55 protein-coding genes and 1 pseudogene (2 of these 56 cut by a window edge) are annotated in these 56,386 nt (G+C 69.8%); 24 read left to right on the forward strand and 32 right to left on the reverse strand.

The window, feature by feature from the left end; all coding sequences use genetic code 11:
* The 6 genes from OG306_RS24525 to OG306_RS24550 all read left to right on the forward strand — a co-directional run.
* A protein-coding gene (locus tag OG306_RS24525; protein ID WP_266748224.1) for an ATP-binding protein crosses the window boundary here: on the forward strand, positions 1-220 show its 3' end. The gene continues 356 nt to the left of window position 1, outside the view; 220 of the gene's 576 nt are visible here — the last part of the coding sequence; the start codon falls outside the window, past its left edge; it ends in the stop codon at positions 218-220.
* Between the two features lie 281 nt (positions 221-501).
* Positions 502-897: a hypothetical protein gene (locus tag OG306_RS24530; protein WP_266748225.1), complete on the forward strand. Its 396-nt coding sequence runs from the start codon at positions 502-504 to the stop codon at positions 895-897.
* Positions 898-929: 32 nt separating this feature from the next.
* Positions 930-1,151 carry a recombinase gene (locus tag OG306_RS24535; protein ID WP_266748226.1) on the forward strand — a complete coding sequence of 74 codons (222 nt, stop codon included), beginning with the start codon at positions 930-932 and terminating at the stop codon, positions 1,149-1,151.
* Between the two features lie 110 nt (positions 1,152-1,261).
* Positions 1,262-1,615 carry a hypothetical protein gene (locus tag OG306_RS24540; RefSeq protein ID WP_266748227.1) on the forward strand — a complete coding sequence of 118 codons (354 nt, stop codon included), beginning with the start codon at positions 1,262-1,264 and terminating at the stop codon, positions 1,613-1,615.
* A gap of 143 nt (positions 1,616-1,758) precedes the next feature.
* Entirely contained in the window at positions 1,759-2,223 is a 465-nt protein-coding gene (locus OG306_RS24545; RefSeq protein ID WP_371665614.1) for a hypothetical protein, read from the forward strand.
* A gap of 56 nt (positions 2,224-2,279) precedes the next feature.
* A complete protein-coding gene (locus OG306_RS24550; RefSeq protein WP_266748229.1) occupies positions 2,280-2,960 on the forward strand; it encodes an HAD family hydrolase in 681 nt (226 codons plus the stop codon).
* Between the two features lie 426 nt (positions 2,961-3,386).
* Here OG306_RS24550 and OG306_RS24555 read toward each other — a convergent pair whose 3' ends face one another.
* The 3 genes from OG306_RS24555 to OG306_RS24570 form a co-directional block, all read right to left on the reverse strand.
* Complete coding sequence (locus tag OG306_RS24555) at positions 3,387-3,776, reverse strand: hypothetical protein (RefSeq protein ID WP_266748230.1); 390 nt, start codon at positions 3,774-3,776, stop codon at positions 3,387-3,389.
* A 746-nt stretch (positions 3,777-4,522) separates the two neighbouring features.
* The gene (locus OG306_RS24565) at positions 4,523-5,095 is read right to left on the reverse strand and encodes a dihydrofolate reductase family protein (RefSeq protein ID WP_266748231.1); all 573 of its coding nucleotides are present in this window, start codon (positions 5,093-5,095) and stop codon (positions 4,523-4,525) included.
* 191 nt (positions 5,096-5,286) lie between these two features.
* Positions 5,287-7,887 carry an MDR family MFS transporter gene (locus tag OG306_RS24570; RefSeq protein WP_323183925.1) on the reverse strand — a complete coding sequence of 867 codons (2,601 nt, stop codon included), beginning with the start codon at positions 7,885-7,887 and terminating at the stop codon, positions 5,287-5,289.
* Positions 7,888-8,248: 361 nt separating this feature from the next.
* Between OG306_RS24570 and OG306_RS24575 the strand changes: the two genes are divergently transcribed.
* Together OG306_RS24575 and OG306_RS24580 are read left to right on the forward strand one after the other, a co-directional pair.
* Positions 8,249-8,794: a hypothetical protein gene (locus OG306_RS24575; RefSeq protein ID WP_266748232.1), complete on the forward strand. Its 546-nt coding sequence runs from the start codon at positions 8,249-8,251 to the stop codon at positions 8,792-8,794.
* Complete coding sequence (locus OG306_RS24580) at positions 8,791-9,399, forward strand: hypothetical protein (RefSeq protein ID WP_266748233.1); 609 nt, start codon at positions 8,791-8,793, stop codon at positions 9,397-9,399. The genes OG306_RS24575 and OG306_RS24580 overlap by 4 nt, the downstream gene beginning before the upstream one ends.
* Before the next feature lie 38 nt (positions 9,400-9,437).
* Here the strand turns inward: OG306_RS24580 and OG306_RS24585 are convergent, their stop codons facing one another.
* Genes OG306_RS24585 through OG306_RS24605 form a run of 5 tightly spaced genes read right to left on the reverse strand, consistent with a single transcriptional unit; the run spans position 9,438 to position 14,186 of the window.
* Positions 9,438-10,145 (reverse strand): HAD family hydrolase, encoded by a 708-nt coding sequence (locus OG306_RS24585; protein ID WP_266748234.1) that lies wholly within the window; start codon positions 10,143-10,145, stop codon positions 9,438-9,440.
* Positions 10,142-11,230, reverse strand: coding sequence for an ABC transporter ATP-binding protein (locus OG306_RS24590; protein ID WP_371665615.1), 1,089 nt, complete (start codon positions 11,228-11,230; stop codon positions 10,142-10,144). The genes OG306_RS24585 and OG306_RS24590 overlap by 4 nt, the downstream gene beginning before the upstream one ends.
* A 3-nt stretch (positions 11,231-11,233) precedes the next feature.
* Positions 11,234-12,142: an ABC transporter permease gene (locus OG306_RS24595; protein WP_266748236.1), complete on the reverse strand. Its 909-nt coding sequence runs from the start codon at positions 12,140-12,142 to the stop codon at positions 11,234-11,236.
* Positions 12,130-13,032 carry an ABC transporter permease gene (locus tag OG306_RS24600; RefSeq protein WP_266748237.1) on the reverse strand — a complete coding sequence of 301 codons (903 nt, stop codon included), beginning with the start codon at positions 13,030-13,032 and terminating at the stop codon, positions 12,130-12,132. Before OG306_RS24600 ends, OG306_RS24595 begins: the two co-directional genes overlap by 13 nt.
* A complete protein-coding gene (locus OG306_RS24605; RefSeq protein ID WP_266748238.1) occupies positions 13,032-14,186 on the reverse strand; it encodes an ABC transporter substrate-binding protein in 1,155 nt (384 codons plus the stop codon). Before OG306_RS24605 ends, OG306_RS24600 begins: the two co-directional genes overlap by 1 nt.
* A gap of 265 nt (positions 14,187-14,451) precedes the next feature.
* Here OG306_RS24605 and OG306_RS24610 point away from each other — a divergent pair.
* Positions 14,452-15,204: pseudogene (locus OG306_RS24610) on the forward strand (GntR family transcriptional regulator).
* A gap of 178 nt (positions 15,205-15,382) precedes the next feature.
* Here OG306_RS24610 and OG306_RS24615 read toward each other — a convergent pair.
* The gene (locus OG306_RS24615) at positions 15,383-15,967 is read right to left on the reverse strand and encodes a helix-turn-helix domain-containing protein (RefSeq protein ID WP_266748239.1); all 585 of its coding nucleotides are present in this window, start codon (positions 15,965-15,967) and stop codon (positions 15,383-15,385) included.
* Between the two features lie 208 nt (positions 15,968-16,175).
* Between OG306_RS24615 and OG306_RS24620 the strand changes: the two genes are divergently transcribed.
* The 4 genes from OG306_RS24620 (at position 16,176) to OG306_RS24635 (ending at position 20,697) form a co-directional block, all read left to right on the forward strand.
* Entirely contained in the window at positions 16,176-17,624 is a 1,449-nt protein-coding gene (locus tag OG306_RS24620) for a purine-cytosine permease family protein (protein WP_266748240.1), read from the forward strand.
* Positions 17,621-18,487 (forward strand): nitrilase family protein, encoded by an 867-nt coding sequence (locus OG306_RS24625; RefSeq protein WP_266748241.1) that lies wholly within the window; start codon positions 17,621-17,623, stop codon positions 18,485-18,487. Before OG306_RS24620 ends, OG306_RS24625 begins: the two co-directional genes overlap by 4 nt.
* Positions 18,484-19,449 carry a carbon-nitrogen hydrolase family protein gene (locus OG306_RS24630; RefSeq protein ID WP_266748242.1) on the forward strand — a complete coding sequence of 322 codons (966 nt, stop codon included), beginning with the start codon at positions 18,484-18,486 and terminating at the stop codon, positions 19,447-19,449. Before OG306_RS24625 ends, OG306_RS24630 begins: the two co-directional genes overlap by 4 nt.
* A gap of 378 nt (positions 19,450-19,827) precedes the next feature.
* Positions 19,828-20,697, forward strand: a complete 870-nt coding sequence (locus tag OG306_RS24635) for an LLM class F420-dependent oxidoreductase (RefSeq protein WP_266748243.1) — start codon at positions 19,828-19,830, stop codon at positions 20,695-20,697.
* 97 nt (positions 20,698-20,794) lie between these two features.
* On the opposite strand, the gene OG306_RS24640 is transcribed toward OG306_RS24635, so the two are convergent.
* The 13 genes from OG306_RS24640 to aepX all read right to left on the reverse strand — a co-directional run bounded on the left by OG306_RS24640 (position 20,795) and on the right by aepX (position 33,784).
* Positions 20,795-21,298, reverse strand: a complete 504-nt coding sequence (locus OG306_RS24640) for a DinB family protein (protein WP_266748244.1) — start codon at positions 21,296-21,298, stop codon at positions 20,795-20,797.
* A 160-nt stretch (positions 21,299-21,458) separates the two neighbouring features.
* Positions 21,459-22,679 carry an ATP-grasp domain-containing protein gene (locus tag OG306_RS24645; RefSeq protein ID WP_266748245.1) on the reverse strand — a complete coding sequence of 407 codons (1,221 nt, stop codon included), beginning with the start codon at positions 22,677-22,679 and terminating at the stop codon, positions 21,459-21,461.
* Positions 22,676-23,740 carry a hypothetical protein gene (locus tag OG306_RS24650; protein ID WP_371665616.1) on the reverse strand — a complete coding sequence of 355 codons (1,065 nt, stop codon included), beginning with the start codon at positions 23,738-23,740 and terminating at the stop codon, positions 22,676-22,678. The genes OG306_RS24645 and OG306_RS24650 overlap by 4 nt, the downstream gene beginning before the upstream one ends.
* Positions 23,730-24,989 carry an MFS transporter gene (locus OG306_RS24655; RefSeq protein ID WP_266748247.1) on the reverse strand — a complete coding sequence of 420 codons (1,260 nt, stop codon included), beginning with the start codon at positions 24,987-24,989 and terminating at the stop codon, positions 23,730-23,732. Before OG306_RS24655 ends, OG306_RS24650 begins: the two co-directional genes overlap by 11 nt.
* Positions 24,986-26,104: an ATP-grasp domain-containing protein gene (locus OG306_RS24660; protein ID WP_266748248.1), complete on the reverse strand. Its 1,119-nt coding sequence runs from the start codon at positions 26,102-26,104 to the stop codon at positions 24,986-24,988. Before OG306_RS24660 ends, OG306_RS24655 begins: the two co-directional genes overlap by 4 nt.
* Positions 26,101-27,288, reverse strand: a complete 1,188-nt coding sequence (locus OG306_RS24665; protein WP_371665617.1) for an ATP-grasp domain-containing protein — start codon at positions 27,286-27,288, stop codon at positions 26,101-26,103. Before OG306_RS24665 ends, OG306_RS24660 begins: the two co-directional genes overlap by 4 nt.
* Positions 27,285-27,749 carry a GNAT family N-acetyltransferase gene (locus tag OG306_RS24670; protein ID WP_266748250.1) on the reverse strand — a complete coding sequence of 155 codons (465 nt, stop codon included), beginning with the start codon at positions 27,747-27,749 and terminating at the stop codon, positions 27,285-27,287. Before OG306_RS24670 ends, OG306_RS24665 begins: the two co-directional genes overlap by 4 nt.
* On the reverse strand, positions 27,746-28,504 hold the full coding sequence (locus OG306_RS24675; protein WP_266748251.1) for a class I SAM-dependent methyltransferase: 759 nt from the start codon (positions 28,502-28,504) through the stop codon (positions 27,746-27,748). Before OG306_RS24675 ends, OG306_RS24670 begins: the two co-directional genes overlap by 4 nt.
* A 5-nt stretch (positions 28,505-28,509) precedes the next feature.
* The gene (locus OG306_RS24680; protein WP_266748252.1) at positions 28,510-29,010 is read right to left on the reverse strand and encodes a hypothetical protein; all 501 of its coding nucleotides are present in this window, start codon (positions 29,008-29,010) and stop codon (positions 28,510-28,512) included.
* A complete protein-coding gene (locus tag OG306_RS24685; RefSeq protein WP_266748253.1) occupies positions 29,007-30,266 on the reverse strand; it encodes a 3-isopropylmalate dehydratase large subunit in 1,260 nt (419 codons plus the stop codon). The genes OG306_RS24680 and OG306_RS24685 overlap by 4 nt, the downstream gene beginning before the upstream one ends.
* A gap of 30 nt (positions 30,267-30,296) precedes the next feature.
* The gene (locus tag OG306_RS24690) at positions 30,297-31,427 is read right to left on the reverse strand and encodes a homocitrate synthase/isopropylmalate synthase family protein (RefSeq protein ID WP_266748254.1); all 1,131 of its coding nucleotides are present in this window, start codon (positions 31,425-31,427) and stop codon (positions 30,297-30,299) included.
* Positions 31,428-31,469: 42 nt separating this feature from the next.
* Positions 31,470-32,816 carry an LLM class flavin-dependent oxidoreductase gene (locus tag OG306_RS24695; RefSeq protein WP_266748255.1) on the reverse strand — a complete coding sequence of 449 codons (1,347 nt, stop codon included), beginning with the start codon at positions 32,814-32,816 and terminating at the stop codon, positions 31,470-31,472.
* A gap of 47 nt (positions 32,817-32,863) precedes the next feature.
* Complete coding sequence (aepX, locus tag OG306_RS24700) at positions 32,864-33,784, reverse strand: phosphoenolpyruvate mutase (RefSeq protein WP_266748256.1); 921 nt, start codon at positions 33,782-33,784, stop codon at positions 32,864-32,866.
* A gap of 487 nt (positions 33,785-34,271) precedes the next feature.
* Between aepX and OG306_RS24705 the strand changes: the two genes are divergently transcribed.
* Positions 34,272-34,865: a hypothetical protein gene (locus OG306_RS24705; protein ID WP_266748257.1), complete on the forward strand. Its 594-nt coding sequence runs from the start codon at positions 34,272-34,274 to the stop codon at positions 34,863-34,865.
* A gap of 35 nt (positions 34,866-34,900) precedes the next feature.
* On the opposite strand, the gene OG306_RS24710 is transcribed toward OG306_RS24705, so the two are convergent.
* The 5 genes from OG306_RS24710 to OG306_RS24730 all read right to left on the reverse strand — a co-directional run bounded on the left by OG306_RS24710 (position 34,901) and on the right by OG306_RS24730 (position 40,836).
* The gene (locus OG306_RS24710) at positions 34,901-35,350 is read right to left on the reverse strand and encodes a DUF3592 domain-containing protein (protein WP_266748258.1); all 450 of its coding nucleotides are present in this window, start codon (positions 35,348-35,350) and stop codon (positions 34,901-34,903) included.
* Between the two features lie 20 nt (positions 35,351-35,370).
* Positions 35,371-35,946, reverse strand: coding sequence for a hypothetical protein (locus OG306_RS24715; RefSeq protein ID WP_266752399.1), 576 nt, complete (start codon positions 35,944-35,946; stop codon positions 35,371-35,373).
* Positions 35,947-36,058: 112 nt separating this feature from the next.
* Positions 36,059-38,056: a hypothetical protein gene (locus OG306_RS24720; RefSeq protein WP_327258823.1), complete on the reverse strand. Its 1,998-nt coding sequence runs from the start codon at positions 38,054-38,056 to the stop codon at positions 36,059-36,061.
* Positions 38,057-38,260: 204 nt separating this feature from the next.
* Positions 38,261-39,691 carry an APC family permease gene (locus tag OG306_RS24725; RefSeq protein WP_266748260.1) on the reverse strand — a complete coding sequence of 477 codons (1,431 nt, stop codon included), beginning with the start codon at positions 39,689-39,691 and terminating at the stop codon, positions 38,261-38,263.
* The gene (locus tag OG306_RS24730) at positions 39,688-40,836 is read right to left on the reverse strand and encodes a Zn-dependent alcohol dehydrogenase (RefSeq protein WP_266748261.1); all 1,149 of its coding nucleotides are present in this window, start codon (positions 40,834-40,836) and stop codon (positions 39,688-39,690) included. Before OG306_RS24730 ends, OG306_RS24725 begins: the two co-directional genes overlap by 4 nt.
* A 194-nt stretch (positions 40,837-41,030) precedes the next feature.
* On the opposite strand from OG306_RS24730, the gene OG306_RS24735 reads away from it, so the two are divergent.
* Together OG306_RS24735 and OG306_RS24740 are read left to right on the forward strand one after the other, a co-directional pair.
* Positions 41,031-41,615, forward strand: a complete 585-nt coding sequence (locus OG306_RS24735) for a helix-turn-helix domain-containing protein (RefSeq protein ID WP_266748262.1) — start codon at positions 41,031-41,033, stop codon at positions 41,613-41,615.
* Between the two features lie 83 nt (positions 41,616-41,698).
* Positions 41,699-42,925, forward strand: a complete 1,227-nt coding sequence (locus tag OG306_RS24740) for a hypothetical protein (RefSeq protein WP_266905563.1) — start codon at positions 41,699-41,701, stop codon at positions 42,923-42,925.
* Between the two features lie 26 nt (positions 42,926-42,951).
* On the opposite strand, the gene OG306_RS24745 is transcribed toward OG306_RS24740, so the two are convergent.
* On the reverse strand, positions 42,952-43,335 hold the full coding sequence (locus OG306_RS24745; protein WP_266748264.1) for a DUF192 domain-containing protein: 384 nt from the start codon (positions 43,333-43,335) through the stop codon (positions 42,952-42,954).
* A gap of 113 nt (positions 43,336-43,448) precedes the next feature.
* On the opposite strand from OG306_RS24745, the gene OG306_RS24750 reads away from it, so the two are divergent.
* The 3 genes from OG306_RS24750 to OG306_RS24760 all read left to right on the forward strand — a co-directional run bounded on the left by OG306_RS24750 (position 43,449) and on the right by OG306_RS24760 (position 45,682).
* Positions 43,449-44,252 (forward strand): prepilin peptidase, encoded by an 804-nt coding sequence (locus tag OG306_RS24750; RefSeq protein ID WP_266752400.1) that lies wholly within the window; start codon positions 43,449-43,451, stop codon positions 44,250-44,252.
* 115 nt (positions 44,253-44,367) lie between these two features.
* Complete coding sequence (locus OG306_RS24755; protein WP_371665618.1) at positions 44,368-45,156, forward strand: class I SAM-dependent methyltransferase; 789 nt, start codon at positions 44,368-44,370, stop codon at positions 45,154-45,156.
* 73 nt (positions 45,157-45,229) lie between these two features.
* Entirely contained in the window at positions 45,230-45,682 is a 453-nt protein-coding gene (locus tag OG306_RS24760) for a hypothetical protein (RefSeq protein WP_371665619.1), read from the forward strand.
* A 522-nt stretch (positions 45,683-46,204) separates the two neighbouring features.
* Here OG306_RS24760 and mgrA read toward each other — a convergent pair.
* On the reverse strand, positions 46,205-47,245 hold the full coding sequence (gene mgrA, locus OG306_RS24765; RefSeq protein ID WP_371665620.1) for an L-glyceraldehyde 3-phosphate reductase: 1,041 nt from the start codon (positions 47,243-47,245) through the stop codon (positions 46,205-46,207).
* A gap of 201 nt (positions 47,246-47,446) precedes the next feature.
* On the opposite strand from mgrA, the gene OG306_RS24770 reads away from it, so the two are divergent.
* The 4 genes from OG306_RS24770 (at position 47,447) to OG306_RS24785 (ending at position 52,685) form a co-directional block, all read left to right on the forward strand.
* On the forward strand, positions 47,447-48,208 hold the full coding sequence (locus tag OG306_RS24770) for an isoprenyl transferase (RefSeq protein WP_266748268.1): 762 nt from the start codon (positions 47,447-47,449) through the stop codon (positions 48,206-48,208).
* Positions 48,209-48,685: 477 nt separating this feature from the next.
* On the forward strand, positions 48,686-50,008 hold the full coding sequence (locus tag OG306_RS24775; RefSeq protein ID WP_266748269.1) for a PhoH family protein: 1,323 nt from the start codon (positions 48,686-48,688) through the stop codon (positions 50,006-50,008).
* Positions 50,009-50,398: 390 nt separating this feature from the next.
* Positions 50,399-51,106, forward strand: coding sequence for a lytic transglycosylase domain-containing protein (locus tag OG306_RS24780; RefSeq protein WP_266748270.1), 708 nt, complete (start codon positions 50,399-50,401; stop codon positions 51,104-51,106).
* A gap of 154 nt (positions 51,107-51,260) precedes the next feature.
* On the forward strand, positions 51,261-52,685 hold the full coding sequence (locus tag OG306_RS24785) for an AI-2E family transporter (protein WP_266748271.1): 1,425 nt from the start codon (positions 51,261-51,263) through the stop codon (positions 52,683-52,685).
* A gap of 69 nt (positions 52,686-52,754) precedes the next feature.
* Here the strand turns inward: OG306_RS24785 and OG306_RS24790 are convergent, their stop codons facing one another.
* Together OG306_RS24790 and OG306_RS24795 are read right to left on the reverse strand one after the other, a co-directional pair.
* Positions 52,755-53,288 (reverse strand): alkyl hydroperoxide reductase, encoded by a 534-nt coding sequence (locus OG306_RS24790; RefSeq protein ID WP_371665621.1) that lies wholly within the window; start codon positions 53,286-53,288, stop codon positions 52,755-52,757.
* A gap of 12 nt (positions 53,289-53,300) precedes the next feature.
* On the reverse strand, positions 53,301-53,855 hold the full coding sequence (locus OG306_RS24795; RefSeq protein ID WP_031083404.1) for a peroxiredoxin: 555 nt from the start codon (positions 53,853-53,855) through the stop codon (positions 53,301-53,303).
* Positions 53,856-53,986: 131 nt separating this feature from the next.
* Here OG306_RS24795 and OG306_RS24800 point away from each other — a divergent pair, with 131 nt between their 5' ends.
* Complete coding sequence (locus OG306_RS24800; protein WP_266748273.1) at positions 53,987-54,946, forward strand: hydrogen peroxide-inducible genes activator; 960 nt, start codon at positions 53,987-53,989, stop codon at positions 54,944-54,946.
* Positions 54,947-54,994: 48 nt separating this feature from the next.
* Here OG306_RS24800 and OG306_RS24805 read toward each other — a convergent pair whose 3' ends face one another.
* Positions 54,995-56,386 carry the 3' portion of an ABC transporter permease gene (locus tag OG306_RS24805; RefSeq protein ID WP_371665622.1) on the reverse strand. 1,020 nt of this gene lie beyond the right edge of the window, so only the last 1,392 of its 2,412 coding nucleotides appear in the window; the start codon falls outside the window, past its right edge; the stop codon is at positions 54,995-54,997.

A 56,386-nucleotide genomic window follows, 5' to 3' on the forward strand; every position in this document is an offset into this window, starting at 1 on the left:
CGTATCCCTACGCCACCGGGACGACGCGCTCCGCCTCCTCGTCTGGGACCAGCATCCCCAGCACCCCGAATCGGACATGGTCACACTCTGCGAGACGAGGCGGCGGCGCGCGCTCTGGCTGTTGGCGGCTGTCGTGGACGACTGGGGCGGGGAGTGGGGCGCCTGTGAGGCTTCTCCGCCGCAGCGTGGCACCAAGTCCTGGGTCGTGCTGCCCCGTTGACGTTCGCGATCACGCTGAACTCCCGGCTCACACGGCAGTGTTCCGTGTGAGCCGGGAAAGTAATTGCTCCGAAGGGGCCACGGAGCGGCTGGCCCATGGCCCCTTCGCGGCGGTCGACCTCGGCATACGCGGCATCGCGCTGCGATCAGCGGCCAGGGAAGAATGAGGGGATGTATTGCCTGCAGGCGGTCATCGCCACCGAATCCGTGCTCCGCGAGTTGGCTGGCTCCACCACGGAGGCATGCCTCGCTCCTCTCGGCCAACACCTCTGGCTCCTGCCGATGACCGACGCGCTGTTCGATGCTGTCACGGCCGCCGGAGCCTCCGAACTCAACGGACTCTGGAAGGCACCAGTCGGCTTTGATCGCCTGCTGACCGCATGCTCGGAGACAGGACCGGTGGCCTACATCGAGGCCGACTACTTCGGCGGGGCAGGGACCCAGACCGCACAGGTCTGGGATGCAGGGAAGACAGTCCTTGGCCCATTGCGCCTGGCCGAAGGGGAGCCGTCGCCGACGACCGGCACTCCGATCTCTCAGGCGCTGAGGCGACTCGGCGCCGCCAAGGGCAATCACGTCGACGAGTTCGCTGCAGTCGGACTCGGCCGCCACCGCGACACAGACGACTGGCTCTCACTGCCCACGAACCGGTCAGGACCCGACGAGCGAACCACTTGACTTGGTCCAGAGAAGGCTGCATCCGATGCCCCATGCTGCGGGTCAACCCGAAGATTCTGCCCAGGCTCGCGGAGATCGAAAGGTACCTGGTTCTGCGCCGCAAGCGCACCGAGGAAGAGCAGTGGCTCGGCAAGATTGAGGGCATCGACCTGACCTTGACCTTCGTCCGCACCAAGCAGGCCGATGCCGCCCGGCTCACCTGCAGAGCCACGGTCGCCCTGGGCATCCCGACCAGTCAGCCACATTCGCCATGAGCAGAACGCAAACTCCCCCAGTGCCCCGGCTCGATAGCGTTCCGCTACGGCCGTCCCGTCCGGGAACGGCGAACACCCAGCCAGGCTCGACCTGGCAGAGAATGGTGCATATGAACGGGCAGATCACCTTCGTCGACCACCCCGACAACGCGACGGAGACGGTCACCGTGCCGGTCCCGGAGGCCGGAGAAGAGGCCCTGCAAAACATCAGCGGAAACCTCAAGTACTTCAGGCTTGAGAACGTTTCCTCCCGCGTGCTCATCACTCTCTGCCGCGATCCGAGGGGCCGACAGCTCCGCTACAAGCTGCAGACCTATGGCAACCCGACAACCACCGAGTTCATTACCATCGACGATCTGGCGGGTCAGTCCGACGGACAAATCATCGCTCGTGGCCTGCGCCTGAGCGGGCACCGGGATGGGGAACAGCCGTTCACCCTCGGCTCTGTCAGCGTTCAGTACTGAAAACCTCCCGACGCCAAGCCGTCTGAACAGGAAGGCCGGCCTCCCCAGCTCGGGTTGAGGCCGGCCTGTCCCCACCTGATCGAACTGCCCCCGATCCATAGCTCTGACAAGGGCAGTGGGACTCCACAGCCCTTGAAGTTGACTTGGTGCAGAGAAGGGTGCTGTGGACCGTGGACGTCGGCTGGGAACAGGCCACCGAGGCCGAGGCGGCCGCGGTGATCGGCTGGCTTCGGTCGGCCCGCAACCCGCAGCGGCACAGACAGCGTGAAGGCGGGTACCCGCCCGGGGCGGTGAACCCCAAGACCGGCAAGCGGATCCTGGCGGCGGGGTACGCCCCGGTCACGATCGCGCACAACCTGTCGGCGGTGCACGGCTTCTACGCCTCCCACCTGCACTTCGGGCGTGGGCCGGTGCTCAACCCGGTGCCCGAAAACCGGGCCCGCGGACCCCTGGGCGGCATTCCTGCGGCAGAACTTCATTCCAGACATCGAGGAGGAGCGCGCGTGGGCGCTGGCCCGGCGCGAGGAACTCCTCGGCCGTACCTGACGCGACCTGGCCAGACACGGTCGCGTGGCGAACCGCTGACGCTCAGCACCTTCAGGAGTTAGTGCAGAGAAGCATGCCAAGAGTCGACTCTCACAACGAAGTTCACGAGACTGGGGCGGTGACCACACGACCAGGCGCACATGAAGATCTCCGTGCTGTTCTCTTCGATTCGGGCGGTGTGCTGATGCAGCCGATTGGTGGCCGCTGGAACCCGCGGGCGGACTTCGAGCAGACCGTCCTCGCCTACGCCCCGTCGATCACCCCGGAGCAGTTCACCGCGGCCATTGCGGCAGGTGACCGGTTCCTGGCCAGCTCATCATCAGAGCCCGATCGGGACGTCTACCATCAGGCGATCTTGTGTTATCTCGGTGTGGCTCCGGCCACCCAGCTCCTTGCGGACCTGCGCCGCGATGTCCCCCCGGCCACGATCTTGGAGACGTACCCAGACGTAGTGGGAACTCTGCAGGAACTGAGCCGCCGCGAGGTACGGATGGCCGTGGTGTCGGATAACTGGCCCGACCTGCCTGAGCTTCATGCGGGGCTCGGGATCCGCCGGTACTTCGAGGCGTACGCGATCTCAGCCGAGCTGGGCTGCCAGAAGCCAGACCCGCGGATGTATTACCACGCCAGCGATGCACTGGGTCTCGCACCAGCGCAATGCATGTTCATCGACGATGATCCGGGCTTGGTCGCCGCAGCCATCGCACTCGGCTATGCCGGGCGCGCCGTCTGCCGGAACGCGGTTACCTCAGAGGTCCCCTTCATCACATCTCTGACGGAACTGCTGGAGCTCTTCTGACACGGTCCGGCCCGGTCCTCCGGCAGCCTGTCGATCGTTGTGGACATCCGCGGGCCGCCACCACCTCCAGGCCCTTCTCGGTCCCGAGGGTCAGGTTGCCCGCGCGACGCCCACCAGAATGCGTCAGCCGTCATGCCGCGGCCCCCGCACGGGAGTTAGTGCAGAGAAGATCAAAGATCCGCCGGACAGACCCTAGGACTTGGAGGGCATCGACGTCATGACGGTGAACGGCGGGTGCCCTCGCGACCCTCCTTCTCGCCGGACGCCATATCAGTTCTCTCCTGTAGGACGCATGTGGGACAACCAGGCGATGCCGGCCCGGTACGGAGGCTGAAACGCACAACGCCGGGGGTGCCGCACGCAGCTTGTGCGTGCGGCACCCCCGGAAGTGATTTCTGAGAGGCGTGGACGCTCAGGTGGGTGCGGTCAGCTTCTGAAGATGATGAACGTGAAGACGATCCAGGCCAAGATGCCGCCTACGGAGGTCCACACCACCCATTGCGGCGGCTCGTATTCCTTCTCGGGAACATTTTCGCCCGCCGCTATCCGGCGGTTGGCTTCCTTGCGCTTACCACGCGGAAAGAACAGGCGGAAGGCCAAAGCGGTGATACAGCCACCGAAACCGAAGAGCAGCAGGTTCAGTGTCTCGCCCCTGACACGTCCCAGAGCCAGCCCGCCGCCGAGCACGGGAAGAATCCACAGCAGCAGCGACCGCTGTTTCCAGTTGACGGTGAGCGCGATGTAGGAGGCGCAGAAGACGCCGTAGCCGAGTATGAAGGCGAGTGACGAGACCGCGGTGGAGGGTGCTGCCGCCATGGCCGGTCCTTCCGGATCGGTGGGGTCGGGAGACCGGGGGTGCGCGGAAGAGGCCTTCCGCACACCCCCGTTTGGATCAGGGGGTGCGCGGGATCGCCGTTCATGACCGCCCTCCCGCCCTTCACTGTGTCCGGCCGTCCGCCGATGTCGGCGGCGACGGTGTGCAGGACGATGGAGCCCCGGCCGATCGCCTTCTCCGCCCGGCCTCCGGTCTCGATCAGTTTGCCACCGACGCCCGAGAGCCCGTCACCGACGGCGGCCCGGGCGCCCTCGGCAACCGCTCCGCCTGGCCGGGTGGGACAACATCGCCGAGGGCCTGCGTTATCACGGGGATCAGCACCCCCACCACCCCGAACCGGACATGGCCACGCTCTGCGAGGCGCGCCGTCGGCGGGCGCTCTGGCTGCTGGCGGCTGTCGTGGACGACTGGGGCGGGGAGTGGGGATCCTGCGAGGCGAATGCGCCGCAGCGAGGTATCAAGTCGTGGGTGCGGTTGCCGCGTTGAGGCTCGGCGTGATGGGGTCGGCCCTGCCGGTTGTTCGGCGGGAAGCGAACCTTGTGGTCAGCTCCTCCTGTCAGTGCCGGAACAGTCGCCAGAGCGCCAGGGCTGTCTCCTCCTGTCCCACCCCGGCCGCCCTCGCACCCGCCTTGGTGGGCGACCTGCTGGTACGGATCGGCTCCTACAGGTGCCACGTCCGCAGGCGGGCTCGCCCTGCGGAGCGGCAGGGCGAGCGCGGGAGCCGGCGTCAGCGGACGACGTCGAAGACGTTCTTCTGCAGACCGTTGGAGTACGCCTCGTGCTCGACCAGATTCAGCTTCTGGGTGTCCTTGTCCGTGTCACTGAACAGACGCTTGCCCGCGCCGAGCAGCAGCGGGAACACAAGCAGGTGGTAGCGGTCGATCAGGCCGGCGTCCGAGAGGTTCCGGTTGAGGGTGGCGCTGCCGTGAATGATGATCGGGCCGCCCTCGGTCTCCTTCAGCGCGGCGACCTCGTCGAGCGAGCGCAGGATCGTGGTCTCGCCCCAGTTCGAGACCAGGGCGTCCTCGGCGAGGGTGGTGGAGACGACGTACTTCGGCATCGCGTTGTAGTCGGTGAAGTCCTCCATGCCCGGCCAGACCTGGCTGAACGCCTCGTAGCTGACCCGGCCCATCATCATCGCGGTGGCTTCCTGCTGCTCACGGCCCTTGATCTCGAATGCCTCCGGGAGGAACTCCATGTCCTTGAAGGTCCATCCCGAGTTCCGATATCCGGGCTCGCCGCCCGGGGCCTCCACTACGCCGTCGAGCGAGACGAAGGCGGTGCTGATCAGGGTGCGCATCTGAGATCTCCCAATGTCACGCGGCTGGTTCGCAGCAGTTCGGACGGTGCACACGTCGACCGGCTTCGTGGCTGCGGTGCACCAACTATCTATGACGAACTGACCGCCGGTCGTGGAGAAACTCATCGGTCACCACCGAAACGACTTCGCACGTGCTGCGGGGCTCTTGGATGTCGAACTGGGGTACGGGATCACCGGGAGCGGGGGCCACCACGCGGGGCCTGGGCCGTGACCAGCAGGCCGGTGAGCAGGCCTGCGAGCAGCGTGAGGCCGACCGCCCACCAGAGGATGACGGAGTAGCCGCCCAGGACCGCCCTGTCCATCTCCCTCACCACGCCGGACAGTGCTGCCGGAAGCTTCTGTCCGCCGAGCAGGACGCCTTGTTCGGCTGCTTTGTTCATGCCGTCAGGAGCGCCCGATGTGTGATCCAGCCGGGCGGCGACCGCCGAGGCGAGGATGCCGCCGAACAGGGGCGAGGCGGCCCAGCCGCCCGACTGCTGGGCCATGCTGACCATCGCGGAGGTCCCGCCGGAGTCCTGCGGGGAGATCTCGCCGGTCGCGGTGGCGAAGAGCGGCACGAAGGCCAGGCCGAGACCGAAGCCGATGAGGAGAGTGCCGGGCAGCACCTGGGTGGCGTACGCGCTGTCGGTGTCGAGGCCGGTCAGGAGTGTCAGGCCGATCGCCGCCAGTACCAGGCCCGGCACGATGATGTTGCGGGGTGCCAGCCGGCGGTACAGGCGGGCCGAGACCTGGGTGGAGGCGATGACGACCGCACCGGCCATGGGCAGCAGGGCCGAGCCGATCTCGGACGGGGCATAGCCGAGGGCACCCTGCAGGTACCTGGTCAGGACCAGGTTCTGGACGAACACGCCCATGCCGATGAAGGTCAGGGCGAGGCAGGAGCCGAAACGGTTGCGGTCCTGGAAGACGTACGGCGGCAGAAGAGGGGTGGTCGTCCTGGTCTGCCACCAGGCGAAGAGCAGGAGCAGTGCGAGTCCGCCCACGAGGAAGATCACGACCAGAAGGTCGGTCCAGCCGTGCGACTGGGCCTGGTTGAAGCCGTGGACGAGGGCGGCAAGCCCGGCGGAGCCGAGCAGCAGGCCCGGCACGTCGAGGCGGGCAGGGGTGCGGACCGGGGTGTCGTGCACCAGGACGGCCGCACCGATCAGGGCCATCACGGCGAGCGGGATGCCGGCGTACAGGGACAAGCGCCAGCTCAGACCGTCGATCAGCCATGCGTTCGCGTACAGGCCGATCGCCGTCCCGCCGCCGGCGATCGCCGCGTAGATCCCGAAAGCCCTGCCCCGCTCCTTCGGACCGGTGAAGCCGGCCGACACCAGCGCCAGCACGGCCGAGGAGAGCAGCGCGGCGGACGCGCCCTGCAGGGCGCCGGCCCCGATGAGCACGCCGAAAGAAGGGGCCGAGCCGCCGATCGCGCACGCCACCGCGTAGCCGGCCAAACCGGTGATCAACATCCTTTTGCGGCCGAGGAGATCAGCAAGGTGTCCACCGAGCAGCAGCAGTATGCCGAATGCCAGTCCAGAGGCGATGGGCATCGAGTTCAGGTCGTCGGCAGAGAGGCGCAGATCGGCGTAGATCGACGGGAGCGCCAGGCTCGTGGTCGTCGTGCCGATCAGCACCAGCAGCTGCGCCAGCGCGGCCACCCCCAGTCCCCACCACCGCCTGGGGTGCGGGACCAGGGCACCGGCCGGGGCGGGGGGCATCGGCAGGCCGCCGGGCACCGGGCCCGCGGATGGTGCGAACCCCGGCGGACCACCGCCCGGCGCCGCCGGGGTCGTCGGGGTGTACGCGGGAGGCGGGGGAAGTGGTTGGGGCTGCGGGGGACGCTGGGCCTGGGCGGGGATACGCGGGTCCGGCTGCCCGGCCCGTGTCTCCGGGGTGAAGTCCAGCAACTGAGCGGCATGTCGCCCGAGTTGGGCGAGCACCGAGCCGGGTAGCCATTCGCCGTCCTGGTCGGTGGCCGTGCGGGCGGCCACGTCGGCGGGCGTGGGCCGCTGGGCCGGGTCCTTGTGCAGGCATTCCCGTACGAGGTCGACGAGCGACTCCGGTACGCCGGTCAGGTCCGCCTCCTCCTCCGCGATCCGGAAGAGGTGCGCGTTCAGGCCGGTTTCCGTGGCGCCGAAGAGGAGGCGGCCGGTGGCTGCGTAGACCAGGACGGCACCCAGGCAGAACACATCGCTGGCCGCCGTGAGTTCGAGGCCGCGCACCTGCTCGGGCGACATGAAGCCGGGGGAGCCGATGAGCATCCCGGTGCGGGTGTGCAGGCTGTCCCCGGCGAGGCTGTCCATGGCCCGTGCGATACCGAAGTCGATCACACGCGGGCCGTCCACCGTCACCAGCACGTTGGACGGCTTCAGGTCGCGGTGGATCAGGCCCGCCCCGTGGACCGACTGCAGAGCCACCGCCAGGCGGTTGGCGAGCGTGCGGACCGAGTGCTCGGGCAACGGCCCGAAGTCCTTGGCGACCACGGAGGTCAGATCGGGCCCGGGAATGTACTGGGTCGCCACCCAGGGCACCGTGGCCTCGGTGTCGGCGTCGAGCACGGCTGCCGTCCAGGTCCCGCCCACCCGCCGGGCAGCCGCCACCTCGCGGGCGAACCGCCTACGGAATTCCGGGTGCTGGGCGTGCTCGGCCTGCACCACCTTCACAGCCACGGTCCGTCCGGCCTCCGAGCGGCCCAGGTACACCAGGCCCATACCGCCCGCGCCCAGACGAGCTATCAGGCGGTACGGGCCGATGCGTGTCGGATCCTCGGTGATCAATTGGTCCACGGCAACAAGGTAGTTGAGGAGCCCGGACCCCGGTGTCGAATCACGGTGAATGATTCCGCCCTCGGCCGTACCGCCGTACCCGTACCGGCAACTCCCGCGGCTCCCGCGGTTCCCGTAGCCCTGTCTGCGCTCCGAGGGCCGCTCCACGCGCGGCCTCTCGCCGAGCTTCATGGCATGCCACCGGAGCATGGGGGTCAAGGAAAAACGTGACACTCCGGGGGCCAGGTGTCACGTTCCAGGACGAGGGCCCCTACCCCCGGCGGCATTTCGAAGCCGCTTTCCACGTCCGTGGGATCAGGGCGACGAAGCGTGCGGCGCTCGTCTGTGCCCGGCTGTCAGTCCCCGCGCCTAGGGTGCTCGCATGATCAGCTGGATACAGGGCTCGTTCCGTGGCCACGAGGTGAATGTCGTCTTCGCCCGGGGCATCCCACTCGACACACTTACCCAAGGCCTGTGCGACCGGCAGCGAGAACCGCTCGCCTCCGGCGAAACGGACGGATGGGCGTGGGCGGTGCACGACATGCTCGCTTGGGATACGGAGGACTACGACGATGTCGACTACAGCGCCCTGTGCCCGAGCGGCGCAGAGATCGTCGTGTTCGTCACCGAACCCTGTAGCGTCAAGGCCTTCCCGCCCGCCTTCGACTACTACCGGGACGGATGCCTGACCCTCCGGTTCAACTTCGAGGACCTCCAGCAACGGGTAGGCGCGAACCCGGACTATCTGTCTCCCGAACTCCTGGCAGCGGGCCTCATCGGCCCCCGCGCGGAATGTGGACAACAAGACGACCCCGGTCACGACTGTTGCGACCATGATGACGACGATCGTGAACGTCTGGTGAAAGTGATCGCCGACTACTTCGCCCTGCCCTCGCCGCCCCTGTCACCGGAGGTGACGTCGAAATGAGCTGGCCGGCCCCCAACACGTTCGTCACCTTCTGCAAGGGCCTGACCCTGCCCACCGTGTCCGCCGTCTTCACCGAAGCGGGGCGTCCTGCCCTCGCCACCGGCGAATCGTCCGGTTGGGCATGGGTGACACATGACGCCTACAGCATCCCGGTCGGGGCGTCCATCGGAGGCCTGGCGCGCGACATCACCGGCTATCGCCATGCGGACCGCGTCAGCCATCCGGATCGCGTGGAATCCGTGTTCCTGGCATCCACGCCCGCATGCGAGTGCCCGCACGGGCAGAACTACATGGTCCCGCACTGCGCCGAGCACCCGTGCCAGTTCACCTACAGCCGCGGCGGGTTCGTGGAGACATGCTTCAACATCGGCCGACGCCGCGAATCACGGCGCGCCGGAGGTATGGCCGACCTGCTCGTACGCGAACTGCTGGACGCCGGGATCGTCGGTCGGGACGTTCCGAAGTACGACACCGATCCTGGCTTCAACGCCGATGGCGCCCACACGGTGCGGATCATTGCCGACCACTTCGGGCTTCCCTCGCCCCCGCTCGGTCTCGGGCCCGCGGGCTCATCGACCGCCGCGGCTGCCGGCCCCCAGCCGTAGCGGCCGAGACCGAACAGTCGACCCGGTACCGGCCCACGTCACGCCGGGTGACCGGCGACGGGTGGCTCGGCGACCCCATCGGGATAGTGCCGGCCCGCCTCCACGCAGCGGCGCAGGTCCGCCGCACCGATCCCGTCGAGGCTGTCCGCGAAGGTCCGTCTCGGCGAGGGCGGCACGGGGAGCAGGGACGGCACCACGAGGAGCGCGCAGCCCGCCGCCTCGGCCGACGCGGCGCCGTCCGGTGAGTCCTCGACGGCGACACACGCCGCCGGGGCCGCCCCGAAACGCTCCGCCGCCGCCCGGTAGGGGTCGGGATGGGGCTTGGTGCGTACGGTGTCGTCGGCCGAGAGGGTGAACGCGAACGGCACGTGTGCCAGCGCTCCCCGCGTCACCGAGTCGACCACCGTTCTCGGGGAAGCGCTCACCAGGGCGAACGGGACGCCCTGGTGCTCCAGTTCCGACAGCAGCCGCTGAACGCCGGGGCGCAGGGGCGCACCCGCGTCGACGCGGCGGAAGAACGCGTCACCGAGCGCCGCCGCGACGCGTTCCGTGTCGTCCCTGCCCGTGACCCGTGCCAGGTGTGCCGCGGTGTCCTCGACGGCCCGGCCGACGACCTCGGGAGCGTCGGCGTCGGTCAGACGGTGGCCGAGTCCGGCCGCCACGTCCGAGGTCACCTGCCACCACAGTCCCTCGGTGTCCACCAGGGTGCCGTCCATGTCGAACAGGACGGCGGCCAGGGCGCTCACGCCGGCCTCCGCGGTGCGACGAGGACGGGCCGCGGGCCGAGGCCGATGACCGCGCGGGCGCCGGGAACCAGTTCGCCCGCGTCCCGCGAGGGCAGATCGGCCTTGACGGTGTCGCCTCCGGACAGAGCGAGGTGGAGCCGGGTGACGGCGCCGAGGAACGAGGCGGAGACGACCGTGACCGTGCCCTCGGCGTCCGCCGTGACCGTCACGTCCTCCGGCCGCACCAGCACGTCCACCTCCCGCTCGGCGGGGACCTCCCCGGCGACCGGAAGGCGGCGCCCGGCGACCTCGACCAGGTCCCCGTCCGTCAGACGGCCCGGCAGCCGGTTCATCGTGCCGACGAACTCCGCGACGAACGCGGTGGCGGGCCGTTCGTACAGCTCCGCCGGGGGAGCGCACTGCTCCAGCCGGCCGGCGTCGAGCACGGCGACCCGGTCGGCCATGGACAGCGCCTCCTCCTGGTCGTGGGTGACGAAGACGGTGGTGATGCCCAGGGAGAGCTGGAGCCGCCTGATCTCCTCGCGCAGGCTCAGACGCACCTTCGCGTCGAGGGCGGAGAGCGGTTCGTCCAGCAGCAGGACTCGCGGCTGGAGGGCCAGCGCCCGGGCGAGGGTGACGCGTTGCTGCTGACCGCCGGAGAGCTGGTGCGGGTAGCGGTCGCCGTGCCGGGGCAGCCCGACGAGTTCGAGGAGTTCGGCCGCGCGCGCCTGCCGCCGGGCGGCCGGGACCTTGCGTACCCGCATGCCGAAGGCGACGTTGTCGCGGACGGTGAGGTGGGGGAAGAGGCTGTACGACTGGAAGACCATGCCCGCGTCGCGGCGGTTGGCCGGCACACCGGTGATGTCCCGGCCGTCGAGGAGGACTTCACCGGAGTCGGGCCGCTCGAAACCGGCGACCATCCGCAGCGCGGTGGTCTTTCCGCAGCCCGAGGGGCCGAGGAGGGCGATCAGCTCGCCGGGCTCGACGGTCAGATCGAGTCCGTCGAGCGCGACGGTCGAACCGAAAGTCCTTCGCAGGGAACGGAATTCGACCCGTGCTCCGGTGGTGGCGGGCGTCTGGGACCGCTCCGCGGTTGCTGAGGACATGGGTCAGGACTCCTTACGCGAGGGCGCCGAATCGGATGCCGCCGTTCCCGTGCGGGAGAGGACGAGCAGCAGCGCCCAGGTGATGACGAGGCTGAGGATCGAGACGGCCACCGACATCCGGGCCTGGGCGCCGGAGATCGAGACGATCCACACCGCGAAGGGCTGGAAACCGAGCAGTGAGGCGATGGTGAACTCGCCGAGAACCAGGGCCAGGGTGAGGAAGGCCGCCGAGGCGATCGACGACCGCAGGTTCGGCAGCAGGACACGGACGACGGTGTACGTCCACGAGGCGCCGCAACTGCGCGCGGCCTCCACCAGCGTCGGCACGTCGACGGCCCGCAGTCCCGCGTCCAGCGAACGGTAGACGAAGGGGAGGGCCAGGACGGTGTAGGCCAGGACCAGGACGACGGGGAAGGACTCGTTCTGCACGACGATGAAGGTCTGGTAGAGCGGGGTCCGGGACAGGTGCTCCGGTCCCCAGCGCAGCACCGTGCTGATGCCGGTGACGAGGGCGATCGGCGGTACGACCAGCGGCAGCATGCACACGACCTCGATCACCGGCCGCAGTCGGGGCGAGCCGAGCCGTACGGCGATCAGGGCGGGCACGGCCAGCAGCAGCGACAGCACGATGGTGGCCGCGGCCAGCGACAGCGAGAGCAGCAGGCTGCCGGTGAAGCCGTCGGCGGCGAGCAGTTCCGTGTACGCGTCGAAGGAGACGCCCTGGCCCGGTACGTGCACGGTGAAGACGAACGAGGCGACGACGGGAACGAGGAAGTACGCGCCCGCCAGGGTGAGGACGAGCCCGCGCCAGACGCGTGGCCGCCGGCGGGGGGCCCGGGGCCGGGTGCGCGGTGCCGGGCCGTGCGCCTCGAACGCGGCACTGTCCGGGACGGTCCGGGTCATCGCAGCCATCGGGCGCTCCGTCGTTGGAGGGGCAGGTAGACCGCCATGACCAGGCCGGCGACAAGGATCATGTCGAGGCCGAGGGCGAGTGCCACGTTCTCCTGACCGACCAGGACGTTTCCGGAGAGCGCGTCCGCGATCTTCAGGGTGACCAGTGGCACCGAGCCGCCGACCAGCGCGGCGGCCGTGGCATGCGCGGCGAAGGCGGTACCGAAGAGGAGAACGAAGCCGCCGAGCAGCGACGGCGCGAGCACGGGCAGGCCGACGTGGCGCCAGAACTGCCACGAGGTGGCCCCCGCGTTCTGGGCCGCCTCCCGCCACTGGGGGCGCAGCCCGTCCAGGGCCGGTGCGGTGACCAGGACCATGAGCGGGGTCAGGAAGTAGAGGTAGACGACGGCCAGGCCGGTGAAGGAGTAGAGGTCCCAGCCCAGGCTGCCGAGGTCGGCGAGCTGGGTGACCACACCGGAGATGCCGAGCGTCGCGATGAACGCGAACGCCAGGGGGACACCGCCGAAGTTGGCCAGCACTCCGGACGCGGTCAGCGCCGCGTCGCGCAGCGCCCGGGAGCGGGAGGTGACGACCGCCTGCGCGATCAGGACCCCCAGCACCCCGCCGAGGAGCGCGGTCAAGGCGGAGAGCTCGACGCTGCCGATCAGCGAGCCGAGGTAGGGGCCCTCCAGAGATCGTGCCAGGTGTTCGCCGGTGAGGGAGGTGGCACCCGAACCGGGGTCGGTGCGGGTGACCGCGCCGAACAGGAGGGCGGCCAGCGGAACGCCGAAGCACAGGCCGGCGAAGACGAGGAGCGGGAGGGTGGCGAGCCAGGTGCGCGGGGAGCGCCGCCGGCGGCGGGTGCCGCCGGCGGTTCGCGTCCCCGGGTGGGGGGCGGGGGAGGCGGACATCAGGAGAGGGCCTTGTCCCACTTCTCGGCGAGGGTGGCCTTCGCCTGGTCGAGTTCCGCGGAGGAGGGGAAGGCCGGGGTGCCGGAGACCTCGGGGAGCTTGGCGACGAAGCCCTGGTCGGCGGTGCCGTCCTCGGCCATCGTGGGCAGCAGAACCGGGCGGGCGTAGCCCTTGAGCCACAGGTTCTGGCCCTCGGCGCTGTAGAGGAACTCCATCCACAGACGGGCGGCCGCCGGGTGCGGGGCCTCCTTGTTGATGGCCTGGGAGTAGTACTGGGCGTAGACGCCGTCGCCGGGGACGTTCACCTTCCAGTCGACGCCCTTGCTCTTGAACTCGTCGGCGTATCCGGCGTTCAGGTAGTCCCAGTCGATGGAGATGGGCGTCTCGCCCTTCTCCACGGTGGCCGGGGTGGACTCGACGGGGATGAAGTTCCCGCTCTTCTTCAGCTTCGCGAAGAAGTCGATGCCCGGCTGGATGTCGGCGAAGGAGCCCTTGTTGGCGAGGGACGCGGCGTAGACGCCGCCGAAGGCCGAGCCCGACTTGGTCGGGTTGCCGTTGAGGGCCACCTTGCCCTTGTACTCGGGCTTGAGCAGGTCGGCGAAGGTCTGCGGGCAGACTTTGACGCGCTTGGCGTCGCAGCCGATGGAGACGTAGCCGCCGTAGTCGTTGTACCAACGGCCGTCCGCGTCCTTCTGACCGTCCGGGATCTTGTCCCACGGCTCGACCTTGTACGGGGCGAACAGGCCCTCGTCGGCGCCGCTGCGCGCGAAGGCGATGCCGAGGTCGAGGACGTCGGGGGCACGGTCCTGGCCCTTTCGGGACTTCACCGCGGCGATCTCGTCGGCGCTGGCGGCGTCCGGGTTCTCGACCTTGATCTCGACCTTGTACTTGGCCTCGAAGGCCTTGATGAGCTCGCCGTAGTTCGCCCAGTCCGACGGCAGTGCGATCGCGTTGAGCCGGCCCTCCTTCTCGGCTGCCGCGACGAGTGCCTTCATCCCGCCGAAGGAGGCGGCGGACTCGGCACTCTTCGCGCTTGCCTTGTGTCCGGTGGCGTCGGCGGGGGCGTCGGGTGCGGCACCGCAGGCTGCGGTGAGGGCGGTGAGTACGGCGGCGCCGAGCAGGACGGCGGCACGACGACCGGAAGGTCTGGGCACAGGAGACTCCTGAAGCGAGAGGGGGGCGACTTGTCTGAACAAGTGATCCCTAGTTCGCCCGTTCCGACCGACGCGAAAATGAACGGCACGTGGCCGCCCGGGAAGGGCCGCACGAAGACCTGACGCTCATGAAGTCCAGGTGAACACCGTAAAACTGAGGCCTCCGGGAGGGGAACGCGTCTGCGTCCAGGCCCGGCTAGAGTGGGCGTCCGACCGGCACTCCGAGGAACCGGCTGTGCACAGGAACGGACGGAGAGGCTGACGCGTGGGAACGGCACGCTATCTGGAGATCGCCGACGCCATACGACGGGCGATACTCGAAGGCGACTACGCCGTAGGAGCCCAACTCCCTTCGGAGAGCGAGCTGGTGGCCCGCTGGTCGGCCTCTCGCGGTACGGTCCGCCAGGCCGTCGCACTCCTGACGTCGGAAGGCCTGATCGGCTCCCGCCAGGGGGCCCGCCGCATCGTGCTGCGCCAGGAGTGACGCCACAGCTTCGCCGAGCTGAACAGCTTCGCCCAGTGGGCCCGGAGCATGGGCCTGAAGGTCACCAGCCGGATCCTGGTACGGACGAGGCGGGAGGCCACACCCGAGGAGGCCCACCGCCTCGCCCTGCCCGAGGGCGCCGAGATCCTCCACGTCCTGCGCCTGCGCTCCCTCGAAGGAGAGCCGACGATGGTGGAGCGGACCGTCTACGCGGACTGGGCCGCACCGGCGGTCGAAGCGCTCCCCGAGGACTGCGTTTCGATCATGGACAGCATCGCCCGGGACGCGGGCATCGTCGCCCAGTACGGCGAGCACCTCATCGACGCCGTGGCCGCGGGCACCGAGGGCGCCGGCCTGCTCCACGTACGCCGCGGCAGCCCGCTGCTGCGCCAGCGCCATGTCACCTGCGACCAGTCGGGACAAGCCATCGAATGGACCGACGACCGCTACCGCGCCGGCAGTGTCGCGTTCAGCGTCAGCAACTCCGCCACCGCGGCACCGCTGGAACGCCACCGGGGGCCGGCGCCCGCCTGAGAGGCTGTCGGGTGACCTCCTCTGAACCACCGGCATCGGCGGCCCCGTGTTCCGGCGGCAGGGCGTACGTTGACGTTCGGTCAACGTCGTGGACAACCTGTGGATGCACGACCCCGCGTCACGTACGGCACGCCGGGCAAGAGCTGGTGCAGGAGTGCGCGGCTCGAACGGCTCGCACTCAGCGGGAGCCGCTCCAGGGGGCCGGGACGAAGGTCCACAGGACCTCGGCCGGGGACGGGCCCGAGTTGCGCCAGTTGTGGGGCTCGCGACCGGGGAACGTGAGGGTGTCGCCGGCCGTCAGCGTCTCCGTGCGCCCCGTGAACTGCACGGAGACCTCGCCGGTGACGACATGGAGTACCTCGACGTCGCAGTTGATCGTGTAGAGGTCGTCGCCACCGTTCGCGCCGGGTTCGAGGTGCGAGCGCAGGACCTGGACCTTCGACTGCGCGCGCGGTGTGATCAGGCGGTCGACGACGCCGTGGCCACCCATGTTGATGTTCGGCGCCTCCTCGAGGCGCACGACCTCGGTGTCGGCGTCCTCGAAGAGGGAGCCCACCGGCAGGGAGAGCACCTGACACAGGGTCACCAGGGTCGTGACGCTCGGCGAGGTCTCGTCGCGCTCGACGCGGCTGATGAAACCCCTGGTCAGGCTGGTCGCGGCGGCGACCTGTTCGATCGTGAGCCCCTGCGCCTTGCGGCATGCCCGAAGGCGCGCTCCGACACGGACCGGGCTGGCGGAGGGCGTCGGGTGCAGCGCTTTCATGAAGTCCTCGCCTCGCTCGACCGGCTCACAGACGGCTCTTGACAGGGTGGTTACCCGCAGCCACACTACCCGGAACGAAAGTTGCCCCCTAAGCATTCTTTGTTGTTTATAGGTAACTCTCCGAGTCATAGATCCTGGGGTCCGAAGACCCCGGTCGAACCCCTGCTCCTGCCGGATATCCGGCCTCCCCAGCGACGGGACGAAGACGATGTCCTCATCAGAGATCGCGCCGCATCGTGAAAGCGCGATCGAGCAGCACTCGATCGACTATGTGCCCAGCTCCGAGCGCCACGGGAAGGTGTGGCACCAGGGACCGTTCTGGTTCACCGGCAACTTCGTGCTCCCGACCATGGTCGCCGGCTTCGTCGGTGCTTCGATGGGCCTGAGCGTCGGGTACAGCGTGCTGGCCATCCTCTTGGGCGTCGGCTTCGGCACCTTCTTCATGGCGTTCCATGCCAACCAGGGGCCGCGCATGGGCCTGCCCCAGATGATCCAGTCGCGAGCGCAGTTCGGCAGCCGCGGCTCCACCGTGCCGTTTGCCGCGACCGTGTTCGTCTACGTCGGGTTCCTCGTCTTCGACACCGTTCTCGCCGAGCAGGGCATCGGACTGGTTCTGCCCGACGGCAAGCTGTTCTGGTACCCGCTGCTGATCGCGGTCTCCATCGTCATCGCCGTGGTGGGGCACGACCTGCTCCACTTCGTCCAGCGCTGGCTGACGTATCTGCTCATCGTCGTCTTCGCGATCCTCACGATCGTGGCCATCGTCCACTTCGCCTCGAACCCGATTGCCGTGGACGCCCCCGCCGCGACGGCGGGCTGGGACTCGAAGGCGTTCCTGGTGCAGTTCTCCCTCGCTGCCGGTTACAACATCAGCTACTCGGTGTACGTCTCCGACTACACGCGCTATCTCCCGGCGAACGCCCCCGCACGCAAGCTGATCACCGCCGTCTACTCGGGCGCCACGTTCTCCGCCGTGTGGCTGATGTCGCTGGGCGCGATCCTCGCCACCTATCTGCCGAACCCCGACCCGATCCTGGCCCTGCGCGAGGTCGGCGACCTGCTCTTCCCCGGCTTCGGCCTGATCGTCGTGATCACCTCGGTCCTCGCCCTGATCTCGATCATGGGCGTCAATGCGTACGGCGCGATGCTCACCGGCACCAGCGCGATCGACGGCTTCCGCAAGGTGCGCCCGACGGTGCGACTGCGGGTCATGGGTCTCGTCATGGTCGGAGCCGGATCACTCGTCGTTGCCCTGCTGATCCCCGACGACTACATCGGCAGCTTCAACAACTTCGTCCTGCTGATGCTCTACTTCCTGGTGCCGTGGACCGCGGTCAACCTGGTCGACTTCTACTTCGTTCGCCGCGGCACGTATGCGATCGCCGAAATCCTGAAGCCGGACGGCATCTACGGCCGCTGGGCATGGCGCGGCGTCACGGCATACATCGTCGGTTTCATCGCGATGATCCCCTTCTTCTCGACGAGCTTCTACGTCGGCCCCGTGGCGGAGGCGCTCGGCGGCGCGGACTTCTCGTTCGTCATCGGTCTGATCGTCTCCGGCGTGTTCTACCGGCTGTTCTCACGGAACCTGGACCGTGACGCGGAGGCCGAGGCCCATGCGAAGAGCGAAGCCGAACTGGAGGGAGCTGCCCGGTGACACCACAGCCCACATCCCCTGCGCGCCCGACGGTCACGGTTGCGAGCTGCCAGATCGCTCCGCGCGTCGGCCGTGTCGAGGAGAACCGGCGGCGGATCCGTGCGGCGATCGAGGAGGCGGCCGGGCGGGGCGCGAACATCGTGGTCCTGCCCGAGCTGGCCAACTCCGGCTACGTCTTCGAGACCGCGGACGAACTGCTCTCGGTGGCCGAGCCACTGGACGGCGAGACGATCAGGGAGTGGGAGACGATCGCCGCCCGGCTGGGGCTGGTCATCGTCAGCGGCTTCGCCGAACTCGGCGCCGACGGCCGCGCGTACAACTCCGCCGTGCTCGTCGACGAGACGGGACTGCGCGCCTCGTACCGCAAGGCGCATCTGTGGGACGGCGAGAAGACCTGGGGTTTCACGCCCGGGGACGCGCGGCCGCCCGTGGTCGACACACCGTACGGACGTATCGGGGTCATGATCTGCTACGACCTCGAATTCCCCGAGTGGGTGAGGCTGGTGGCCCTGGACGGGGCCGAGCTGCTGTGCGGACCGGTGAACTGGCCGCTGTACCCGCGGCCGGAGGATGAGCGTCCAGCCGAGATCGTCCGTATCCAGGCGGACGCCGCGGTCAACCGCATGTTCGTCGCGGTCGCCGACCGCACCGGCACCGAACGGGGTCAGGACTGGCTCGGCGGCAGTGTGATCGTCGACGCCGACGGCTATCCCGTCACCCCGCTGCGTCTGGGCGAGGAGGCGATCGTCACCGCGACGCTCCAACTCGCCGAGGCGCGCTGCAAGGCAATCAGCGAACACAACGACGTGCACGCGGACCGCCGGCCCGGACTGTACGCACACCGAGGAACGAAGCAACCATGACGCAGACGACGGTCGCGATCGTCCAACAGCCGCCCGCGCTGCTCGACTTGGAGGAATCGGTACGTCTTGCCGCGGGCCACATCACCGAGGCGGCACAGGCGGGCGCGACGCTCGTCGTGTTCCCCGAAACCTGGCTCACCTGTTATCCGGCGTGGGTGTTCGGCCTCGCCGGGTGGCGGGACAGCACGGCGCAGCGCTGGCACGCGCGGCTGCTGGAGCAGAGCCCGGTACTCGACCCCGAGGGCGGGGACGACAGCCTCTCCCCGATCCGAGCGGCAGCCCGCGAGAGCGGCGTCACCGTGGTCCTGGGACTCAACGAGCGCGCGGGAAAGGCGTCCGGTTCCCTCTACAACTCGCTGATCACCATCGGCCCGGACGGCGGCACGCTCAATCTGCACCGCAAGCTGACGCCGACGCACACCGAGCGCATCGTCTGGGCGGCTGGTGACGGTGCGGGGCTGCGGGTGGTGGACACCCCGGCCGGCCGGATCGGCTCGCTGGTCTGCTGGGAGCACTTCAACCCGCTCGCCCGTCACGCGCTGCACGCGCAGAACGAGGAAATCCACGTCGCCGTCTGGCCCGACATGCCGGAGAGCCATCGCATCGCGGCGCGTTCGTACGCATTGGAGGGGCGCTGCTTCGTCGTGTCTGCCGGACAGGTCCTCTCCACGGACGATATTCCCGCCGACCTTCGCGCCGCCTACCGGGCCGGAGTGGGACCCGACGCGCCGGAAAGCGGACTGCTGCTCAACGGCGGATCGAGTATCGCGGGACCGGACGGATCGTGGATCGTGGAGCCGGTCTTCGACGAGGCCCGGATCATCACGGCAACGCTGGAGACCGGACGGCGGTACGAGGAGTCGCTGGATCTCGATGTCGCGGGCCACTACGCCCGGCCGGACGTCTTCCAGCTCGCCATCGACCGTGGCCGACGCGGAAGTGGGGTCAGCTTCACCGAGTGACATCGCCGCGGGGGAACGTGCCCCGCGTGCCCAGGGTGGGCAGGAGCATGCCGCCGAGCAGTGCCCCGGCCGCGACTCCGGCGTTGCAGGCGCGCCGATTCATAGCTGTTGTTTTCTCATGTTGTCCGCGACATACCACCCTGTTGGGTTTATCGGCGTGAACGGGCCCCGCGCCTCCAGCCGGAATGAAACCGCCCAACGCGGGGGCGCATCGGCTCTGTGCGTGTGTGCCCTGCGGTCGCGACGGCACCGAAATGCCGACCGTCACGCATGCGCGTAGTGTGATGAAAGAATGCGGAGGGTAGTCATGGGCTGAGTCGCCCGGTGGCGGAGCGACGCCGTCCCGGCCCGCTCTCCCTTGACCCGCGGAGGTCGGACGTGAAGCTCGGTCTGCACTACTGGAACTACTCGACACCGGCCGACCCCGCCCTCATCGCGCCGACCCTCGCGGAGTCGGTACGCGTCGCCGACCAGGCGGGGATCGCGTCGTTCACCGTGATGGACCACTACTTCCAGATGGAGACCGGGCAGACCGTCGCCGACGAGCCCATGCTGGAGGGGTACACGACGCTCGGCTACGTCGCGGCGGTGAGCGAGCGCATGACGCTCGGCCTGATGGTCACGGGGGTGATGTACCGGCACCCCGGACTGCTGGCGAAGATCGTCACCAGCCTCGATGTGCTGTCGGGCGGCAGGGCCAGGCTGGGTATCGGCGCCTCCTGGTACGAGCGGGAGCAGTACGGGCTCGGAGTGCCCGTGGTTCCGGTCGCCGAGCGCTTCGAGCGGCTGGAGGAGACGATCCTGATCTGCCTGCAGATGTGGAGCGACGACAACGGCCCCTTCCACGGCCGTCATTACCGGCTCGCCGAAACGCTGTGCGTGCCCGAGCCGATCGGCGAACGCCCGTCGATCATGATCGGCGGCGGGGGCGAGCGGAAGACGCTGCTCCTGGTCGCCCGGTACGCGGACGCCTGCAATCTGTTCGCCACCGGCCAGGAGGAAGTGGCCCACAAACTCGATGTGCTGCGCGCCCACTGCGCCGCGGAGGACCGGGACTACGACGCCATTACGAAGACCGTGATGTACAACGGCCCGGTGCTGGACCGGCCGGACGTGTTCCTCGCCGACGCGGAGGCGTACGCGAGCCTGGGCATCAGCGAGATCCAGGTGCTGCCGGACCGGCACCCGGTCAGCTTCACCCACCAGGTCGCCGAGCACCTCGCACCCGCGATCGCCCAGATCGGGTAGCCGAACACCGCGCTACGGGGGTTCGACCGCGACCCGCCGCCGAGGCAAGGCTGCCAGCGGCAGCAGCCCGGACGGCATGGCGCAAGGCGGACGGCTCCTAGATCCCGGTGGTGCCGTCGACGATCTCCCGGATCATGTCGAGGTGGCCGTTGTGCCGGGCGGTCTCCTCGACCAGATGCAGGACGATCCAGCGCAGATCCGGGTAACGGCCGTCCCTGCGCGACCGTTTGGCCGGCGTGTCCAAGTCGTGCGAGGCGACCAGTTCGCGGTAGCGGGTGGTCCGTGCCTCGTACTGCGCCAGCACATCGGCGAGCGGCACGTCCACCGCGATGCGCATCTCGCGGTCGGGGTCCTCGTCCGTCCAGGGGCCTTCGTCCTCGCCGCCGAGGAAGACCACCTCGAACCAGAAGTACTCGACCCAGCTGAGGTGGTTGATCAGCCCGGCGATCGTCATCAGCGGGGAGCCCGGCAGCGGGGCCCGGCGGGCATCGTCCGGTGAGACGCCCTCGCACTTCGCGCGTGCGGTGCCGCGTACGTAGTCGAGGAAGGTGGCCAACTGGGTGCGCTCGTCCCATGCGGGAGGCGAATCGGTGCGTGTCATCGACGTACACCATGGGCGACGGACCCACCCTTGTCCATCCAATAACCATGTGCGACCACTCCCTACGCGAGGGCGCCCTCTCCTCCCCCCTGTTGCGGCGCCGGCGCGCCGGGCTCACGCTCGTTGATCGACACACCCGGCAGGAATCCAGGGTGTCGGATCAAGGCGTCGTGCGGGCGGTGGAGCGGAACCAGGAGTTGAGGGCTGTGGCCGTGGCCAGAACGTCGGCGGGAGTGGGGCCGGAGAGGATGGCGCGGCCGGCACGGGTGTTGGCGTCCTGGAAGGAGGTCATGTCCGCGCCCGGGGCCAGTTTCAGTTCGGCGTCGACGACGCCGGGCTGGGCACGGATCTCGTCGAGGGAGGGCAGGGAGAGGATGCGCCCCTCGGGAGCGAGGAGGTTGAGCCAGCCGTAGCAGAGGTGGTCATCGGCCGGTTCGGCGCGTTCCGGGGAGGGGGCGTCCAGGGCGGCGGCGGCCCACTCGCGGTGGAGATCGACGCCGGTGGCGAGGAGGACGGTGCGGTCGATGCGAGCGCCCGCGACGCGGCCGCCGCACTCACTGAAGACCAGTTCGCCGTTCGGCTGCTCGAAGGCCTCCAGATGGAACACCCCCGAGGTGAGCCCCAGAGCCGGGATCAAGCGCCCGAGGAGGGGCCGTGCGGTGGCGTAGCACGCGGCGTGGTCGGCTTCCCGCAGGGTGACCGAGCCGTTCAGTGCGCCGTCCTGGACCTGGATCGTGTTGGCGAAGTAGCGGGAGATGCACAGCTGCGTGAGTTCGCCGTTGCGTACGACGCCGTCGAGGTGCAGTTCGGTGCCCGGGACGAACTCCTCGCAGAGCCAGGGGCCGGAGCTGTGGCTCGCGGTCCAGGTGGAGAGGCCGGTGGGGGAACGCAGCACGCGGGTGTCGCGTGCGCCCGCACCGTCCGGGGGCTTGACCACGACGGGGACCCCGCCCACTTCGGCCACCGCCGCGGCCAGTTCGTCCGGCTCGTCGAAGGCCGCCGAGCGGGCGACCGGGATGCCGGCCTTGCGCAGCGCCGTCTTCTGGGCGTGCTTGTCGCGCACCAGTACGGCCGTCTCGAGGGGCAGGGCCCGCGCGCCGGTGCACGCCCCGAGTGCCGCGGCCGCGACCAGCCCGTTCTCCAGGCCACTGGTGACCACGTCGAACTCGTCCAGTCGGATGCCCTCGCGAGCGAGGCCGAGCAGCACCTCTTCCACGTCCGCCGGGTCACCGACCGCCACCACCTGCTCGACCGTCCCGTGCCGGCGCAGCGAACGCGCGTGCTTCGGCCGTGCCACGCAGGTGATCCGCGCTCCGTGAGCGGCGAGCGCCTCCACGGATCCGTCCGGCTTTCCGCCGATCAGCAGTACACGATCTGTCACTTTCCCACTCCCGTAGTCCTCAGCTCTTCCCTTGCGAACGGATTGTGGTGTGCGGCGAAGTCCCCGTGCTCGGCCACAGCGAGTCCTTGGCTGTAGCGCACGCCCTGGCGGGCCAGCTCTGCCGCGACCTCGGGCGACGGTCCGCTCACGCCCAGCAGGTCGGCCTCCGGCACCACCAGGACCTTCGGAGCCCGGCAGTCGTCGGGCGCGAGCTCCTCGAGCCGTCCGATCACGGCCTCGACCTCCGGCCAGTAGCCGGCCATCTTCGCGCCGCCCAGCACCTGCGTGCGGCCGAGCACGCACAGCGCTGCCAAGTTGCTGTAGTTGTCGAAGACATCGGCCTTGTCGGCCGGGCATTCCAGCAGGGTGCCGTCCGGTCCGATCCGGCGTCCGCGGGCCGCGGCGACCAGTCCGCCGCACCACGCGCCCAGCGAGGGACGGGACGCCGCCGCGGCTGCCTGTTCGCGGACGAAGGACAGCACAAGCGTCAGCGGGACGAAGGTGGTCGTGCCCGCCGCGGTCATCCCGGCAGCCCGGCCGATCACCGCGTCGATCAGCATGTAGGAGACAGCCAGGTCCGCGCCCCACTGGGCGGCCCGCGCGGCGACCAGGTCCGCGCCCACCATGCCCTCGGGTACGGAGTCCAGCGGCCCCCGGCCGGCGACCACCACATGCTTCCGCTTCTTGTTGCGGGTGAAAAGGCGGTGACAGCGGACCCCTTCGGCCTCGCTCAGGTACCACCACGCGTAGGGCCGCCAGCCCAGGTCCGAGAAGTTGGTGTGGGTCAGTACCACCCGCAGGTGGTGGGTACTGACCGCTTCCGGGCGTCGCATCAGTGTGCCCGCGTACCAGCCGACCCGGGTCCGGGGGTCGAAGACGTTCGGGCTGGCGTGCGGCAGGGAGACCAGCGAGGTCGCGCAGCCGGACCAGCGTTCCAGCGAAGCGTCGTCCAGGCCCAGCAGGGCCAGCGCTTCGGCCAGTTCCCCGTCCGGCAGCCCAGGGCGGAACAGACCGCGCCGCCGGGCCCGAACGTGTGCGATGAATTCTTCCCTAGCCGACACGGGCCAGCTCCTCGATCGACGAACGCTCCTTGACGCTCCACCAGGCGCAGCCGAAGAGCGCCAGCACCACGGCCAGTACCAGCCAGGCCGTGCCGAGCCCCCATGCCTCCACGAGCCAGCCGGCCAGCAGCGAGAACCCGGCCTTGGCCGAGCCCGCGACCGAGTTGCGCACCACGCTGAACCGGCCGACCTGGTCTGCCGGCGGCGCCTGGTTGGTCAGCACCTGCATCACCATGACATGCGCCGTCAGCACGACCGCGGCGACGAGCATGAGCAGCAGCACCGCGGGCGGCCACCGGGTGGCGGCGAAGCAGGCGACCAGTGCGCCGCCCGCCACCAGCGCGATGTTCAGGGTCCGCTCCGCGGAGAGCGTGCCGCGGGACAAGGCCATGCCCGCGAGAAACCCGCCGAAGGCCGTTGTCACGGTGAGGACCGAGTAGAAGGAGCCGGAGCCGGGGGCCACCGACTGGGCCAGAGGGACCATCAGCGTGGAGATGAAGGGCAGGGCGCCGCTGCTCGGAATCGAGTAGAGCAGGATCAGCCTCGTCCGGCCGGCGGGATCGGCCGGCTCGGCTCGCGGTGTCTCGGCCCGCGCCACCGTACGGGCCGCAGGGGCCGCGGGCGGCGACGCGCTGTCGGGTACCTCCCGGACCGCGGGAGGTGCCGCGGTGACGAGCCGGACGGCCACGAGACTCAGCAGATACAGCAGCGCCGCGACGGCGAAGCACGAGTCCGCCGCGGTGGTGTCCAGCAGCAGTCCGGAGGCCCCGCCGCCGATCAGGGCGCCCACCAGTGACAGCGCGCTGGACCGGGCGAGCAGCCGCACGGCGTGCGTCGGCGCGAAGTGCTGCCGCACGAACCGGCCCACATATGCCTTGTTGAGCGTCTTGACCACGCTCAGGCTGCACTGGACGGCGGCGAACGCACCGATGATCACGCCCGGGCCCAGGCCGGCGGCCCAGACCAGGGCCAGAGCGGACGAACCAGCGAAGAGCACCCAGTTGGTGAGGGAGAGCAGCCTGGCGGCCTGACCGGCGTCGGCCTTCTTGCGCAGTGCCAGTCCGAGGACCACCCCGGGCAGGTGCGCGGCGGCGCCGATGGCGCCCACCACCACGGCGTTGTGGGTGAGCTCGTAGGTGGCCCACAGCAGGGCCACCGCCTGCAGCATCTCGGCCGCGCTGCCGAGGAAGAAGAAGCTCAGCAGCCAGGTGCCCGCGGTGGGCGAACGGGTCTGCGACGCCGGGCTCATCGGGCCACCGCCACGGACGCGCGGAGCCTGGGCACCTGCTCGGTGCTCAGCCCCTCGAAGAACGCCAGATACTCGAACTCGCACATGTGCGAAGGCCGCGTGCCGTGCTCCAGGTTGCCGTCGCCGAGGCCGACGACGCCGGGCAGCTCCCTGGCCACCTGCGGCGGCACCGGCGGCCGGCCGTCCTGGTCCGTGCGGGCCATCACCAGGCCGGTTATCTCCTCCGCCGCCCGCCGGGGTGCGAATCCGCCGCTGTTCTCACCGAGCTGGGTGGCGACGAAGGCGGCCCACAGATCGGCGCCGGTGGCGATCTGCAGCAGTTCGGCGATCCCGGTGCCGCCCGGCCTCAGACCCACCTCGCCGAAGAAGAGGTCGCTGCCGTCGTGGAGGAACTCCATGTGGAAGACCCCGTCCCGGCAGCCGAGCCCCTCGATGACGAGGCCGGCCCGCTCAGCCAGCAGAGGCCGCACCGGGTCGTCCCGGCGCAGCACGCACGTGCTCCGGGTGCCGTGCGATCGCAGCACCGGCCGGTCGTACTCGGACACTTCCACCCAGGACAGCCGCCCCTCCTGGAAGGCCCCGTCGCAGTGGAACTCCCGGGTGACCGCCACGGCCTCCTCGACCAGCCACAGTCCGTCATGGCCGCGCAGCCAGTCCCGGGCGTGACCGGCCGTCATCCGGCGCACCCCGCGCGCGGACGAGGAGGCGAGAGGTTTGACGACCACATCCGCCGCCGGATCCTCACCGCAGCTCAGGAAGTCTCCGGAGAGCCAGGCGCGCGGCGAACGGACGACGGGGCTCAGTACCGAGCGCATCCGCCACTTGTTGGTCGCCCGCACGGACTGCTCGTAGCCCAGGCCCGGCAGACCGTACTGGGTCCGCAGAAAGCCCGCGGCGAGCATGGCGCTTTCCGTGGTGGCCACCACCGCGGCCAGGGGGGCCTCACTGACCAGGCGGTCGACCGCCTGCAGCAGCTGCGGCCCCGGCGTGGTCGCGGTGGTTGCGTCCACGGCGTCCGGACGGACGAACTCGTACCGCGTGGTGAAGCGGTCCATGGCCCGGCGGGCCAGTTCCTTCTCGTGCCCCAGCACCAGGACGCGTGCACGGCCGGTCATCGTGCCTCGGCCCCCTCGGGGCCGCGGTTGAAGGCCGCGATCGCGCGCAGTTCGTCGACCAGCTGCTGGTGGGTGGGCGCGGAGGCGATGGCGTGGCCCCACCGGCCGTAGGATCCCCGCCGACCCTCGTCCACCGCCGGGTAGTCGAGCTCGATCAGGTCGAAGCGCTTGCGGAAGGACGCCTCGGAGAGCTCGTGGTCCGGGCTGCGGGTGAGGTAGACGAAGCCGAACAGGTCCGCCGGCCCGGCGGGCTCGGCCGGGAGTGCCGGCGTGCGACCGAGCGCCAGGTCGACTGCCGCGCCGTACAGGTCGATGCCATAGGTCAGCTCCAGTACCTCGGCGGTCAGCGCGCCGACCATCCGCGCCGCCACCTCGCCGAGCACCAGCTCGCCGTCGGGGCGTACGAAGGCCTCCAGGTGGAACACGGTGTCCGGGGCGTCGAGCTCGGTCAGTACCTGGGTCGCGAAGCGCCGGGCCCGGGCGTCCAGCTCCGGCTCGGCGCCGCCCAGCGGTGCGTCCCCGATGGCCGCGCCCTCGTGCCAGCCCATGAGCGGGCCGAGGTAGGTGCTGACGGACAGCCAGCGCGGCTCGCCCCGCGACCAGATCCCGTCGACGTGGATCTCCTCGCCTTCCACGAAGCACTCGGCGACGGTCTGCACATCGGACCGGACCGGGAACTGGGACACGTACGCGTCGAGTTCGGTCTGGCCGGACACCAGCCGCGTCGCCTGGGCGCCGTGGCCGTCCGCCGGTTTGACGACCACCGGGCGGCCCTTCGCGTCCAGTTGCTCCGCCAGGCGCGCGAAGGACGGGTTCTCGCGTGGCAGGTAGGTGCACCGCGTCCGGGGCACCGCCGCAGACAGCGACTGCTTCTGGATCTGCTTGTCACGGAAACGCAGGCACCTGAGCAGATGGGTGTCGCCCGGCAGTTTGAGCGCCGAGCGCAGTGCGGCGGCCGTGAACAGTGCCTGCTCGTGCCCGGTGACGACACCGGTGATGCCGGTGCCGACCGCGGCGAGGGCCGCGCGCAGCACCTCCTCGGTGTCGGCGAGGTCGGCGACCTTGGTGCAGGAGAGCCCGCTCAGTCCGGACTTCATTTTCTCGACGATGAAGTGGAGAGCCAGACCGCGTTGCCGAGCCGCTTCGACGAAGCCCTTCCGGTAGCCCAGGCAGACCAGAGTCACTGTGGTGAACCTATCTCTTTGGTGAAGACGTGGTGGTGCGGCGGGAAGGGCCGCTCCCGCCGGTAGCCCAGCGACGTGAAGAACGCGACGTTCACGGCGAGGCTGTCGCGTACGGCGATGATCAGCTGCGGGGCGCCGGAGGCAGCGGCCCGTTCCTGGACGGCCGCCGCCAGTCGGCTGCCCACGCCCTGCCGGCGCCAAGAGGGGGCGACCGACAGGGTGTCGAGTGTGTAGCCCTCCGGATCGGGGCCGTGGCGTACGGCTCCGAGCAGCCCTGTGTCGGAGCGGGCGAGCAGCCAGGAGTCGGCGCAGTCGTGCAGCGCCTCGGCGGTCCACTTCAGCGCGGTCGGCCGGAAGTCCGCCGTGAACGGCTGGTAGACCTCCCGGACCAGTCGGGCGACGGCCTCCGCGTCCGCCGCCCGGCCGTCCTCGATCCTGACCGGAACCATGGCCCGTGTCATCCGCGGGCGATCCCGTAGAACGCCTCGCTCAGATAGGGCACCTGCACCTTCCCGGCCTCTTCGTACCGCGCACACAGGGCGCGCACCCGCTCCAGGAAGACCGGGCCGACGGCGGCGATGGCACGCTGCGCCTGCGTGGAGGAGGAGCTCATGGTGGTGAACTCCTCGGCGGTCAGTGCCTGCCGCCACTGGCACTCCCGGCGCTCCACCCGGTCGAACCGCTCGGACAGCTCCTGTGCCACGTCGATGGCCCGGTAGGTGCGGTGGTAGCCCGGCGAGAGCTCCTCCAGCAGGTCCTCGTACTCCGCGGCGAAGCCGCCGATGCCGTAGTCGCGGTTGTTCTGGACGACCATGCACACCCCGCCGGAGCGCAGCGCCCGCACGGCGGCAGCCAGGTAGGCCGGCCGGTCCATCCACTGGTAGGCCTGGGCAGCCAGGACGAGATCGACCGGGGAGAGCCGGCCGAGGTACTCCTCAGCCGTGCTCTGCTCCCAGATGACCTGCGGGAACTTCGCCTTGCCCCTGCGGATCATGTCGTCGGAGATGTCCACGGCATGTACCGCGGCTCCGGCGGGCAGGAGGGGGACCAGCGCCTCCAGGGCGATCCCGGTGCCGGCGCCCGCGTCGACCACGGTCGGCCGGATCCGCTCCGGCAGCAGGGCGACGGCATGGGCGAAGAGTTCTGCCGGGTAGCGGGGCCGGGTCCGGTCGTAGTCGTCGGCGAGCCCGTCGAACTTGGGATCGGGGGTGGGCATGTGGCTCATGCTCCTTGGCTGAGGCGGGAGTCGACCTGGGCGAGCAGGCCCCCCGCGTGGATCATGTCGAGCAGAAAGGCCGAGGGCGGCGCGAAGTCGGCGAGGACCTCCCCGTCGCCGCGCACCTCGCCCCGACCGAGGTCGAGGGTGACGAGCGACCCCTCCTCCAGCCGGTCCGTGGCGGTCTCGATGGCCGGCAGGGCCAGGTTCCAGCAGTTCCTGAAGAGGATGCGCCCGAACCGGGGCGCAATCACCAGGTTCACCGCGTTGGCGAGCAGGGTGGTGACCGCCTGTTCCCGCGAGCTGCCGATGCCGAAGACGGAGTCGCTGACGATCGCGTCGCCCGGCAGCAGCGTGTCGACGAAATGGGGCCGGTAGGCCTCGAACAGGTGCGGGGCGAGCAACTGCGGATCGGTGTGCATGTGCTTGTAGCGGGCCGGGATGATGTCATCGGTGGAGACGACGCCACTGATCCTGCGTACCCGGTGGCTGGAGACGACGCTCATGGGATCTCCTTCACTGTGGGGATCGCGCCCAGCAACGCGGTCGCGGCCGCCACGGCGGGAGAGGACAGGTAGATGTTGGCCTCGGCGTTGCCCATCCTCCCCCGGAAGTTGCGGTTCATCGTCGAGAGGACGTTGTCACCACGGGCCGGGAGCGGCCCCTGGGTTCCGACGCAGGTTCCGCAGCCGGGCGGGGTGACCACTGCGCCCGCATCGATCAGGGTGTCGATGTATCCGGCGTGCATCGCCTCCCGGTAGACGCCCATCGATCCGGGCGTTATCACGAACTGGGTGCGGGTACTGACCTGGTGGCCCTTGACCGTGGCCGCCGCCTGGGCGATGTCCTCCAGTCGGCTGTTGGTGCAGCTGCCGAGGAAGACGTAGTCGATGGGCGTCCCGGCCGCTTCGTCCAGCTGCGCCGTGTGGGCGGGCAGGTGAGGGAGTGAGACGACCGGCTGCAGGCCGCCGATGTCGAACTCCACGGTGCGCAGTCCGGTCGCCGTACCGGCCGGGACGGTGCCCTGCTCGTCCGGTACGAAGACACATTTGGCACCGAGCTCGACGCCCAGGCTGGCCAGGCTGGCTGAGGCGTCGCTGGTCAGGGCCCGGGCCCAGGGGCCCTCGAACTCCACCGAGCAGTAGAGGAACGGCTCCTGGCCCATCCTGTTCAACAGGGTGAGCAGCACGTCCCGCGGCTGCGTGGCCCGCTCGGGCGTCCCGGTGAACCGCACCACCACGGACTCCGGTACCCGGAGCCAGGTGCTGCCGGTGACCATGGCCGCGGTGATGTCGGAGGCGCCCATGCCCAGGCCCAGCGAGCCGAAGGCGCCGCCCACGCAGGTGTGCGAGTCGGAGCCCAGCACCAGGGTGCCCGGGGCGAACCAGCCGAGTTCGGCCGCGATCACATGGCTGATCCCCTGTCCGCGCCGGCGTACGTCCACGCCGATCTCCGCGGCGAAGGCCTCCGCCTCCTTCATCCGGTCAGCCATGTCGACGTCGGCGACCAGCACCGAGTGGTCGAAGACGAAGCTCACCCGCTCCGGGGCGAAGACCGTCGTGTAGCCATGCCGCTGGTACAGCTTGGCAATGGTCGGGGCATTGCCGTCCTGGACGTAGACGCGGTCGGGTCGCACGGTGACGAGGCGGCCCGGGGAGACCGGGCCCTCCTCCCCGACCAGGTGGGACGCGATGATCTGCTCGGCCAGCGGAATCCCGGCCGTCAGCGCCGGCGGTGCGGCCTGCGTCGGCTCCTGTGTCACTTCTTCGTCACTTCCTGAGTGGTCCGGGCCTCAGCCGGCCGTGGCCCTGAACTTGGCGGCCAGCTCGCGCAGCCGCTCCGGCGGGACGGCGCCGGAGCAGGCGATGGCCTCGGCCCGGACCTCCGTCAGCAGGGCGTCCAGCGCGGCGTCGTCCAGCCCTTCGGCGTACTCGCCGAGCGAGCTGACGATCACACCGCGGCCGGAGTGCTTGCCCACCAGTAGCTGGCGCTCACCGCCGACCAGCTCCGGCGCGAAGGGCTCGAAGGTGGAGGTGTCGCGGAGCATGCCGGTGGTGTGGATGCCCGACTCGTGGGCGAAGACATTGGTGCCGACGATCGGCTGCCAGGGAGAAGACGGCACGGCACACGCCTCGGAGACCAGCCGGGACAGCGCGGTCAGCTTGGCGGTGTCGATGCCCAGGTCCACGTCGTACCACTGGCGCAGGCTCATCACGACCTGGGCGATGTCGGCCATGCCGGCCCGCTCGCCGATGCCGTTGACCGTCACGTGGAAGTAGCGCACACCTGCCTCGATGGCTGCCAGGGTGTTGGCCACCGCGAGGCCGAAGTCGTTGTGGCAGTGGGCCTGCAGATCGATGTCGGAGACCTCGGCCACGGAACGGACCCGGTCGGCGTAGCCCTTGGGCGAGAGGATGCCGATGGTGTCCGACAGCCGCAGACGGTCCGCCCCGGCCTCGGCGACGGCGACGGCGTACTCCTGGAGGAACTGCGGCTCGGTACGGCCGATGTCTTCGGCACTGATGCTGACGAAGCAGCCTTGGTCCTTGGCCAGCTTCACCATGTCCCGGGCGGTGGAGAGCAGCCACGAGCGGTCCCGCCGGACCGAGTTCTTCAGGTGGTTGTCAGAGGTGGGAAGACCTATGTGGATGGCCTTGAAGCCCAGGTCGATGCTGCGCTGGATGTCGCTGCGGACACCGCGGTTCCAGCCGATCAAGGTGACTTCGTCACGGCGCTCCAGCATCTGCTTGAGGGCCACGACCTCCTCGCCGCCCATGGCCGGGATGCCTGGCTCGATCCACTTGACGCCGGCGTCGATCATGGCGTTGAAGATTTCCAGCTTCTTCTTGGCCGACAGCGCCACTCCCGGCGTCTGCTCGCCGTCGCGCAGGGTGGTGTCCTCGATGATCAGGTCGTTGCGCATGCCGATGGTTACCTTCCAGAATCGGTGACGATGGAGGGCCGTTCACCCGTGCCGGGTGGTGCGGTGCTGGTTCTCGGGGCGGCGCAGGCCCAGCTTCTGGCGCAGGGTGCCGTCCCGGTAACCGGTCTTGAAGACGCCCTTGCGCTGCAGGCGAGGGAGGATGTGCTCGGAGAAGTCCGCCAGCCCCAGGGGCAGCAGCGGAGGCATGATGTTGAAGCCGTCGACGGCTCCGCTCTCGAACCAGCGCACCATGTCGTCGGCCACCTCGTCGTAGCTGCCGACCAGGGTGAGGTGCCCACGCGAGGTGGTCATCCGCTCGTAGAGCTGACGGACGTTCAGGCCGCTGTCGTAGGCGAGTCGTTCGATGAGTGCCCGGCGGCTTGTGTTGGCGTTGCTCGGAGGCAGGCGAGGCAGCGGACCCTCGATGTCACAGCCGGTCAGGTCGTAGCCGCCGACCAGGTCGGAAAGCATGCTCAGACCGAATTCGGGGCGGATCAGCGACTGCAGCTCCTCGACCTTCTCCCGGGCCTCGGCGTGGGTCCGCCCCGCGTACGTGGTCAGGCCCGGCAGGACGATGAGGCCCGGATTGAGCCGCGGATGGCGTGCCGCCCGCAGGTCCAGGTCCTTGGCGAAGGCCACCGCCGACTCGAGGTCGGACTGAGCGGTGAAGACCAACTCGGCGGTGCGGGCCGCGAGTTCCCGGCCGGTGTCCGAGGAGCCTGCCTGGACGATGACCGGGTGGCCCTGCGGCGGCCTGGGCACGTTGAGCTCCGCGTCGAGGGAGAAGAACTCGCCGCGGTGGTGCAGTGCGTGCCGCTTGGTGACGTCGTAGTAGATGCCGCTGGACTTGTCGGCCGGGAAGGCGTCGTCCTCCCAGGTGTCCCACAGCGCGCGGACGATGTCCACGAACTCCTCGGCGCGCCGGTAGCGGTCGGCGTGCTCGGGGTGCGCGGGCAGGCCGAGGTTGCCGGCGGCAGCCAGCTTGGAGGTTGTCACCAGGTTCCAGGCAGCTCGTCCGCCCGAGATGATGTCGAGACTGGCATACTCACGAGCTACGTTGTACGGCTCCTTGTACGTCGTCGACGAGGTCACCACCAGCCCGATGTGCTCGCTGGCCATGGCCAGCGCGCTCATCAGGGTGATTGGCTCGAAGGAGGTCACCCGGCCGCCGAAGCCCGCCTGGTCGTCGTTGAAGACGGCTGGGGCATCGGAGAGGAACATGACGTCGAAGAGGTGCTGCTCGGCGAGCCGGGTCAGCGCCGCGTAGTGGTCGATGTTCCGGGTGGCCGTGGTATCGGTGCTGGGGTGCCGCCATGAGGCGGCGTGGTGGCCGGTGCCGTACGAGACGTAGGCACCCATCACCATCTGTTCCCTGCGCTGTGCAGGCATGGGTGGCTCCTGTCGGCGTCGCCGCGTTGCAGGTCTCTGGCGGGCCGCTAGACGCGCGGAGCGCGCACGATCGGACGCTTGTCATCCGGCATCGTCAGCAGTTTGGAGGTGGCGATGCAGAGTTCCTCGGCCTCCAGGGCCCGACTGTTGTCGAGGATCCGGTGGCTGACCTCCTCCATCGCCTGCGTGGCGGCGCGGAGCATGTGGTTGGCGTAGATGATCAGGTTGAACCCGGCCGCGTGCAGCTCTTCCTCAGTCACGGTGGGGTAAGCCGTGGGGATGGCTATCAGCGGGGTCTTCGGGTGACGAGCCCGCAGCTCGCGGGCCAGGTCGAGGACCATGGTCTCGTCGGCGTCCCGGCTGTGGATCACCAGGCCGTCCGCGCCGGCTGCGACGTAGGCCGCCGCGCGGTCGAGGATCTCCTGCCGAGGCAGGCCGGTGATCAGCCCTTCGAGCCGGGCGATGATCATGAAGTGGCTGGTCAGCTGGGACGCCTTGCCGCGGCGGATCTTGTCGCAGAAGTCGTCGACCGGGGCCATGGTGTGGAGGTTCTCGCCGTCCAGCAGCGAGTTGCGCTTGTCGCCGCTCTTGTCCTCGATCACCACGGCGGAGACGCCGTGGCGCTCCATCGCACGCACCGCGTGCTCGAAGTGGTCGGTCTTGCCGCCGGTATCCCCGTCCATGACCAACGGCAGGCTGGTGACAGCGAAGATTTGGTCTATCCATGACAATCTGAGATGCAGGTCGAGCAACTCGGTGTCCGGAAGCCCGCGCAGCGCCGAGTCGGTCAGAGAGCTCGACCAGAACCCGTGGAAGGCTCGCTGCTCCGCACCCTTGCCGCGCGCATGCTCGGCGACGATGGCGGAGAGCGGGCTGTGCACCTCGAAGATGCGCACCACCCCGTCTTCGGCGAGTGTCTCCCGAAGGGTGGCCAGGCGGGTCTCGTTACCGACAGTAGCAGTGCTCACTGTTCCCCATTCGCGCGAAGTCGTGCTGGTAATGCCCTCCGGGCCTGGCGTGATCTCACCGTATAGAGAAGTCGAAAAGAATCAAGAGTTGACATGGAGTGAACTATGTGGCTACAGCAGGGAGTTGGGCCATGTCGGGGCAGCGGATGGCCGCTGCCGCCGAGGTCCCGCCCCCTCGCCCGTCACCGTCACGCGCATGCTGTGCGCACACGACGAACGGGCCGCCGCGGCCTCCGCGCCGTGGACGGCCCGTCAGGTGTTCGAGATCGTCCTGTGGCGGGTTTCCGGCGTATCCGGCCCCTGCCCCATTGGGGCCCGACCCTGGGCCCGTGGGCCCACGCCCGGGCAGGCGGGTCTCATTACGCTCGTATGTGACCGATCGTGAGCACACCGACCGCGGCGCCCGTCATGGGCGTCCGTCCGGCGCGCCCATACGCACGTTGATCTGCACCCTCCACCTGTATCCGTTCCCTGGGGTGATGTATCGATGAGTAACGGTTTCTTCTACTCGTACCACCTCGGCTGGAGCCGCCCGGACGCCGAGTCGCTCTTCGGTGATCTCGACGCTGCGGGGCTGCGGCTCAGCCACCCCGTCACGCGGCGGGTCACGCTCCTGTGCCCCGAACCCGATCCGCGGGGCACTCTCTCGTGGGTGACCAGGGAACAGCTCGTCCTCCTGGCCGGCCTGCAACGGATCGACACGGTCGACTTCCTGCTGTGGACGAACAGCGGAACCGACGTCCCGGCGCGCGTCCGGCGGATGAGGGACGGAGTCGTCGCGCTCGAATTCGGATTCGGGCGGCTGACGCGGGACGAGCAGGAGATGGCCGCGCGGGCGATCAGGGAGGCGATAGGGCGGGCATCCGTGCTGTGCATCGGCTTCGTCGTCGACCGCGAGGGCGCTTCCGCGGCGACCGACTGGAGCGATGTCGTCATCAACGGCACGACGTTCTTCGACAGTTGGCCGGACACGCTCGCCGTGCGCCATGAAATCGCCGCGACACAGCCCCAGTTGTCCGGAGTGGCGTCGTACGACCAGTCGCCGTGGATGCTGTTCGGGAGCGAGATCCCCAGCCGTTAGCCACCGGCACAGTGTGCTGGAGGGGCGCCGGCAGGTCAGAGCCACCCGCGCAGCGCCATGAACCCCAGCAGCAGCCCCACCGCGAACACCCCCGGCACCACGGCGAACACCACGGGCATCACCACCGGCCCCCACGCCCCCGGCCCCGCCACCGTGGCGTGCTTCGCCGGGTCCGCCGGGTCGTAACTGACCCGGACCGGCGCCCCGACCGCGAAGCCGAACGGGCCCGGGGCATGGTCGGTGAACTCGATCTCGCGGCCGTCGCGGGTACGGAACGCGAAGACGTACTCGGTGACGTAACTCCGCTCCGTGCCCGGCCCCCGGTCCACCGTCCGGCGGTCCGCGCACCGGCCCTCGGCGCGCTCGCCATGCCGGACCAGCCGCAGCACCCGGCTCAGCCGCAGCGCCGACCGGATGGCGAACGCGCCGAGGAGGAGGCCGAACAGGAGCAGGAACGTGGCCGTGCCACCGGGCAGGATCTGCATGAACGAGGGCCCCTGATCCGCTACTTGACCGTGATCGACTCGACGAACGCGTCGAGGTCCTGCCGGCTCAGCGAGCCCTTCACCGCATTGATCCGGACCAGGAACGGCACGTCCTTGGAGTCCATACCCGCCACCAGGACCCCGGTCATCCGGGTGCCTTGCGCCGGTGTCTGTTCCGTGCCGCTCGACGTGAACTCGTAATCGATCCTGCGTGCGCCGAGGGCACCGTCGTCGCCCGCGAGCTGCACCTGCGAGGTCTCCTTGCGGGTCGCCCCGAGCCCGATACCCGCGCCCGCTGCGGCCGCTGCCTCGTCGGCGTCGTCCACGCCCGAGGCGAAATCGAGCTGCACCGAGACCATGCCGGTGCGCAGCCCGCTCTCCTCCTTGAGCGCGACGGCGGCGTTGGCCTTGGCGCGGTCGGCCGCGGACTGCTCCTTGTAGCCCTTGTCCGCGGGGTAGCCGACGGAGAGGCTGCTGGTGTCGAGCCTGTCCCAGCCGTCCGGGAGCGCGGCGGCATCGTCGCCGCCGCAGCCGGTGAGCAGGGCGAGACCCATGACGGCGGCAGCAGCTGCGCCGATTGCCCGGGACATCTTCATCGTCGTCATCGCCTATCGCCTCGTCGTCGTGCGTGCTTGCCGCGCACCGTAGCTGTACCCCGGTATGTCGTGCGTGCTTGCCGCGCACCGGTAGCCGTACCCGGTGTACGGACTACTTCGCGCAGTAGCTGTACGGAAGGTACGAGCGCTTGTCGCCCTGCGGAGCCCCGAGGAACTGCGCGTCCGTCAGTGTCTCCTTCTTGTGCTCGTCCGAGAGGGAGAATCCCAGACTCATGCCGAGGGAGACCTCGAAGCCGAACTCCTGGGCGTCCGTCTCGCCGTTGTACTTCATGGTGCTCGACAGGCCGTCCTGGAACATCAGCTGGTCGAACGGGTCGGTTCCGGTGGGCTTCTGCTGCAGGGAGTGGTCGCCGAACAGGTACTCGAACGGGGCGGTGTTGTTGCCGGAGCCGTCCAGCCACTGCTCGGCCACGGCGCGCTTGTCCTCGGTGGCCTTGTCCGTGTCCTTGCCGAAGACGATCGAGTTCGTCCTGACCTCGATGCCGGTCCCGCCGGAGGAGTCGGTGCCGCTGACCTTGCCGCCGCGCTTGTCCTTGCCCTTCTCGCCGTTGTCGCCGCTGATGTCGCCCTTGTTCGATGTCGAGCCGTTCTCGACGGTCTGGGTCATGTCGATGCGGACGATCTTGCCGGTCTTCTGGTCGCGGGTGACGGTGACCGCCCCGGTCCGGCTGTCCTTCGCGGCGGCCGTGCCGCCGAGCGGGCCCACGGAACCGCTGACCTTGCCCTCCAGGTCGAGCTTGGCGGTGTACGTGTACGACTCGTTGCCGTTGACGTCGTCCTTGGTGATGGTCACCTCGGGGGAGAACTTGGCCTTGCCGCCGAGCTTGGCGCCGAGCTTTACCTCGTCGCCCGCGCTGATGGAGAGGCCGCCGTCCGCGTACGCGTTGAGGCCGATCGTCGAGTACGAGATCTTCTTGTCGCCGATCTTGTCCTCGACGTCCTTCTTCTTGTCGGCCCACTTCATCCCGGAGTACCAGCCGCCGCCATAGCCGCCGCTGTACTTGGTGGAGGCCTCCCACATCTTCATTTCCGCGATGTCGTCCCGCATCTTCTGGGCGTCCGCCTCGCTCTTGAAGACCCAGGTGTCACCGTTGGTGATCTTGATGCCGCCGCCGACGTCCACATCGGCCTTGCCCAGCTTGCCGAGCTTGACGCCGGGGGTGCTGGCGGTGACGCCGGCCGAAGCGGCGTCGGTGAACGTCATGTAGACCAGTTTGTCGTTCTCGTCGACCTTGCCGTCGTTGTTCACGTCCGTCCTGGCCTGGCTGACCTTCTGCTGGAAGCCGTACTCGTTGCCCCACTCGAACCAGCCGATCTTGACCTTGTCGCCGACGGTTTCGGAGATGCTGGAGACCTGGCACATCTTGGGCTCGTAGTCGGCGTCCGTCTTCGGCTTCGCGGTGGTGTCCCCGCCGCCGGTGGAGCAGCCGCCACTGCCGCCGCCCAGCGAGCCGATCGCACAGCGGATGCGTTCGCCGATCTGCCCGCCGACCCCCGCCATGGCCATCGCGCCGATCATCGTGACGACCAGGACGATCACCCCGAGGTACTCCGTGGCGGTGGCCCCGCCGTCCCGCCAGGAGTACGGGTGGTACGGCGCCGGGGCGGGCTCCTCGTCGCGGTCGTCCAGAAGCCGGTCGACGGCCAGCCCCGCGGCCGAACCGGTCACCAGCGTGACGACCGGCATCAACGTGCCCTCCAGGCCCACGAGATGCCAGGACACGGCGAATCCGTAGGCCAGCGCGGCCAGCGGGACACCCAGGGAGGCGAGCAGGGTCAGCGGCCGGGACTCGCGGCGTTCGTCGGGCAGGACGCGGGCCGAGGCCAGGACCGTGAGCACGGTCGTGATGACGTTCGGCACGTGCAGCAGGCCCAGGCGCCAGCCGAAGCTCGCCAGCCGCTCGTCGGTGGCGAGCATCTCGACGAGCCCGCGCGACACCAGATACCCGGCGGCGATGTAGACGAGGGCGCCGGCGGCCCAACTACGGGTCAGGGCGAAGAACACGCCACTGCCCGCGCCGGAACCACCCCCGCCGCCCGGTGGTATGCGGCCCGCGCTTCCGCTCTCCCAGCCCCCGCCAGCACTCACGTTTCTTCCTCTCCGACGCCTGCTCGACATGCCTGTGCCCGCAGTTACGCAATTCGGGTGTGGCGTGAGCGTACGGGTGTACGAGCCGGGTGACCTGGGCCCTTGGCCCCAAACCCGGGCCCAATGAGCGATGCCCTGCACCGCCCGCGGGGCGCGGGGGAGCAGGGCATCGGGGAAGGGACGCGGGGGGCCGGTCCGGGACGGTCAGTCCAGATCGTCCGCGAACGTTCCCGCGCGTTCGGCGACCTCCGGCTTCCGGGCCCGCAGCACGGCGAAGCCGACGAGGCCGACGACCAGCGCGCCCACGAACACGTACGGCAGCACATTCAGCGGCCAGGCCGGAGCCGGCCACAGGTTGCGGTAGAAGACGTAGATCATCGCGGCGGAGCCGATCAGACCCAGACCCCAGGTGATGAGGAGACCGCGGGCCCCGATCCGGCGTACGAACAGCGGCGCGGCCAGACACACCAGGGTGTAGCTGAGCATGTAGCCGAAGACGCCGACGGTGTCGATGTACGTCGTCGCGTTCAGCGGCGCGGTTCCGGCGCCGACGACGAACACCGCGGGGAGGGCGACGAACGGGGCGACGGCCCAGATGGCGGCGGAGGGGGTCCGGTGGCGGGGGTGGGCGACACCGAGCCGGGCCGGCATCACCCCTTCCTTCGCCATCCCGAAGAGCAGGCGGGCGGCGACGGTGATGCAGGCCATCACCACGGCCACGAACGAGGCGGCGAAACCGGCGTGCAGGAAGAACTTCAGGAAGCCGAGGCCGGACAGCTCCGCCAGTTCGTCCATCGGGTCGGAGCTCCTCGCCAGGGCGTCCGCCCCGCCGAACCCGGCGACCTGCGCGTACGTCGCGAACATATAGAGCACACCGGCCAGGACCGCACTGCCCATCACCGAACGGGGAATCGCCTTGTACGGGTCCGTGGCCTCGGCCCCGAGCGATGCGGCGCCCTCGAAACCGACGAAGCCGAGTACGCCCAGCACCACGGCGAACACGACACCGTCGAGGGTGGAGCCGCTGAGGCTCAACTGCTCGGTGTCGATGATGTTCCCGCTCTTGAAGAAGGCGGGGACCAGCACGACGACGATGAGGACGATCGACACGACCTCCAGCACGGAGGCGACGCGCGCCGCCGTCCGCACACTGGCGATCGTCAGCCGGATCGCGACGGCGGCCAGCAGCACATCGAGCAGGATCTGGCCGGGGATGCCGGTGAAGAGCCCGATGCCGACCTGGTCGAGTGCGCGCGCCGTGTAGTACCCGGCGCCCGCGAGCGAACCCGAACCGATGCACACCGCCCCGATGAGCAGGGCCCAGCCGGTCACGAACGAGCCGGGCGCCCCGAGCGAGAGCCGGGAGAAGGCGTACAGCGAACCGACCCCGGCCCGCCTGCGGGCGAAGACGCAGATGCAGTACGCGATCGCGAGGACGGCGGCCATGGCCAGGAAGAACGAGAACCAGGCGCCGTTGCCCGCGGACGCCGCCATGCTGGCGGGGGCGAACGCGATGACAGCGCTGGGGGCGACATTCGCGACGCTCTGCGCGCCGACCTCGAACGTGGAGACGGAGCGGTGGGCCAGCCCGTCGGCCGGCTTTCCGGGAGCGGCCTGCCTTCCGGCCGTGCTCATGCCCGGTCCGCCGTCATCAGCAGCTGACGCAGGGCGTGACCGGCGGCGAGGTCGGCCAGCGCGTCGCCCGCCTCGTCCAGCGGACGCCGTGCCGAGATCATCGATTCCACGTCGAGCTCACCCGACACCACGAGGTCCACCAGATCCGGAATGTCGCGGGCGGCGTCGACCGAGCCGTAGTTGGAACCGAGAATGCGCTGGTCGGCCTCGGCGAGCGCGAGCGGGTCGAAGCGCGCCGTGCGGCCGGTCGGCGGCAGACCGACGATGACGGCGGCGCCGCCCTGGCCGAGTGCCGCGATGGACTGCTCGGTGGTCTCGATCTTGCCGATGGCGTCGAACACGTAGTCCAGGCCCTCCGGGACCAGGGCCCGCAGCGCCTCGACGACATCGCCGTCCCGTGCGTCGATCGCGTCCGTCGCGCCGAGCCGACGGGCCAGCTCCAGTTTCTCGGGGACCACGTCGACGGCGACGATGCGGCCGGCCTTCGCGAGCCGGGCACCCTGCACGCAGGACAGGCCCACACCGCCGCAGCCGATAACAGCCACGGTGGCCCCGGCCTCGACCCCCGCCGTGTTGCGGACCGCGCCGACACCGGTGGCGATGGCGCAGCCGACGAGGGCGATCACATCGAGGGGCGCGTCCTTGCGTACCTTGATCGCGCCGGAGGCGGGAACCACGACGCGCTCGGCGAACGAGGAGACGCCCAGATAGTGGTGGGCCGGCTCGCCGTCGACGGAGAGCCGGCTGGTGCCGTCGTACAGCACCCCGCCGGGCGCCACGACCTCGGCGACCAGGCTGCACGCGGCCGGGCGCCCGGAGACACAGAAGCGGCAGGTGCCGCAGGACGGGACCCAGGACAGGACGACATGGTCGCCGGGTTCGAGACCGGTGACGCCCTCGCCGAGCGCGGTGACCACGCCCGAGCCCTCGTGTCCCATCACGACCGGGGTGGGGTGGTCCCACTCGCCGCGCAGGACATGCAGGTCGGAGTGGCAGACACCGGCCGCCGTGACGGCGACCTCGACCTCGCCGGGGCCGGGCGGGGCCAGGGTGACGTCGGTGACGGTCACCTCCTGCCCGGGGGAGCGGAAGACGACGCCGCGCACGGTGCGTGCGGTGCTCTCTTGGGAAGACGGGGAGCTCATCGGCTTACTCCTCGGTGGTGCGGGACGGGCAGGGGAGGGGAGGGCGGCACAGCGGTCCACCAGGACGCCTTGTTTAGCGTCATTAAACTTTCGTCAAAGTTTTACAGCACTAAACTCGATGGGTAAAGACCTTCCCGACCTGCATTTGTCCCCGGCCACTGACCGTGACCTCCTCGACAGGTAGCGTGTCCGCCATGCCCGAAGCCCCTGACAGCCCCATGTCCACGATCGGCCCGCGGCTGCGTGAGCTCCGCCGGGCACAGGGGCTGACGCTCGCTCAGATCGCTGAATCCGCAGGCGTGACCAAGGGATTCGTCAGCCTCGCCGAACGCGGCAAGACCTCGGTCTCCGTCCCGACCCTGATCCGTATCTGCGAGGCCCTGGGCACCGGCATCGCCGCTCTGTTCGACTATCCGGACCAGGGCGTCGTCAAGGGCGGCCTGGGCGCCAAGCTGGAGATGGGCGGGCACGGCATCGAGGAGTTCCTCCTCACCCCGGCCGAGGAGCGGCACGTCCAGGTCATGCGGACGATCCTGCGGCCCGGCGGCGGTTCGGGCGGCGCGTACAGCCTGGAGGCCGAGACCGTCTTCGCCTACCTGGTCAGGGGCACACTGCGGCTGAGCGTGGACGGCGAGCCCAGGCTCCTGGAGGCCGGGGACTCGACGACCTTCTCGGCCCGCGCCGCACACGCCTGGGACAACCCCGGTGAGGACGAGGCCGAGGTCCTCTGGTCGATCGCCCCCGCCCTGCCGCTCTCCCGCACCAAACTCCGCCCGTAGAGCCCGTCCGGCGCGCACGCCCCGGCCGGACGCCGCCGCCCGTCCGTGCGGTGGGGCGACCCGCCGCGGAGATAATCGTCAGCATGCCCGACCGTGATCCGGCCGCTCAGGCCATCGCTCCCGCACCGCAGCTCGCGCGGCAGCGCGCCCACCGAACGCAGCCGCGGCCTCCCGTCCGAGGCCGTTTCGCCGCGGCGCTCGCGGCGGCGGCACCGGCCCTCGGGGCGTACGCGGCCGTGCGCCTGATCGGTCTCGTCGTCCTCGCCGCCGCCGCGTCGAACGCCGACAAGAGCGCCCTCCACCTCCTCGGCGAGCGCTGGGACTCCGTCTGGTACCAGCGGATCGCCGAGAACGGCTACGGCTTCACCGCCACCCTCCCGAACGGCACCGTCCACCCCGACCTGGCCTTCTTCCCCTTGCTGCCCGCTCTGGAGCGCGGCGTCGCCGAGCTGACCCCGCTCTCCCTCGCGGGCGCCGGACTCCTGGTCGCCTGGGCCGCCGCACTCCTCGCCGCCTGGGGGATCTTCGCCGTCGGGGCGCATCTGTACGGCCGCCGGACCGGGGTGGTGCTGGCCGCGCTGTGGGGCGTGTACCCGACGGCGTTCGTCCAGTCGATGGCATACACCGAAACGCTGTTCACCGCGTTCGCCGCCTGGGCGCTGTACGCCGTACTGACCCGGCGCTGGATCGTGGCGGGCGCCCTGTGCGTCCTCGCCGGGCTGACCAGGCCCTCCGCCGCGGCGCTCATCGCCGCCCTCGCGATCACCGCCGCGGTCACGCTCGCAGGGGAGTACCGGGCCGGCCGGACGGACGGCATCGTGCGCCGCAACGCCCGGATGCTGATCGGTACCGCACTCGCGCCGCTGGGCTGGTTCGCGTACGTGGTGTTCGTCGCCGTACGGGAGGGCAGTCCGTCCGCGTACTTCGACGTCCAGGCACAGTGGGGCAACAGCATCGACGGAGGCGTGGCGCTCGCCTCGTTCATTCTCGGGCTGCCGCTGCCCGGCGCGCTCGGGCTGTGCGCGGCGCTGGCGGGCCTGGGGTGGGTGGTGTCCCTGTGCGTACGGCAGCGCCAGCCGCTCCCCGTACTCGCCTACTGCATCGCCGTCGTCGTCATCGCCCTGATCGGTTCGGGATACTTCGGGTCCAGGCCACGGCTGATGATGCCGGCCTTCCCGCTGCTCCTGCCGCCCGCCGTCGCGCTGCTGCGGCTGCGCACCACGGCCCGCACGGTGACGGTCGTCGCCGTGCTCGCGATGGCCTCGGCGGCCTACGGGGCGTGGACGCTGCTCGGCTCCGGCCCGCCGTAAGTGCGAATTCCGGCCGCCCGGCGCCCTCAGTCCCGGTCCTCCTGCGTCTGGACGATCCGCACCCGCGCCCCCGGCCGCAGCCCCCACTTCTCCATCGCCCCGGCCTCCGACTCGATCACATGACGGGCCCGCAGGCGGGGCAACCCGAGCCGGCCCGGCTTCATCGTGCGGACGGCGAGCACGTTGAACTTCCGGTCCACATAAGCCACATCGATGGTGAACCGCATCCGGAAGGTGTGCACACTCCCGCACGGGGTGATCAGCAGGGCGCCGTCGATCCCGTCCTGACCGAGCAGCCCGCGGCTCCTGGCCCGGTACGTGGCCGCGATCCGCAGCGGTATCTCCGGCTCCTGCCCTCCCTGCGGATCGGTGACCGTCAACGTCCCATTCCCATTGCGCCATTGAGCCATGGCCCAGACGGTAGCGCCCGGTGAAGGCCGCTGGGTCCGAAACGTTCCGCAGTGGGCCCCAGGACCCATGACCCCGTACCCGGGGCACGTCTAGGGTCGGCTCCGTGTACGCCATGCTGACAGTGCTCGCCGCACTCTGGGGCGCAGCGGCCGGACTGCTGGTCCCGCGCGCCGCCTACCGGTTCTCCGTCGAACCGGAGGACGACTGGCGGGACACCTGCCCGGCGGGCCACGCCCTGACCGGGGCCGCCCGCGGCTGGCTCGGCTCCACCCGATGCGCCGGGTGCGCGGCGGCGGTGCCGGTACGCGTCCCCGCGGGCGACGAGCCGGGAGGCCGGAGCGAGGCCGGTGAAGCCACCGCCCGGCCCGCGGCGCGGTACGCCCCCGGCGTCCTCGCCCCTGTCGTCACCGCCCTCGCCTGCGCCGCCCTCGCAGCGGCCACCGGTCTGCGCCCCGAACTCGCGGTGTGGCTGCTGCTGGCTCCCGTGGGCGTACTCCTCGCGACGATCGACCGCCGCGTCCACCGCCTGCCGGACCGGCTGACCCTGCCCGCCGCCGCGGCGGGCGTCGTGCTCCTGGGCGTCGTGGCGCTGCTCCCGGAGCACGGCGGATCCTGGCTGTCCGCCCTGCTCGGCGGAGCGGCCCTGGGCGCCTTCTACTGCCTGCTCTTCCTCATCAACCCAGGCGGAATGGGCTTCGGAGACGTCAAGCTCGCCCTGTCGCTGGGTGTGGCCCTCGGCTGGTACGGCTGGGCCGTGGTGTTCGCCGGAGGGTTCGCCGGGTTCCTGCTCGGTGCGGTGTACGGGTTCGGGCTGATGGTCCTGAAACGGGCCGGGCGCAAGACCGGCATCCCGTTCGGCCCGTTCATGATCACGGGTGCGTTGCTGGGCATACTGCTCGGCGGCCTGTCCGCCTGACCGGCCCCCGCCAGGAGAACGGGGCCCGCCCGACGACCACCCGAGAAACGGGCCCGCCCGGCCGTCGCCCGTATTGAGGTCGCGCGGGCCACCGCCCCGCTGACACCCTGTCCGTATGTCCGCAACACCCGCCGAAGCGGCAGAACACGCACGATTCGACGCCCTCGTCGAGGAGGCCGCCACCGTCTCCGTCGACGGCTGGGACTTCTCCTGGCTCGACGGCCGGGCCACCGAACAGCGCCCGTCCTGGGGCTATGCCCGCGCCATGGCGGACCGGATGGCACGGGCGAGGGCCGCGCTCGACATCCAGACCGGCGGAGGCGAGGTCCTCGCCTCCGTACCGAAGCTCCCGCGGCTCACCGTCGCCACCGAGTCCTGGCCGCCGAACATCGCCCGCGCCACCGCCCTTCTGCACCCGCTCGGCGCGGCCGTGGTCGCCGATGCGGACGAACCGCCGCTGCCGTTCGGCGACCACGCCTTCGACCTGGTCGTCAGCCGGCATCCGGTGACCACCTGGTGGGCGGAGATCGCGCGGGTGCTCACCCCCAGGGGCACGTACTTCTCGCAACAGGTCGGCCCGGCCAGTGTGTTCGAACTCGTCGAGTACTTCCTCGGCCCGCAGCCGCCCGAGACGCGCGGCGCCCGCGACCCGGAGCGGGCCCGGTCCGAAGCCGAGGCGGCCGGGCTCGACGTCGTCGATCTGCGGATGGAGACGCTGCGCACCGAGTTCTTCGACATCGGCGCCGTCGTCTACTTCCTGCGGAAGGTGATCTGGATGGTGCCGGGCTTCACCGTCGAGGAGTACCGGCCGCGACTGGCCGAACTGCACCACCGGATCGAGACCGAGGGGCCGTTCGTCGCCCACACCACCCGATTCCTGATCGAGGCCCGCAAACCGGAGTAGGCCGCGCCCCCTGCTTCCGCCCGAAGGGTGCGACCCTTGGCGGTGAGCGCACGGGAGGGAACCGGCCATGTGGGTGGGGAACGAAGACGAGGCACCGCGTGTTCCGGAGCAGGGCAGTGCCGACTGGCTCAGAGGCGCACGGATCGTCGGAGTGCTCGGCGTCTTCTACCGGCCGGAAGGGCGGATGGGGGAGCCGGAGGCGGTCGAATTCCTGCTGGCCGACGGCCAGTCGCTGCTCCTGACCTGTGCCTCCGACGGAACCCTGCATGTCGGCCCCGGCGCCTGGCCCCGGCTGCCCGGCTGGTGCGTACCGTCGGGACAGTGGGAGTTCGCCGCCGTGCCGAACCTGCCGCAGCCCCCCGACGGCGGCTGGACCGTCACCCGCACCGAGGAGCGCGGGAACGGGCGGGGCGAGGTGTACGAGGCCGTCATCCGCTGCGAGGGCGGACGCTTCGTGGTCGCCGGCGGCGACACCGTGGCCATCCGCTTCACCCGCGGCCACCGGGGCACCCCGGCGCCCGCGTGAGCGTTCGCCCGGCCCGGGGCACGGTCGGGTCGCGATTCGGGCCGTCATCATTCTCTGTCCGACCGGCTGCGTGAAGCCGGTCGGCGGCCACGGGGACGCCAACCGGAGAGCCGTGCTCGCACCGCAGTCCGATGAATCCGGAGAGTAATTGTGGAGTGGCGTGGCACGCAGCATCACTTACGAAGGGTTATGGTGGAACCCCCCCTCGGGCCGGTCCGTATCCCCCCCCACGGACCGGCCCGTTTTTTTGTGCCCAGGTTCTGTGCCCAGGCGCCCCGGCCCACATGAGGCCGCAGCACCGGCCACGCACCCGCCGCAGCACCGGCCACGCACCCGGCCCCCGTACCGGTACGCATCCGTCCCCCGTCCCGGCCACGCACCCGGCCCCGTCCCGGCTACGCATCCGTCCCCCGTCCCGGCCACGCACCCGGCCCCCGTACCGGTACGCATCCGTCCCCCGTACGGGCCGCGCGCCGGCCCCCGTTCCGGCTCCGCGCGGTCGGCCCTCCCCCGTCGGCCCCGTCAGCCCCGTCCGGCCCAGATGTTGGTGCCCGCGGTGTCCACGGCGAAGTCGTCGATCTCCTTCAACTCCTCGGCGGACAGCGGCGGTCCGGCGAACGCCGCGACGTTCTCCTCCAGCTGCTTCACGCTCGAAGCGCCGATCAGCGCAGAGGTCATACGGCTGTCCCGCAGCACCCAGTTCAGCGCCAGCTGGGCGAGCGACTGACCGCGCCGCCGGGCGATGTCGTTCAGCCCGTTCAGCCGGCGGAGCACCTCGTCGGAGAGCAGGCCCGGGTCCAGGGACTTGCCCTGGGTGGCGCGCGAACCCTCCGGGATGCCCGTCAGGTACTTGTTCGTGAGCAGGCCCTGCGCGAGCGGCACGAAGGAGATGCAGCCCATGCCGGCCGTCTCCAGGGTGTCGAGCAGACCGTCGTCCTCGATCCAGCGGTTGATCATCGAGTAGGACGGCTGATGGATCAGGGCCGGCACACCCATCTCCTTGAGCAGCCGGGCCGCCTCCGCGGTCTGCTCCGCGTTGTAGGAGGACACGCCCACGTACAGCGCCTTGCCCCGCTGCACGGCGGAGGCCAGCGCCCCCATCGTCTCCTCCAGCGGAGTGTCCGGATCGAAGCGGTGGGAGTAGAAGATGTCGACGTAATCGAGCCCCATCCGCTTCAGCGACGCGTCCAGCGACGACAGCAGGTATTTGCGGGAGCCCCATTCGCCGTAGGGGCCGGGGTGCATGTCGTAACCGGCCTTGGTGGAGATGATCAGCTCGTCCCGGTAAGGGGCGAAGTCCTGCCGGAACATCTTGCCGAAATTGAGCTCGGCGGAGCCGGGCGGCGGCCCGTAATTGTTGGCCAGATCGAAGTGGGTCACCCCGAGATCGAAGGCGCGGCGCAGGATCGCCCGCTGGGAGTCCAGCGTGCGGTCGTCGCCGAAGTTGTGCCAGAGGCCGAGGGAGACGGACGGGAGCTTGAGACCGCTGCGGCCGGTGCGGCGGTACTCCATGGAGTCGTAGCGCGAACCGGCGGCCCGGTAGGAGAGAGAAGAATCAGTCACGTTTCTCTCCCTATCACGGACTTGTGACAGGCCGGGTTGGGCCGGTGTGCCGCCTGCGCAGTAATGTGGCGGCCTCGGGGACCGCCACGGCACGGTGGGGCGATGGACCCTGCGGAACGGGTGCGACGACCCCCAGGGGGGCGGCCCCGGCCCCCGGGCCATGGGGCGGGTGCGCCCGCACAGAACCGAGAGGTGAACTCAGTGAACTTGCGCGACCTGGTGTACGGGCTCTACGCGCGCCGGGTGGAGGCCCGCCTCGACCTCACCCAGGTGCCCAAGCACATCGGTGTCATCCTCGACGGCAACCGGCGCTGGGCGAAGGCGTCCGGCGGCACGGCCGCGCAGGGGCACCAGGCAGGCGCGGACAAGATCCAGGAGCTGCTCGGCTGGTGCAGGGAGACCGATGTGGAGGTCGTCACACTCTGGCTGCTCTCCACGGACAACTTCGACCGGCCCGAGTCCGAGCTGACGCCGCTTCTCGGCATCATCGAGAACACCGTGAGCGACCTCGCGGCGGACGGGCGCTGGCGCGTCCACCACGTCGGCACGCTCGATCTGCTGCCCGCCCGCACGCAGACCGTCCTCAAGGAGGCCGAGCAGGCCACGGCCGAAGTCGACGGGATACTGGTCAACGTCGCCGTCGGCTACGGCGGCCGTCAGGAGATCGCCGACGCGGTCCGCTCGCTGCTGCTGGACCACTCCGACAAGGGGACGTCCTTCGAGGAGCTCGCGGAGATCGTCTCCACCGACCTGATCTCCGAGCACCTCTACACCCGGGGTCAGCCCGACCCGGACCTCGTCATCCGTACCAGCGGTGAGCAGCGGCTGTCCGGCTTCATGCTCTGGCAGAGCGCGCACTCCGAGTACTACTTCTGCGAGGTCTTCTGGCCGGCCTTCCGCCGCGTCGACTTCCTTCGCGCCCTGCGCGACTACGCGGCCCGCCACCGCCGCTACGGCGGCTGACACCGCCGCCGGGCCCCCGGGGCACCCGTCCCCCGTCGGGGCACCGCTCCCGTCGGCACCGGTTCCGTCCTCAAACGCCGGACGGGCTTGAGTGGTGCCACTCACCGGCGCTGTCCAGTCCGTCCGGCGTTTGAGGACGGAACCGTGCGGGCCGTGTGCCCGAACCCATGTACCCGGGCCACAACTCCCAGCTCAACCGCCCGCCCAGGGCGGCATGGCTTTGCGTGTTCGAGGGAATACCCCTGACAGGTCGACGTCCGGTCACCAACCAGGCGGACGTCGTGTCCAAGTGAGCGGCATGGAGTCCGCTCGCCCGGGAGGCCCTTTGCACACGAAGGACCGTACATACAGTGCGTCCGACGCGGAGGGCCGGCGCTCGGCCCGTGCATCGGGGCCGCAGCCCGGTCCGTCCTCTCCCATTGGGATGCTCCGCGACGCCGTCGCACCCCAACCTCGTCCGAGGGGGTACGTCCTTCCGTGGTGACCAGCACGAAGCGCCGCATGCTCGACAGGCGCACCTATGTTCTCGACACCAGCGTCCTGCTGGCCGATCCGAACGCCATGGCCCGGTTCGACGAGCACGAAGTCGTGCTCCCGATCGTCGTGGTCACGGAACTGGAGGCCAAACGGCACCACCCGGAGCTGGGGTACTTCGCCCGCCAGGCCCTGCGCCTGCTGGACGACTTCCGCACCCGGTACGGCCGGCTGGACGCCCCGATCCCACTCGGGGATCTGGGCGGGACCCTGCGCGTCGAACTCAACCATTCCGACCCCGGCGTACTGCCCGCCGGCTACCGGTTGGGGGACAACGACTCACGGATCCTCGCGGTCGCGCGCAACCTCCAGGCCGAGGGGTACGACGTCACGGTCGTCTCCAAGGACCTGCCGCTGCGCATCAAGGCGTCCTCGGTCGGCCTCCTCGCCGAGGAGTACCGCGCCGAACTCGCCATCACCGACTCCGGCTGGACGGGGATGTCGGAACTGCCCCTCGCCGCGGAGCAGGTGGACCTGCTCTACGGAGAGGAGACGCTGTACGTACCCGAGGCCGCCGAACTGCCCGTGCACACCGGACTGGTCCTGCGGTCCGAGCGCGGCAAGGCGCTCGGCCGGGTCACCGCCGACGGCAGTGTGCGCCTGGTGCGCGGTGACCGGGAGGTCTTCGGCATCCACGGCCGCAGCGCAGAACAGCGGATCGCGCTCGATCTCCTCCTCGACCAGGACGTCGGCATCGTGTCGCTGGGCGGCCGGGCCGGCACCGGCAAGTCGGCGCTGGCGCTCTGCGCCGGTCTCGAAGCCGTTCTGGAGCGCAGGCAGCACCAGAAGGTGATGGTCTTCCGCCCGCTGTACGCGGTCGGCGGACAGGAGCTGGGCTATCTCCCCGGCACCGAGGCCGAGAAGATGAGCCCCTGGGCGCAGGCCGTCTTCGACACGCTGTCGGCCGTCGCCGGCCGCGAGGTGATCGAGGAGGTGCTGGGGCGCGGCATGCTGGAGATCCTGCCGCTCACCCACATCCGGGGCCGCTCGCTCCACGACGCCTTCGTGATCGTCGACGAGGCGCAGTCCCTCGAACGGAACGTCCTGCTGACCGTGTTGTCCCGGATCGGGGCAAATTCCCGAGTGGTGCTCACGCATGACGTGGCCCAGCGGGACAACCTCCGGGTCGGCCGGTACGACGGAGTCGTCGCCGTGGTCGAGAAGCTGAAGGGCCATCCGCTCTTCGCGCACGTCACGCTCACCCGCTCCGAGCGTTCGCAGATCGCCGCACTGGTGACCGAAATGCTGGAGGACGGCCACATCTGATACGGGATACGACAGTTGGTGCCGCCCGATGAGCGCAGCAGCTTAGCCGGGCGGCACCGTGCTGCGGTGGCAATTCCGTAAATCACTTGCTCCGAACGAGGTGTGACCTTTCACACGCAACGGAGAATTGCTTCCCGGCGTGCCGTTCCGGCAGAGTCTTGCTTCCGTCAGGCCCCGCATACGGCACACCCGCACCTCCAGAGGTGCCACGCACCACACAACTCAACAACCGCCGTCCGTATGCCGCCCGCGAGCACCACGCGGCACTCCCTCCGGGGAGTCGCCCACCGGGTCCGTGCCTCCCGTGACCCAAGCAGTAGGGAGGCCAGCGCCAGGGGCACGATTGCGTCCGCGAGGTCACCTAAGCGGGCGATGCTGGAAGGACACCGTGTGAGCCGGATCTCGGTCCGGGGGTTCGCCGTGGCGTCAGCCACCGCGGTCACCACCGTCGGCGCCGTCGTAGGCGTTGCCTCGGGCAGCACTCCCGCTGTCGACGACAACAACTTCGAGGCGGCCGCAGCCGACACGACGCTTCTCGCCGACATCCCTGCGGGCCAGCAGGCCCAGGTGCAGACCGCCTCGCTGACGCAGCAGGCCGACGCCCAGGCGTCCGCGGCCGACGCGGCGGCGAAGAAGTCCGTAGAGGAAGCGGCGCGCATCCAGGCCGCCAAGGACGCCAAGTCGAAGAAGCAGGCGGCCGAGGCCAAGCTGGAGAAGGAGCGTCAGGACAAGAAGGACGCGGCCGAGCGCGCCAGCCGCTCCGAGATCCGCAGCGCCTCCACGTTCGCCCAGCAGAGCTCGTACACCGTGGCCCAGGTCCAGGCGATCGCGCGGCAGATCGTTCCCGCCGACCAGTTCCAGTGCTTCAGCAACATCGTGAACGTCGAGTCGAGCTGGAACTACCGGGCGAGCAACCCGTCCTCCGGCGCATACGGCCTCGTGCAGGCGCTGCCCGGTTCGAAGATGGTGTCCGCCGGCGCGGACTGGCAGACCAACCCGGCCACCCAGATCAAGTGGGGCCTCAGCTACATGAACGGCGCCAAGTACCACAGCCCGTGCGGTGCCTGGGCCTTCTGGCAGGCCAACCACTGGTACTAGGCCAACCACTGGTACGAGAACGAGCCGAGATCCCGGTCTCGACTTCGCGAAGCCCCTCACCGTCCTGCGGTGAGGGGCTTCGCGCGTGTACGGTCGGTCCGGACCGCTCGGTGGGGGAGCGGTGGGGAGAGATGACGGGGGAAAAGGAACGATCATGTCGAATCTACCGGGGTGGCTCGGCCGTCTGGGCGCCGAACTGACCGACCTGGGCGAGCGGCTGGAGCGGCGCAGGGCCGAAGCCGAGGAAGGCGAGGCCGAGCCCATCGAGCCGCCGGTGCCCGCCCCTGTACCCGCGACAGCCGCCGCCGTACCGGACGAGGCGGCCCGGCCCGAGGCCGCCGGCGGTGACCGTGTCCCGCCGCCGCCCGCGTACGCCCCCTCCGTGGCCGCCCGGCCCGATCCGGTCGCGGCGATCCCCTGGGGCATGCGGGTCGCGGCCGAGGCCGGCTGGCGGCTGCTCGTCCTGGCGGGCACCCTCTGGGTGTTGATGCGGGTCATCAGCGCCGTACAGCTGGTCGTTCTGGCCTTCGTCGCCGCGCTGCTCATCACCGCGATGCTGCAGCCGACCGTCGCCCGGCTGAAGCGGTACGGTCTGCCGCGCGGACTGGCCACCGCGGTCACCGCGATCCTGGGCTTCGTCATCATCGGGCTGGTCGGCTGGTTCGTGGTCTGGCAGGTCATGGACAACATCGACACCCTCTCCGACAAGGTGCGGACGGGTATCGACGATCTGAAGAACTGGCTGCTCGACAGCCCCTTCCATGTCACCGAGCAGCAGATCAACGACGTCGCCAAGAACCTCAGCGACACCATCGGTACCAACACCGAACAGATAACCTCCGCCGGACTGCAGGGCGTCACCGTGATGGCGGAGGTCCTCACCGGGATGCTGCTGGCGATGTTCTCGACGCTCTTCCTGCTGTACGACGGGAAGCGCATCTGGCACTGGGTGCTGAAACTGGTGCCCGCGCAGGCCCGGCCGGGTGTCGCGGGTGCCGGGCCGCGGGCCTGGCGGACGCTGACCGCCTATGTGCGGGGCACGGTCGTCGTGGCGCTGATCGACGCGATCTTCATCGGGCTCGGGATCTGGTTCCTGAAGGTGCCGATGGCGGTGCCGCTCGCCGTCTTCATCTTCCTCTTCGCCTTCATCCCGCTCGTCGGCGCGGTGATCTCCGGGGCGCTCGCGGTGGTCGTCGCGCTCGTCACCGAGGGTGTGTTCACCGCGCTGATGGTGCTGGTCGTGGTACTCGCCGTGCAGCAGATCGAGGGGCATGTGCTGCAGCCGTTCATCCTGGGACGCGCGGTACGGGTGCATCCGCTCGCCGTCGTCCTCTCGGTCGCCGCGGGCGGCATGATCGCGGGCATCGGCGGAGCGGTCGTCGCGGTGCCGCTGGTGGCGGTCACCAACACGGTGGTCGGTTATCTGCGCGCGTACGGGCAGGAGGAAGTCCTGCGGCACACTCCGCCCCCACGTGGGGCGTCCGCGCTGGATGTCGCTCCGACGCCCGCGCCGGGCTCGCCGCCCGAGAACATCGACTACGGCGACGACGAGGACAGTGGCGACAAGACCGCCGAGTGAACAGAAGAAGGGCCCCGGGGACGGTCGGTCGTCCTCGGGGCCCTTCTCGTACAGAGGGTACTGCTGGTCCTACTCGGCGAGCACGGCCTCGGCTTCGAGGGTCACGCCGACCGCCTGGATCACCGAAGCGATTTTGACGGCTTCCTGAATGATCTCACGGTCCACGCCCGCCTCGCGCAGCACCTGCTCGTGGGAGTCCAGGCACTGGCCGCAGCCGTTGATCGCGGAGACCGCGAGCGACCACAGCTCGAAGTCGGTCTTCTCCACGCCGGGGTTGCCGATGACATTCATCCGCAGGCCCGCACGGAGCGTCCCGTACTCGGGGTCCGACAGCAGGTGCCGGGTCCGGTAGAAGACGTTGTTCATCGCCATGATGGCGGCGGCCGACTTCGCGGCGGTGTACGCCTGGGCGGAGAGATTGGCCTTCGCCTCCGGCTCCAGCTCGCGCAGCACCTTCGGCGAGCGCGAGGCGATCGCGCAGGCGAGGACGGTGCCCCACAGCTGCTGCTGCGGGAGGTCGCTGTTCCCGATGACCGAACCGAGGTTCAGCTTCAGGTCCTTGGCGAAGTCCGGAACGGCGGCCTTCAGTTCGTCGAGTGCCATGTCGCTGTCAGCTCACTCGCCCGAGAGGAGCGCGACCGGGTCGAGGGTGTTCTCGCCCTTGGTCCAGTTGCACGGGCACAGCTCGTCGGTCTGCAGGGCGTCGAGGACCCGGAGGACCTCCTTGGGGTTACGGCCCACGGAACCGGCGGTCACCATCGTGAACTGGATCTCGTTGTTCTGGTCGACGATGAAGACGGCGCGCTGGGCGAAGCCGTCCTCGCCCTCGATGCCGAGGTCACGCATGAGCTCGTGCTTCGAGTCGGCCATCATCGGGAAGGGCAGGTCGGTCAGGTCCGGGTGGTCCTTGCGCCAGGCGTGGTGCACGAACTCGGAGTCACCGGAGAAGCCGAGGATCTGGGCGTCCCGGTCGGCGAACTCGTCGTTCAGCTTGCCGAAAGCGGCGATCTCGGTCGGGCACACGAAGGTGAAGTCCTTCGGCCACGCGAAGACGATCTTCCACTTGCCCTCGTAGGTCTTGTGGTTGATCTGCTCGAACTCCTTGCCGCTCTCCAGCGAAACACAAGCAGTCAGGTCGAACTCGGGGAACTTGTCACCGACAGTGAGCACGCGCTCTCCTTGCAGCGTAGGAATTCCCTTTTACGGGAGTTCCTGGGGGTTGGACGTTCTTCACTTTGACACAGAGCGCATTGATCGCGGAAATAGCTATACTTGGTCGTGATGATCGGAGGTGCCTATCAGTGGCGCAGAGTAATCAGGGTAGTCGGACCAAACAGCCCAGCCTGTCGCAGCTGCGTGCCTTCGTGGCCGTCGCCGAATATCTGCACTTCAGGGATGCGGCGGCAGCAATCGGGATGAGTCAGCCGGCACTCTCCGGAGCCGTTTCCGCGCTGGAGGAGGCACTGGGTGTCCAGCTCATCGAGCGTACGACGCGCAAGGTGCTGCTCTCGCCGGCCGGGGAACGGCTCGCGGTGCGGGCCAGGGTGGTGCTGGAGGCCGTCGGTGAACTGATGGAGGAGGCCGAGGCGGTCCGGGCGCCGTTCACCGGCGTGCTCCGGCTCGGCGTGATCCCGACCGTCGCGCCGTATCTGCTGCCGACCGTGCTGCGGCTCGTCCACGAGCGCTACCCGGAGCTCGACCTCCAGGTGCACGAGGAGCAGACCTCCTCGCTGCTGGAGGGGCTGGCCGCGGGAAGGCTGGACCTGCTCCTGCTCGCGGTGCCGCTCGGGGTGCCGGGGGTGAGCGAACTCCCGCTCTTCGACGAGGACTTCGTGCTCGTGATGGAACGGGACCACTGGCTGGGCGGGCGCACCGACATTCCGCGCGAGGCGCTGCGCGAGCTGCCGCTGCTGCTGCTCGACGAGGGCCACTGCCTGCGCGACCAGGCGCTCGACATTTGCCGGGAGGCGGGGCGTACGGAGGGCGCACCGGTCACCACGACCGCCGCCGGGCTCTCGACGCTGGTGCAGCTGGTGGCCGGCGGGCTCGGGGTGACGTTGCTGCCGCGTACCGCGGTGACGGTCGAGACCGCCCGCAACGACGCGCTGGTCACCGGGTACTTCGGGGAGCCCGCACCGTCGCGGCGGGTGGCGCTGGCGATGCGGGCGGGGGCGGCGCGGCGCGAGGAGTTCGAGGAGTTCGCGGCGGCGCTGCGGGAGGCGATGAGGGTGCTGCCGGTACGGGTGACGGGGAAGGCGTGAGGGTGCGGTCCCCCCGGGGGGACCGCACCCCTTGCGGCTACCGCGCCGTCACTCGGTGCGCAGGCCGTCCGGGCGCATCATGCGCCACAGGGGCGGCAGCGACAGCAGGGTGACGAGCAGGATCAGGGCCGCGCCCGCCCCCACCATCGGCAGGAACAGCCACCACTTGGTCACCTCCTTGGCGATCATCCAGATCATCGCCGCGCCCAGGCCGAGGCCGCCCGCGACCGCGACCACCAGGCCGATGACCACGGGCACGGCGGTCTGCCAGAGGACCGACCAGCCGAGCGTGGTCCGCCGGGTGCCGAAGGCGACCAGGACCGAGAGCAGGCGCTTGCGCTCGCGCAGCTGCTCCAGTTGCGAGACCAGCATGGCCACGGCGATCAGCAGCAGGGTCGCGGTCGCGCCGACCCGGAGGCCGGACTGCACGCTGGCGTACTGCCGGTCGCGGGCGACCGACGTCATGGTGACGATCCGCATCCCCCGGTCAAGCTCGGCCGCCGTGTTCCGTACGTACTCGGCGACGTCCTCGACGCTCTGGTCCACCTGGATCTGCGCGTTGGTCTGCGCGTGCAGCAGGGTCCTCGGGTCGATCGCACCGACGGTCGCCACGATGCCCCAGTGGTCCTTGCCCATCGGGTCGCTGCGGGCGACGACGGTCGGAGCGTCGGCGGGCAGGGTCCACAGCTTCGACTTCCCGCCGGTTTCCGACCCCGCCTGATAGTTGAGTTCGACCGGCTTGCCCTTGCGGGCCGTCTGGTCCACCCAGTCGGACATCTCCTTGTCGTTCGGGGGATGGACGACGAACACATCGCCCTCCTTGCAGGAGTCGACCCGGGCTATCTCGCGCACGGTGGCGCAGTCCCCGACGGTCAGCGAGGTGGTGGGCTGGACGTCGTCGCCCTTGTACTTGCCCGGCTTGACGACGTACGTCTCGACCATCCCGATCACTCCGGTCACGCCCTTGGTGGCGCGGAACTTCCTGATGGTCTCGGCGGCCGCGTCACCCGTGACGGTTTCGGAGTACGTGTAAAACTGGGCGCGCCTCGTGTCCTGCCCCGTCATCAGGGTGAACTCGTCGCCCACCGCGGCGAACAGCATCTGCAGCGCCACCGCACCGGCGACCGCGACCGTGATGCCGCTGACCGCGCGGGAGGCCGCCCCGCTGCTCAGCTGGAGCCTGCGGGTGGCCAGCTGCCAGGGCACCGGGCCGCCGCGCAGCCGGTTCACGCACGCCTCGACCAGCCAGGGCAGCAGCAGCGCGAGCCCGAACAGGACCAGTACGGCGCCACCCGCGATCGGATACGGATCGACCTCGGACTCCGGGCCGACCTTGCCGGTCAGCCCGAGCACCGCCAGTCCGGCGACCGGCACCAGCAGCCGCCACCAGAGCCGGCGCCCGCGGTCGCGGCCGTTGCGTACGACGCCGAGCGGTTCGAT

Origin of the sequence: Streptomyces sp. NBC_01241, assembly GCF_041435435.1 — a bacterium.
GTDB lineage: Bacteria > Actinomycetota > Actinomycetes > Streptomycetales > Streptomycetaceae > Streptomyces.

Excerpts from the sequence above, each read along its gene's own strand:
- OG306_RS24530 (WP_266748225.1), top strand. The coding sequence starts at position 502 with ATGACCGACGCGCTGTTCGATGCTGTCACGGCCGCCGGAGCCTCCGAA.
- OG306_RS24535 (WP_266748226.1), top strand. The coding sequence starts at position 930 with ATGCTGCGGGTCAACCCGAAGATTCTGCCCAGGCTCGCGGAGATCGAA.
- OG306_RS24540 (WP_266748227.1), top strand. The coding sequence starts at position 1,262 with ATGAACGGGCAGATCACCTTCGTCGACCACCCCGACAACGCGACGGAG.
- OG306_RS24555 (WP_266748230.1), bottom strand. The coding sequence starts at position 3,776 with ATGGCGGCAGCACCCTCCACCGCGGTCTCGTCACTCGCCTTCATACTC.
- OG306_RS24565 (WP_266748231.1), bottom strand. The coding sequence starts at position 5,095 with ATGCGCACCCTGATCAGCACCGCCTTCGTCTCGCTCGACGGCGTAGTG.
- OG306_RS24575 (WP_266748232.1), top strand. The coding sequence starts at position 8,249 with ATGATCAGCTGGATACAGGGCTCGTTCCGTGGCCACGAGGTGAATGTC.
- OG306_RS24580 (WP_266748233.1), top strand. The coding sequence starts at position 8,791 with ATGAGCTGGCCGGCCCCCAACACGTTCGTCACCTTCTGCAAGGGCCTG.
- OG306_RS24590 (WP_371665615.1), bottom strand. The coding sequence starts at position 11,230 with ATGTCCTCAGCAACCGCGGAGCGGTCCCAGACGCCCGCCACCACCGGA.
- OG306_RS24595 (WP_266748236.1), bottom strand. The coding sequence starts at position 12,142 with ATGGCTGCGATGACCCGGACCGTCCCGGACAGTGCCGCGTTCGAGGCG.
- OG306_RS24600 (WP_266748237.1), bottom strand. The coding sequence starts at position 13,032 with ATGTCCGCCTCCCCCGCCCCCCACCCGGGGACGCGAACCGCCGGCGGC.
- OG306_RS24615 (WP_266748239.1), bottom strand. The coding sequence starts at position 15,967 with ATGAAAGCGCTGCACCCGACGCCCTCCGCCAGCCCGGTCCGTGTCGGA.
- OG306_RS24620 (WP_266748240.1), top strand. The coding sequence starts at position 16,176 with ATGTCCTCATCAGAGATCGCGCCGCATCGTGAAAGCGCGATCGAGCAG.
- OG306_RS24630 (WP_266748242.1), top strand. The coding sequence starts at position 18,484 with ATGACGCAGACGACGGTCGCGATCGTCCAACAGCCGCCCGCGCTGCTC.
- OG306_RS24640 (WP_266748244.1), bottom strand. The coding sequence starts at position 21,298 with ATGACACGCACCGATTCGCCTCCCGCATGGGACGAGCGCACCCAGTTG.
- OG306_RS24655 (WP_266748247.1), bottom strand. The coding sequence starts at position 24,989 with ATGAGCCCGGCGTCGCAGACCCGTTCGCCCACCGCGGGCACCTGGCTG.
- OG306_RS24660 (WP_266748248.1), bottom strand. The coding sequence starts at position 26,104 with ATGACCGGCCGTGCACGCGTCCTGGTGCTGGGGCACGAGAAGGAACTG.
- OG306_RS24670 (WP_266748250.1), bottom strand. The coding sequence starts at position 27,749 with ATGACACGGGCCATGGTTCCGGTCAGGATCGAGGACGGCCGGGCGGCG.
- OG306_RS24675 (WP_266748251.1), bottom strand. The coding sequence starts at position 28,504 with ATGCCCACCCCCGATCCCAAGTTCGACGGGCTCGCCGACGACTACGAC.
- OG306_RS24680 (WP_266748252.1), bottom strand. The coding sequence starts at position 29,010 with ATGAGCGTCGTCTCCAGCCACCGGGTACGCAGGATCAGTGGCGTCGTC.
- OG306_RS24690 (WP_266748254.1), bottom strand. The coding sequence starts at position 31,427 with ATGCGCAACGACCTGATCATCGAGGACACCACCCTGCGCGACGGCGAG.
- OG306_RS24695 (WP_266748255.1), bottom strand. The coding sequence starts at position 32,816 with ATGCCTGCACAGCGCAGGGAACAGATGGTGATGGGTGCCTACGTCTCG.
- OG306_RS24705 (WP_266748257.1), top strand. The coding sequence starts at position 34,272 with ATGAGTAACGGTTTCTTCTACTCGTACCACCTCGGCTGGAGCCGCCCG.
- OG306_RS24710 (WP_266748258.1), bottom strand. The coding sequence starts at position 35,350 with ATGCAGATCCTGCCCGGTGGCACGGCCACGTTCCTGCTCCTGTTCGGC.
- OG306_RS24715 (WP_266752399.1), bottom strand. The coding sequence starts at position 35,946 with ATGAAGATGTCCCGGGCAATCGGCGCAGCTGCTGCCGCCGTCATGGGT.
- OG306_RS24725 (WP_266748260.1), bottom strand. The coding sequence starts at position 39,691 with ATGAGCACGGCCGGAAGGCAGGCCGCTCCCGGAAAGCCGGCCGACGGG.
- OG306_RS24730 (WP_266748261.1), bottom strand. The coding sequence starts at position 40,836 with ATGAGCTCCCCGTCTTCCCAAGAGAGCACCGCACGCACCGTGCGCGGC.
- OG306_RS24735 (WP_266748262.1), top strand. The coding sequence starts at position 41,031 with ATGCCCGAAGCCCCTGACAGCCCCATGTCCACGATCGGCCCGCGGCTG.
- OG306_RS24740 (WP_266905563.1), top strand. The coding sequence starts at position 41,699 with ATGCCCGACCGTGATCCGGCCGCTCAGGCCATCGCTCCCGCACCGCAG.
- OG306_RS24745 (WP_266748264.1), bottom strand. The coding sequence starts at position 43,335 with ATGGCTCAATGGCGCAATGGGAATGGGACGTTGACGGTCACCGATCCG.
- OG306_RS24750 (WP_266752400.1), top strand. The coding sequence starts at position 43,449 with ATGCTGACAGTGCTCGCCGCACTCTGGGGCGCAGCGGCCGGACTGCTG.
- OG306_RS24755 (WP_371665618.1), top strand. The coding sequence starts at position 44,368 with ATGTCCGCAACACCCGCCGAAGCGGCAGAACACGCACGATTCGACGCC.
- OG306_RS24785 (WP_266748271.1), top strand. The coding sequence starts at position 51,261 with ATGTCGAATCTACCGGGGTGGCTCGGCCGTCTGGGCGCCGAACTGACC.
- OG306_RS24790 (WP_371665621.1), bottom strand. The coding sequence starts at position 53,288 with ATGGCACTCGACGAACTGAAGGCCGCCGTTCCGGACTTCGCCAAGGAC.